The following is a 57,671-nucleotide window of genomic DNA, read 5'->3' on the forward strand; positions in this document are numbered from 1 at the left end:
AAAACAAAAGTCATTATAAGCCTCGTGCCAAACAGCCTATTTACAAACAAGCAGTGCAAAAAATCATGCAATCATCCCATGAGTTATATGATGAACTTAAACAAAACCATGAGTTTGAACGCCGCTTGGTATTAATGATTGAAGAGCGTAAATTGCAAATGGAAAAAGCATCACCAGCGCAAGCGCAAAAGCTTAATCAAGAAATTTTAACCACTCATGCACGACTCGGCCGTTGTAGAAAAGCAATTTCTGCCACCGAAGACAAAATTCAACAAGTAGAAAAACAACAGCTACGCTAATGCAGCTTTTTTATCACCCTCTGTACTCGCAATTAGAGTTACCTGAGCGCCATCGCTTTCCAATTAAAAAGTATCAGCAGCTTAAGCATGAAATAGAGCGTTTAGGCTACACACAATTTATATCACCTTCGCCAGCAACAACAGCGCAATTGAAATTGTGTCATAGCTCAGAGTACATCGCAGATTTTTTAAATGGCTCGTTAACTGACAAAGCGGTTAAGAAAATGGGGTTTCCGCACTCACCTGAACTAGTCGAGCGAACCCTTTATTCTGTTGGTGCCAGTATTCAAGCAGCTGAGAATGCACTTAAAAGTGGTTTAGCGGCTAATTTAAGTGGCGGGTACCACCATGCTTATAGCAATTACGGCAGTGGCTTTTGTATTTTTAATGATTTAGCCATTGCGGCAGCGCATCTTATTGCAACGGAGCAAGCCGACACCGTATTAATATTTGATTGTGACGTACACCAAGGTGACGGTACCGCGCAAATAACCCAACAGCACGAGCAGATAATTAGCTGCTCAATTCACTGTGAACAAAACTTTCCTCGGCAAAAACAGCACTCAAACTACGACTTTGGCTTACCTGCAAACACCACAGATGCAGAGTATTTAACAACACTAGAGCAAGCTCTTGAGTTATGTGTTCGCCTCCACCAGCCCGATATTATTTTATATGATGCGGGCGCCGATATTTATACCAAAGACGAACTCGGCTTATTTGCTGTTTCTTTGGCTGGCGTATACGCGCGTGACTTTGCCGTTCTTAACTTATGTAAGCAGCGAAACATCCCGCTTATGTGTGCTTTAGGTGGTGGTTATCAGCGTAACATTAATGATTTAGTCAGTGTCCATAAACAACTATTTAAAGCGGCTCTCGATTTATAACAGTCCTTGGTATAGACTCATTTAAGACAATAACAAAGAGTGACTGGAATATGCGATTAGATGACGACATACACAATTTTTACGAAAAACTCGTTTTAGAAGAAATAGAAAAACGTAAACTTAATGAACGTTACAACGACGATGTAATGGCTGACTTTTGCTGTACCGTACTCAATCAATTACCCCCACGTTATATTCGATACGATGTAGATATGGCATTTTATTTAACTCAAACAGATCGTTTAGATATGCAGCAACGCGTTGAACTTGCTATTAATTTTGCGATTGATCAGATTGCTAAAAAGAAAGATATTAATGAGTAACCCGCTAGAAGACGCCCCTACACACATAAAACTTGCTGTGGATTTAATTATGATATTAGAGCAACACGACGTAGAGCCCGAAGAAGTATTAAAAGCGCTCGATATCGTAAAAAGTGACTTTGAGAAAAAGCTAGTTAGTAACTAGCTTTACTCTATTGTTTGTATTTCATGAACGGTGACAACACCATCGTGTTTATTACAATCAATTTTAATTTCGCCGAATGTTCGTCTCGGTGATGTTGACCTACGGCAGGTCATGTTTTGAGCTTTAACACTAAACTGCTCAATATAAACGGCAACAATTGCATCTATTTGTTGCTTCTCGTGTGTTGTCGCAGCAGTATAAAAAGTATCATATTGTTGTGACCAATTTTCAACGCCTGCTTGTGCAGCAACACCCAACCACCCCATACTAAGCTTAGTTATTGCTCTAAATATTGCTCTTTTCTGTATGCCTTAACACCATTATATTCTTTTTTCTTCATGGTATTATCGTTGTAAAGACTTATTGGTGACGAATTACAGCCAGTTATTAAAGCCATCAATACCAGCAAAGTGGCACTCAATTGTCGATGATTCATTATTATCCTTAATTTATTATTGTTTTTGCCCAGAAACATATACCACTTTTAAAACACCCGCCCTAAAATATGTTAGCATAAATTTAACATTATCATGGGATTGCAAAGCTTACAGCGATTATTTTATTAGCGCAGCTTTAATCGCCCATTTAAAAATAGATAAACCTAATTTTTTAATACCCTGTGTTTATACCCAGGCTACTTTACTACTTTAAGTACAATACATTTAACTGGCTCAAATTTATCACTGGCTGTCTGTTTGTTGAACTAGTAGCAATAACTGCGCGGCCGCTTTGGCATCGTCTAATGCACGGTGATGATTAGTTAAGTCTAAATTAAAGTGTGCCGATAAATTACCGAGTGAGTATGACTTTAATCCCTTAAATGCTTTGCGTGATTCAACGACTGTACACAGTTTTGGCATTTTAAAATTAATTCCCATCCTCTCAAGCTCTTTTTTAATAAAGCCATAATCAAAATTAACATTGTGAGCGACAAAAATACTACCCGAAAGCTTATTTAATAAAGTCGAAGCAATGTCGCTAAATATAGGCGCATCACTTACCATGGCATCGTTAATACCGGTTAGTTTGGTAATAAAACGAGGGATGGGCCGCTCTGGGTTTATCAGCGTAGTCCATGTGTCAACTATTTCGCCCTGCTTTACTTTAACAATACCAATTTCGGTAATGCGGTTACCGCCTTTGAGGCCTCCTGTAGTTTCAATATCTACCACACTATAAATACGGTTAGGGTCTACATACCAGTTTACCGCTGCAATATTGACTTTAAAACCACTGTTTTTTAAATTATCGATGCTCACTAGCTGGTTTCTTTTAAGCTTGTCTCCGGGCGCTTTTACCTCTTCAAAATGAACGCTATTGTTATCAACAATCATTAAATCGGGATAACCATCTTTTAGCTGTCGGTAGTTTTTTGCCATATTTTTTAAATGCTGAAGTAAAGCCGTTATTGGGCTATTTAATATAAGCATCTCTACTGGCTTTAATACATCTTTGTGCCACCTAAATAAGCCATTTGGTTGCTCATAATACTTCGCGGCATGGTCACACACTAAACGCAGCAATTTCTGGGCACTACTACACGCAGCTAGCCGCGCTTCTATTTGTGAGGATTGATTTATATAAAATGTGTCTGTTTTTAACGCTTGCGGGAAAATATCAAATTCGTTACAAGGTGGTGTTGGGGTTTCAATAAAGAGCTCTTGCCAAAAAACCAGCGCAAATAAGCTTTGCCACAACGTATTTTCAGTATAAAAAACGTGTTTGCCTTGACGAGTGTAGTGCTCGCTTACACCTAACTCAACATCGCCACGGTAAAGCTCATCAACTTCTATAATACAGCGTGTACTGGCTAACATTTCACTAAGCCGTGAGCGTGTTTGCTTGTTAAATTTTCGCATTAAAAAGTCATCCGCAAAGTACAATAACTCATCGGTGAGCGGATTTTCTATAATTTTCTCAAGTTGCGCCTTTACCCATTCTTTATTGCCTAAACGGTATTGCTCTCTTATTTGAATTTCTAGTGCGTGCGCATCGTCTTCGCAGGCATTAAGTACATCAAACGCTAATACAGGGTTAGTTGTTTTTAGTTGCTTATAAAGTATGACCAATAACTTATTCTTTAGCTCTCGAGCTATAACTCCTACTGCTAATTCATTTATTAACTGTTTTGCTAGCGTCTCATTTTCATTGTCATCTTTCGCGTTTTTAACAGCTAACCGAAAACGGTTTAACACATAGTTAGATTGCGCTTCCTCAATTGAGTCAAAGCGAGACAAACTTTCATTATGCCCTTGCCTAACAGGAGTTACCCCTAAATCTCTTAGTACAAACCGGTTTTGATGATTAACATCACCGGCACTGAGCCTGCCAAGATACAAAAATTCAAAATACTCGTAATACTCTTCTCTATTATTGATCACGTACTGATTATACAAATGCGAAAGACGCTCTGGCTTAGATTCAAAAAATGAAATAGCGACTTCAACTAAACAACTTTTAGCCGCACTTTTTTTAAATAATGGTGGCAGCTCTTGTTGAGCTAACAACTCAATTAAGGCCGGCTTTGTTAGATGACTAAGCAGTTGCTTAGCGTCTGCTTGTGAGGGTTCACAGACTAACCCAGCTGTTTTTAAATTAAAAAGTGCCTGATAAGGCGAAATAATCTCTTCATAATTTAATGACTGAGTTTGCACTAAATAAGGTTTACGAGAATAAATACGTGCTAGCATGCATTGGCTTTGCTCGTCGAGCGTGTTTATTTTATTAATAAATGTAATGTGCTTTTGCTCAAGCAAATGCATACATTTATCACTCACAAAGCCTATTAGCTCTTTAAAATGTGCCAAATAATATTTTGCTGGTAACTCTTTTCTCATAAAAACCGCTCACACTGTATATAAAAACAGTATCTAGCATCTCATTATTTTTATCAACCCAATAAAAATTTTTTATGCATACGTATTACTATTGAAATATCTTTTTTAGCGTGATTACTCTGTGCTAAGGTTGCCCGCAAATTATTAGTGGTACTTTAACTTCATTACACATAATAAAAATTAGGATTGAACAACATGACAACACAGCATGCAGCTAAAGGTGAGCAAAGCGCACAGACAAAGTGCTCATTTTTATACGTTATTTTTATATCGGCTGTTGCCGCCATTGGTGGCTTTTTATTTGGTTTTGATTCAGGCGTTATAAATGGCACTGTATCGGCATTAGGTAATACATTTAACTCAAGCAGTGTAGCAACAGGGTTTAATGTTGCCTCTGTTTTACTTGGTTGTGCGCTGGGTGCTTTAGCTGCTGGCCCATTAGCTGACAAATTTGGCCGTCGCGCTATTATGATTGTCACTGCACTTATATTTGCTATCAGTGCATTTGGCTCTGGCATTGCTGATAGCTCAGCTGAGTTTATTTTTTACCGCTTATTTGGTGGATTAGGTATAGGTGCGGCATCTGTTTTAGCGCCGGCTTATATTGCAGAAGTAGCACCTGCCAGCTTACGCGGCCGTTTAGCAACACTGCAGCAGCTTGCTATTGTGCTGGGTCTGTTTGCTGCCTTTTTAAGTAACTACCTAATTGCTAATGCCGCAGGCGGTGCCGAGGGTATTTTACTGTTAGACTTAGCTGCATGGCGCTGGATGTTTTGGGCTGAACTGGTTCCTGCAGGCTTGTTTTTAATTGGGGTCTTGTTTATCCCTGAGTCACCGCGCTACTTAGTTGCACAAGGCAAGCTTAAACACGCTAAAACTGTATTTAATAAAATTTCAGACGATGATGCTGATGCGCAAATCAATGACGTAAAGCAGTCTCTGAAAAGCGATAAAAAACCAAGTATTCGCGATTTATTTATAGATGGCAGTAAAAAGGTACACCCTATTGTTTGGGTGGGTGTGGCCTTGTCAGTGTTTCAACAATTTGTTGGTATTAACGTGGTATTTTATTACGGTTCAGAACTTTGGCAAGCCGCTGGTTTTGATGAATCACAATCACTGTTTATTAATGTACTTGCCGGTACTACTAATATTTTATCGACCTTTATTGCCATTGCTTTAGTTGATAAAGTGGGACGTAAGCCATTGTTACTGGTAGGTAGTATAGGTATGTTTATTAGTTTAAGTGCACTTACCTACACCTTTGGCAGTGCAGGTCTTGATGAAGCGGGCAAGTTAGCACTTAGCGAAAATATGGGTACCTTTGCTTTAATAATGGCTAACCTGTTTGTGGTATTTTTTGGTTTAAGCTGGGGCCCAATTGTGTGGGTACTGCTTGGCGAAATGTTTAATAACCGCATCCGTGGTGCAGCGCTTGCAGTTGCTGCCAGTGCGCAGTGGATAGCTAACTTTGCTATTACTATGACCTTCCCGATTATGCTAGGTAGTATTGGTTTAGCAGGCGCCTATGGTTTTTACACTCTCTCGGCGTTTATTAGTGTGTTCTTTGTGGTTAAATACATTAAAGAAACACGCGGTATGAAATTAGAGTCAATGTAAATTACTTGGCTGGAGTAAAATAGCGCTTAAAAATGCTATTTTACTCCAACGTATTTATCTCTCCTTTGTAAGCCCTTTCATTTGCTTGTTCCTCATCTACAAACAATATGCTTTTTTAGTATATATAATCTTTTAAAGTTCTTTTTTAGAATATAAAAAGTTAGCTATTGTTCGCCAACTATCTCTACTTAGTCTCAATTTAAATGAAAAACAGTTACTCTCGGGCCTTATTTTCACCTCTGCGTTAAGCACATTTAATGTATTTGCAACGAATGGCTATTTTACTCATGGCTACGGTATGACTCACAAAGGCATGGCAGGTGCTGGTGTAGCGTTATCAGAAGAGTTAATGTCGGGTGCAAATAACCCGGCTACTTTTTCAGCTAATGGCACGCAAATGTCGGTAGGCATAGAATTATTTGCTCCTGAGCGTAACTACACCGCTGCAAAGGTCGATGAATACTTTACCAATGCACTGTATTTGGACGCAACAACCAAAAAAAGTGATAACAGCTTATTTGCAATTCCCGAATTTGCTATTGGCCATCAATTAAATGAGCGCATTAATATTGGCCTATTAGTTTACGGTAACGGCGGAATGAACACAGAATATGTGGCTGCTTCTGCCCCTCAAGGCACATTTTATGGCGGCACCACTGGTGTTGACTTAAAACAGTTATTTGTCAGTCCAACCATGAGCTATCAATTAAATGAACAAATACGCCTAGGTGTTTCTGCTATTTATGTAGTGCAACAATTTGAAGCACAAGGTTTGGCAAATTTTGCCGCCTTTTCGCAAAAGCCAGAGGCGCTGTCTAATAATGGCGTTGATACCAGCACAGGCATTGGAATGCAACTTGGGATCAGCCACATTATTAATCCGTCATTTAGCTGGGGCGCCAGTTACCGTTCATCAGTGTCTATGGATGAATTTGACCGTTACAGCGGCCTGTTTGCAGAGCAAGGCGGGTTTGATTTACCAAGCTCTATTCAGATCGGTACCGCTTGGCAGTTTTTACCATCGCACCAAGTGGTGTTTGATTGGCAAAAAATAAATTACAGTGAAGTAAAAAGTATCGCCAACCCTATTACTAATTTAATGTCAACGCCACTAGGGGCTGAAGCCGGAGCAGGCTTTGGTTGGCACGATATGAGTATTTATAAACTGGGTTATCAATGGCAACGCACTGAGCAACAAAAAATTAGGTTTGGTGCTTCTTATACTGAGCAACCCATTCCATCATCTGACATTTTATTTAATATTTTAGCGCCCGGTGTGCAAGAATGGCATTTTACAGCAGGCATTAGTCATGCGCTTAGTGACGCGGTGCAATTTAACGCAATGGCTTTTTATTCACCCTCTAAAAATGTGACAGGTGCAAACTATTTAGCGCCTAATCAACAACTATCAATTTCAATGGAACAATCAGGATTGGGTTTATCCCTTGCTTGGAGGATTTAAACGATGACAACCGAATTCACACCACTATCTGGGGCTATTGGCGGTGGTTTAATTGGTCTAGCCTGCGCGTTATTACTGGTTTTATTTGGTAAAGTAGCGGGAATTTCAGGGCTTATAAAATCAATTTTTAATCCACTGGCAGCAGCTTCTCGTTGGAAACTGTGTTTTGTGATGGGGTTATTACTAGCAGGTGTATTTATACAATTATTTGCCCCTGAGCTGTTAGTAGGCGAATTAAACTTATCGCCTTGGATGATTATTATTGCAGGGCTTTTGGTCGGTGCGGGGACCACGTTAGCGAATGGCTGCACGAGTGGTCACGGCGTATGTGGTATGTCTCGCTTTTCGGCCCGTTCATGGGTATCAACCTGTACGTTTATGGCAATCGCCATTATCACCGCTAATTTAGTAGGGTAAATCATGCACGCAATTATTACGCTTATTTTAGGGTTTGTATTTGGTTTGGGACTAATTATTAGTGGCATGACCAACCCAGATAAAGTGCTTAACTTTCTCACTTTTAATCAGCAATGGGACGGTAGCTTAATTATTGTTATGGCTGTTGCAATGACCATTATGATGGGCGCATGGTTTTGGCTCACTAAAAAAGGCACGCCGGTGTTTAACGACAAACTAAGCCTTAGCGATTTAAAAAAGGTCGATACGCGGTTAATTACTGGCTCTATTCTATTTGGTTTAGGTTGGGGCTTAAGCGGCGTGTGCCCGGGCCCCGGGCTTGTACAACTGGTATCACTTAAAACAGAGTTTTGGTTATTTTTTGCTTCCGTACTTGGCGGTATGTGGCTGACCAAAAAAATATAATATGAGTCGCCGAGCACGCCTCGGCCACTTAGCATACTAACCGTGATCTATGTTGTGTGCTCTTCAACTGCTGCTCAACTGAGTAAATTACCAATCACTGTATATAAATCATCGCTATTAATGGGTTTGGCTATAAAGTCATCCATACCAACAATTAAACAGCGCTGCTTATCTTCTTCATAAGCATTTGCAGTGATCGCCACTATAGGTACTCGTAAGCCGCTTTTAATTTCATTGGTTCTAATCGCGCGAGTGTATTCATAGCCATCCATATTGGGCATTTGGCAATCCATTAAAATCAAATCAAACGACTGATTCTTCAAGACTTCAAGCGCCTTTAAGCCATCTTCAGCCATTGTTAAACTCGCTTTAGTAGGCTCAAGCATTTTTGCAATCACCTGTCGGTTAATCGCATTATCCTCTACCAACAGTATACGTTTATCCAAAAGACTGGGCTGCGAGGCTGTTTTTTTAGGTAACTTTGAGGGAGCCTCTGCTGATTCTGGCGCACTAATACTAAAGGTGAACGTACTACCTTTACCCTCTTCGCTGTGTAAATGAATTTCACCGTCCATCATCTTTATCAGCTTTTGAGAAATAGCCAGTCCCAACCCTGTTCCGCCATACTTGCGAGCAACGCCAACATCAGCTTGAGTAAACTCACTAAATAATAATGATTGCTGTGCCTTTGCAATACCAATACCGCTATCTTCAACGCTAACCTGAAGTTTATTATCGTTATAATCGAACGATAATCGCACAAAGCCTTGCTCTGTAAATTTATACGCATTAGAGAGTAAATTAATAATCACCTGATTTAAGCGTAATTCATCAACACTAATGTACAGTGGTAAATTTGTGGTTTGAATTATGCTAAATTCCACCTCTTTAGTACTAACAATCGGCGTAAATAAAGAGCGTATATTTTCGATAAATGGAGCTAGCTGCGTGGGTCTACTATTTAGCTCCATGGCATTTGCTTCAATTTTAGAAAAATCTAAAATATCGTTAAGAATATTAAGCAAGTTTTTTGAGCTTTTTTGCTGCGTAAGCAACAACTCTTTTTGTTCATCACTTAAAGACTGATCTCGAAGCAAAACCTTTCCCATACCTAATATGCCATTCATAGGTGTGCGAAGTTCGTGACTCATATTAGCTAAAAATTGTGACTTAGCGATATTTGCTTCATTAGCGAGTTTAACTGCTTGTGTTAGCTCAGTTGTTTGTTCTGCTACTTTATCTTCTAATTGCTGATTAAATTGGCTAAGTTGTTTATTAAGGTCTTCATTTTTTACATTAGAGGCTTGCAAACTTTTGATTGAATGCTGAAGTGCATTGCCCAACATTTCAAATTGTTGCTGTAATTGCAGTATTTCGTACCAACTAGAGTCTGTATTAAATACGTGTTTTTTAGTTTTACTAAAGCTGTTAATTAAATGAGTTAACTCTATGATGGGTTTAACCAGCAAATGGGTAAATTTATAGATAAATAATACCACCAGTGCAATAGAAAATAGCCCCAGCAACATAGTGGGCAACCAAGCAGCCACTACCACCAAGCTTCAATATTTACGATTGTAGAGCGGTATAACCTGCCACCCTGTAGTGTCGTCAATATACTGATTTGTATGGTACACCTCGTTATCGTTTGAGCGAAAAAGCTGATTACCACTAAAACGTTGGATACTAAGATCCTGCTGCTTAAAATCAGTCAGCACCGTAAACTGACTTAACGAGCTAAATACTACTTTTTTATCGGCATCAAGAACTAGTAAATCCCCTTTATACTCAAATAAATTGGGAATAAACCGCTCTAACTGATCTAGCTTGAGCGAAATAAGGACGGTCATTAACATAACGCTGACTCTGGCTTAAACCACTGAGCAATTCAGTGGGTATACTTTTCTCAACATAACCTTCGGAGCTCGCATACAGACTAGTTGCAAAACCAGGGTATAAAACCATTAGCCGCTCAAGCTGCCGCTGTATTGGTGCTCCGGCACTCATTGCATCACTGGTTATTACCATTGCATTTTTATGAAACAACAAATAGTCACTAAGCTGGGCACTGATCGAGCGTGATTTTTCTTTAAGTTGCGTATTTACTTCGTATTCTAAGCGCGAGTAATGCTGATTAACCAAAAAGACACTGGTGATCAAAACCACCAAAACAATAATGATACTGACAACATAACTTAATATACGGGCCAGAGGCTGCCCTTGATAAGCCCGGCTTGCGTGGGGAACAAACACACTCACTAAGTCGACCAAAGCTAACGCTAGCATGGCATTGATAAAGTATTTTGAGGCAGCCACAACAAGCGTGAGCCAAGGAAGACCTATAACAAAGTGACCCAAAACCCACACCAGTGGTAAGCCGACTAAAAACCAAAATACTGCACCTAAAGGAAGTATTGGCTTAGAACGCTTTAAGCAAAAGGTATAAAGCCAAAACAGCTCAAGCACATAAACAACACTGGCCCAGCTATGCCCCCAGCGATAAAATAAAAAACCAGTGACAATAGCTAAACTAAGGAGGGAATAACGAAGCCCAGCAAACACTAAACTGAGTATTACAAACGTCTGACCAAATAAAAATTCAGAGCTATCAAAAAAATACAGAGGTAAAAGGTTAGCGCATCCCCCTAAAAGCCCTAATATTATAGCAAGCGCCCACTTATTGCTCACTCATTAGCTATTGTCTATAAAGGTAAAAATTTAGCTAAGTGGGTATGATCTAGAATTAGTGTACGAATAATATAAATAAGAAATATTAAAAAATGGAATTTTAATACACCCAAATGAGGAATTTGGGTGGCAGTCTTACCAGCCACATCTCGGCACACACGTCACAAACTGTGGCTGCTCCCTTCCGGGCCTGACCAGGTTCGCCTGCTAGTGTTGCGAGAGGACCAATAAGACTACCATTGAGGGCCTTGGTTGGCGCGATTGAGATTATCGCTACTTTTATTCTATTATTCAAGGGATAATCAAAAAAGAAAGTGCGATTGCATACTTCATATACAATCGCAGAGTTTTTAGTGGTTAAAGCGGTTATTAATTACTCTCTAACTGCGCTTTTATATTACGTAGCGCTGCTTTTACTTTTTTCATGTTCTCTGGGCCCATGCGTAAAAGTTGCTTTTGTGCAGCGGGTAATTGCTCCCACTCAGAAAACGCATACTGATAAGTAACCGAGTCACGCAATAAAGGTAAGCTGCCTTTTGGCTCTGGAGTATCAAGTAGCAAGTCAATGGCATCTTCAAGTGTTTGTGTAAACTCATCATCGCCATAGCCAATTTCAGTGTATGCACTGTTGATTAGCGGTTTATATTCTTCATATAAACGAACAGCTTGTGCGGCACTCATACTCGTTAGTACTTTTACATATGGGGTGTAGCGTTCATAGCTATTAGGGTCAATGGTTAAAATATCGCCTTCGTTTACGCTAAAACCTTCTTCTAACTTTACAACTGGGGTATGTTTCTTAGCTACCTTACCTTTTGCTAAGTTATCGATAAACACCACACCACGACGAATAACATCATCGTTTAACACTAGGCTCATTGCCGCATCGCCTAGGTATTCATCTAATTTTGCAACCACGACAGGATCACTGTCATTTAATGTTGGTAGAGGTACAACCTCAGGCTCTGGCTCAACGTCTGGGCGCTGTGCTGGCACTGCAAACTCTTCAGGTTTTTCTGGCTTAACCGATGGCGCCCCCACCACAGGATCGTTTTCAGGTTTTAGCTCCATAACGGGTTGCTCTTTTATGGGTTCTTCAACCTGCATAACTGTTTCTGGGGCTTCGCTTGGTTTTAATAATACAAACGCGGCGGCAATAATAATGATTAATAAAATAACCCCTGCGAAGATAAGGTTGTTATTCGGTGGACGTTTTTGAACATCTGATTCTGATGGTTTATCTGACATACGAACTCCATAAATATAAAAATGCGATACCGTTTAGAGTACTCTAAACAGATTTAATTCCTAACTTACACTAATATTCATTAATAAGTAGGGTCTGTTGACCTTTCGGATTAAAATTTGTTCAGCCCCCTTAGCGGAGGATGTTTGGTTTTTAAGCTTCGTTATCGCCTATTTATGGGAAGTAACCACAATACATAGGCTCCTCCTTGCCTAAAAATACAAACACACTGATAAAAATTCAACCTCGAAAGATAAATAGACTCTAACATATCCTTTGATTCTTCTAGCTTAAAGACTTACAGTGAATAAATAAAGTAAAGACAGCGAACAGTTTAAATACCTAACATGAAAATTAAGCAAGTCGATCCTAGTAAACCTAAAATTGCCTTATTACTAACAGGTGGTGGTGCCCGAGCGGCTTATCAAGTGGGTGTTTTGAAAGCGTTAGCGCAAAGTATGCCCAGAACCGCCCCGCTCCCCTTTAGAGTGATAAATGGCACCTCTGCCGGTGCAATTAATTCTGCGGCCTTAGCATGTTACGCCTCATGCATGCATTTAGCGGTAAGAAAACTAGAAACAGTATGGAAAAACTTTTCAACTTCGATGGTATATAAAAGCGACTTTTTAAGTGTGTTTGGTCATATTACCCGTAACATTTTAACCAGTTTCCAGTCAGAACATATAAACCATCCACCAGCAAGCTTGTTAAATAACCGACCACTTAGAAAACTGTTAAACGATATACTGGATTTACATCGTATTGAGCGTAATTTACACCGTGACTATTTAGAGGCGCTGTCTATTACTGCATCCAGTTATACTACTGGCGATTCTGTTGCTTTTTTTCAGTCAAATACGCAGCATTCTTGGCAACGAGCCAAACGCGAAGGTCGTGCTACTCGTATCAATGTTGAACACCTAATGGCCTCAAGTGCCATTCCTATGGTGTTTCCAAGTGTGAATATTTATAACCACTATTTTGGTGATGGCTCTATACATCAGCTTTCACCTTTAAGCCCGTCTATTCACTTAGGGGCAAATAAAATATTTATTATTGGGGTTGATCAACCCAAAGAGCCACATCCTCCTGGATACTCTGCACATTTCCCGGGACTTTCGGCCGTGGCAGGGCATTTACTCGACAGTGTATTTACCGACACTATGCAATCTGATCTAGAGCGCTTGGACAGAATAAACCGCACACTCGGTTTATTGCCCAATAAGCATAAGCATCAAGAGTTGAAACAAATAGATAGCTTTATTATTAATCCATCGCAAAACTTCAATGCCATTGCAGCGCAGTATTACGATGATATGCCTTGGGCGATAAAAGTTTTATTACGTATAATCGGGGTAAAAAAGCGCTCTCAGTCGAGTTTGACCAGCTATTTGTTATTTGAAAAACGCTACACCCAGCATTTAATTCAAATCGGATACGACGATGGTATGGCAAAATTACCTGAGATCAGAAAGTTCTTAGAGCTAGAGTAAGTTTTTTGCTTGATGGGCTACTCTATACCATCAAGTAAATAATGCTCAACACGTTCTACTCGCCTCGGTTTGCCTTGCAACACTAAAATATCATTAGCATACAATATTGTGTGTTCTGGTGGTGTGTCTATTTCTTCGCCCTCGCGGCGAAGCGCCTTAATTAGCACTTTTCTTTTTGCTAAATTGAGCTCGCTTATAGCCTTGTTTACCGCAAATGCTTTATCTGGTAAGGCTATTACATGTAAATACTCTAAACGCTCTAACAAGTTGGTATCGCTGTCAATGTTTTCGCCTGCAAAAAAACTTTGTAATAGCTTATAGCGGTTACGTCTTTCACTACTAACACGGCGAATTATTCGGCTCATTGGTACACCCGACATAGACAACACATGTGAGACCAGCATTAAACTTGCTTCAAGCGCCTCAGGCACAACCTCAGTGACGCCTAAATCTTTTAAACGCTCTAATTGGCTGTCGTCACGGGTTCTTATGAGTATTTTTACCCTAGGAGCAACCTGCTTTATGGCATCAATCACTATTTGAGTTTGTTGAAATTCCGTAAAAGTAATAATCACTAAGCGTGCTCGCTCTACTCCTGCGCACTTTAAAATATCTTTTTGCTCAACGTGACCAAACAATAACGGTTCACCCGCCGCTTTTCCTTCTTGCACTAATATGGGGTCGCTTTCAATGGCCACATAATCAATAGCCTCTGGCGATAAAAAGCGAGCGATAGTTTGCCCTACCCGAGAAAATCCACATATAACTACATGATTATTATAAAGCGTACTGCTTTGTGGCTCATCTTCATAGGCAAACTTAGCGCGTTCTAACATACCCAGTCGCTTTAAAATAAAGGGAGTTTTATCGATTAAATACGGGGTGAGTGCCATAGAAATTACACCCATGGCAATTAAAAATGATACTTGCTCCGCACTCAGTAAGTCATGCTGTGCTGCGAGTGCAATTAACACAAAGCCAAACTCGCCCATTTGCCACAGCATTATAGCGCACGCTAATGCATCTTGTTTTCGCTCTCCCATAAATAAAGAAGATAACATCACTACGGCGATTTTTAAGACTAGAATGCCCAGTAAGGCAACAACAATAATACTCGCATGATTAACAACAAAGCTGATATCTAGCTGCATACCTACGGTGACAAAAAATAACCCCATTAAAATATCACGAAACGGGCGAATATCCGCTTCTAGCTGATGACGGTAATGGCTTTCACCAAGCATCATACCGGCTAAGAATGCCCCTAATGCCATCGATAAACCAAAAGAGTATGTGAGTAACCCTGCAAACAAAGACACCAATAACGTGGTTAATACAAACAGCTCATCGCTCCGTGCTAGTGCCACTTCTTTAAACACCTTGGGCAAAACCCACTTGCCAATAGTCCAAAGCAATACACACACAAACGCGCCTTTAGTCAGCGCTAACAGTAATGCCCAACCAATACTATTGGAATCACTGCTGGCAAATAAAGGCAAAATAATGAGTAACGGCACAGCCGCAATGTCTTGAAATAGTAAAACACCGATTGCTAATTGCCCTCGGCGTTTATTTAAATCCCCACTCTCTTTTAATAATTTAGCAACCACCGCAGTAGAGGAGAGCGTAATAATAATGCCAATGGTAAAACTGGTTAATAAATTAAAATTTAATAAATGCAGAATCACAATCAGCAAAATACTACTAACAAATACTTGCAACGACCCTAAACCAAATACAATATTACGCATTGCCATTAGGCGCGATACAGAAAACTCCAAACCTAAACTAAACAGCAAAAATACAATACCTAGCTCTGCAATAAAGTCCATCTCATGGCTTTGTGTTATCCAGCCAACACCATGACCTCCCGCTAATAAACCCACTGCCAAATAAGCCAACACAGGGGGAAGCCCTATTCGCTTAAATAGCCATACAAATAGAACCGCAGCAACTAAAAGTCCAAAAACCTGAGCATTAATATTTTGCAATGCAATCCTTATAAGCAATCAATGGAATGTGACTTAACTATAGCAACCGTATAAGTTTCAGCAAAAATGTAAATATGGCATATAACCTGCTTAGTTATAAAAAGTAATACTATAGGGGGAATAAATAGTGGAAAACGTTCATATTTTGACACAACGTATCTCTGGTCGCGGCGAATTTTTGCCGTTCTCAGCAGAGCAATATAATAGCAATACACCGACATCACTGCATGAGCTGGCGGCTAAACTACAAACTAGCTTAGTTTTAGAAGATATTTTAGGTACGTTTGCAAACTTTGCAAAACAGCTGCTTAATTTTTCTGGTGTGCATTTTAAAGCAACAAGTATTGATGTAAAAACACCCAATAGTGATGTTGAAAATCCAGCGTACTCGTTTGATTTAAAAGTTGAAAATGAGTACTTAGGCACATTAACTTATTATACAAAGTATCCGCTTAGTGCGGCTATTGAGAAAAAGCTACAACACTTTCATAGTGTACTAATTTATCCATTGCGTAATGCGCTTATGTATAACCGTGTATTAAGGTTAGCCACAAAAGATTCATTAACCGGATTAAACAACCGTAGTCAATTTAATGACATGTTACAACAAAAGCTTGAAAATCATAGGCGTAACGGCTATCCATTTAGTTTAATGCTGCTTGATTTAGATAATTTTAAACAAGTGAATGATAACTATGGTCATAAAATTGGCGATGACGTTTTGATAGAATTTGCTACAGTTTTATCGAGCAGTATTAGAGGGACTGATTCGGTATTTCGCTTTGGTGGCGATGAGTTTTCAATATTAATCGAAGACCCGGCTTTCACCACCAATAAAGTGATCGCTGAACGTATTTTGCATTTAGTACGAAACTCACCGATTATGTCTAAGTACAATGTAACAACCAGTATTGGTTTTACCTTAACTAACAGTGGTGATTGCAAAAACGAGATATTTTCTCGTGCGGACAAGGGCTTGTATAAAGCAAAAGCATCTGGGCGAAACTGCGCAAAAGCTTATTAAGCTATAAAAGAGCCTACTGATTGAAAAGCCTAGCCTCCCCCGCTGGGTTTTTTTATACTACTTTTTTAATATAAAGTATTTGTAAATGAGTAACATGGCGAAAAAGCCAAAAAAGAAACCACTGAGTAAATTAAGTAATGCAGCAATTGTCGTAAGCGGTGTAAAAAGCACTAACAGTAAAGGCGTACTCACCCCTAGAATGAAAAACACGCCCCCTTTACCTAACCAATAGGCAAGTAAAATGGCGGCACATACCAAACCACCCAATACAGCGTAGCCGAGAGTAATAATATTATGGGTTAAAAATACATTCGCTAAAACCGCAATCAATAGCGTAATTAATATGCCAGTAGGTGCCTTATTTATAAGCGACAGCCCAACATGAGGTTGTTGACTCATGATTTATACTCCCAAATAAAACCAGTATCATCTTTGTGATTATCACTAATAAAATAGCCAACCACTTGAACTAGCTCATCATTGTAAAAAATTAATGGAATATCAGCGCGTAGCCAAGGCGCTACCTTTGCATCTTTAAACCAATGCTTAAGGGTATTACTGCCGGGCTTTTTTAGTGGTTTAATACGCGCACTATTACAGTTAAAACGAACACTGACTTGTTCATCAGGTTTAGGGGCGCGTATACCTATTCCCTGCAGGCATTGTAGTATTTGTCCGTCATTCAGCACTAGTTCGCGACTTGTTACGCGTTCAATATTAACGGCTAAAGGCGTCGGCTGCACAAAATACAGATAACCTTGATGGCGGCGTATTTGTCCATCGCTTAGCTTAATAACCATTTGCGCATCAGCTTTGGCATGAATAGCCTGACTCATTATTTGCATTAACTGTTTTTGCGAAGGCATGGTATGGGTAAATAAAGCCAGCCATGCGCGCAGAAGATTCGCAATGCGAATAGCGTTGTAATGAGCCATATTTTGTATACTAAGCCCCTGATGTTGGTTAATACACTGTGCGAGATCTTGCTGGGTATATTCATCAAGCAGTGTTTGTTGCTGCTGTAATAACTCAATACTGCGTGCTGTACACTGCTCAAACCCAGTAAAACGCTCTGCCAACTTAGGCACGATTTGTTGACGCAAAAAATTACGATCAAAGCGTTCATTGGAGTTTGATTCATCAGTAATATGGCTAATATTAAATTGCTGCGCAAACGCTTCTATGTCGCTGCGTTTTACCCCAAGTAATGGCCTATAGCACTCACGGCCACTTTCAAGCACGCGAGTTTGCTGCATAGCGCCGAGCCCTTTTAAGCCTGAGCCGCGCTTTAAACGAAGTAAAAATGTCTCTACTTGGTCGTTTAAATGCTGGCCTAACAAAATAATACTATCACTTGGGCTGTATTCATCTAGCGCTTGATAACGCGCTTCGCGAGCTTGCGCTTCAATACTGGTGCGCGATTGCTGCTTAATAATGACGTGTGCCGCTTTAAAATCAATTGAAAGTTGCTCACAACGTGCTTGGCAAAATTGCTGCCAGTGATGGGCGTTATCACTTAAGCCATGATTTACATAAATTGCACTTAAATTTAATTGTGGCCACTGCTCTTTTAACCCATGCATTATCTGCAACAACACTACCGAATCTACGCCACCAGATAAGGCTACTGTAAATGTGAATTGCCCATTTTCTAAGTAGTGATTAAGGGCTTTTTTTACCTGCAGATAAATTTGTGATGTGTGCATTATTATAACCAATGAATGAATTGCTAATAACCCGAATAAAAAAGGCTCTACGTTACGGTATATTAAAACAAAAAAAGCCGCATAGGCGGCTTTTTTCTCTATTTAGCTACATTTAGCTACTTTTAACAATAACCAAACGACATTAAACGCTTGTAACGTTGATCAAGCATCTCTTCAAGCGATAACGCTTGTAGGTCTGCTAAATCTCGCTTGAGGCGTACTTTTAAGTTACGTGCCATGCCATCGTAATTACGGTGCGCGCCGCCTAGGGGCTCTTCAACTAAATTATTAATTAAATCTAGCTCTTTAACACGCTCTGCTGTTACACCCATTGCCTCTGCAGCCAATGGTGCTTTGTCAGCACTTTTCCATAAAATAGAGGCACAACCCTCTGGTGAAATAACTGAGTAAGTGCTGTATTGCAGCATGTTTACTCTGTCGCCAACACCAATCGCTAATGCACCACCTGAACCACCTTCACCAATAACAGTACAAATTGTAGGTACTTTTAGTGCGGCCATTACTTTTAGGTTACGTGCAATTGCTTCTGACTGACCACGTTCTTCAGCGCCAACACCTGGGTATGCACCTGGGGTGTCGATAAAGGTCATGATTGGCATTTTAAAACGCTCAGCCATTTCCATTAAGCGCAATGCTTTACGGTAACCTTCTGGTTTTGGCATGCCAAAATTACGTTTAATTTTTTCAGCAGTACCACGGCCTTTTTGCTGACCGATCACCATAACAGGCTCACCATCTAAACGGGCTACGCCGCCTAAAATGGCAGGGTCGTTAGCAAACGTGCGATCACCCGCAAATTCGTCAAATTCCGTAAAAATACGCTCGATATAATCTCGAGTATAAGGACGCAACGGATGACGTGCTAGCTGTGATACTTGCCAAGCGCCTAGTTCAGAGAAAATTTTCTCCTTCATTTGTGCGCTCTTTTCTTTAAGTTTGCTGACTTCCTCTTCTAATCCAAGGTCTAATTCGCCAGCGCGGCTTACATTTTGTAATTCTTCAATTTTTGCTTCTAATTCTGCAATTGGAAGCTCAAAATCAAGATAATTGAGGCTCATGCTCTAAACTACCTAATTAGTTAAATTCTAGTTCTACATTTTGCGCTGCCATCAGCGATAACTTATGAATTAAGTCGTCACTTGGCGTAACACACCATTCGATCCCTAGGGTTAATTGCACCAACGCATCGGGGCGTTGATAATATACCTTGATCGGACACGTTCCCATTTTGTATGGTTCGAGTACTTTTTGTAATTTATCGAAGAAACCAGCCTCGATCTGCACCATATTCAGCGTCATCTTAATCGCTTTTATACGCTTTTCACGCGCCTGAGCAATGGTGTTTATTTCTCTAGCGGTCATTGTAATGCCACCGGAGAAGTTATCAAAGCTGACCTGTCCAGATATTACCAAGATATTGTTTACTTGAAGCATTTCTTGGTACATTTCGAACTGTTCTGGAAACAAGCGTACATCAATTCGGGCGCTCTTGTCATCTAAAGTTATTAAGCCCCAACGATTTCCCTTTTTATTTATTAAGGTTCGCGCTGAAATAACTAAGCCCGCAGCCGTAGAGAGTACATCACGATTGGTTGGCTGTAAATCCACCAGCTTACCACTGGTGTAATGTCTCAGCTCGCGTCGATATTGATTTATTGGATGCCCAGTTAAATAAAGGCCTAGTGTGTCTTTTTCGCCATCAAGCCATTGGTTATCGGTAAGCGGTGTGGCTTTTATAAACGCTTGCTCAACTTCATCAGGTTCGGTGGCAAGTAAGCCAAATAAATCGCTTTGCCCAAGTTGCTCAGCTTTATTGTGCTGATCGGCTGCACGCATGGCATCTTTTAAACTTGCTAATAACGTTGCACGCCCTGCTTGGGTTTTATCTGGCCCTAGTTGGTCAAGTGCACCGGCGTAAATTAATTTTTCGGTCACGCGTTTATTTAAGCGTTTTAAATCGACACGGGCACAAAAATCAAATAAATCTTTAAAAGGGCCGCCTTTTTCGCGCGCCTCTAAAATAGCCTCTACCGGCGCTTCACCAACGCCTTTAATTGCACCGATGCCGTAAACAATTTCACCTTTTAGGTTTACTGTAAACTTAAACTCACCGGCGTTTACATCTGGCGGTAATAAGGTGAGCTTCATGTTTTCACATTCATCCACCAAGATCACTATTTTGTCGGTGTTATCCATATCGGCCGACATTACCGCCGCCATAAACTCTGCAGGATAATGCGTTTTCATCCACAGTGTTTGATACGATACTAATGCATAAGCTGCTGAGTGCGATTTGTTAAACCCGTAACCCGCAAACTTTTCAACCAAGTCGAATATTTTAATTGCCAGTTCGCCGTCAATACCGTTGTTACGTGCGCCTTCTTCAAAGGTTGAGCGCTGCTTTGCCATTTCTTCAGGCTTTTTCTTACCCATAGCACGACGTAACATGTCGGCGCCGCCCAGTGTATAACCGGCGAGTACCTGCGCTATTTGCATTACTTGTTCTTGATACAAAATAATGCCGTAAGTCGGCTCAAGAATTGGCTTTAAGCTTTCGTGTTGGTATTGCGCATCGGGGTATGAAATTTCTTCTCGACCAAGTTTACGGTCGATAAAGTTATCAACCATGCCTGATTGCAGCGGGCCTGGGCGAAACAAGGCTACAAGTGCAATCATATCTTCAAAGCAATCGGGCTTTAATCGGCGTACGAGGTCTTTCATGCCGCGCGATTCGAGCTGGAATACCGCGGTGGTTTCAGCGCGCAGCAATAGCTCTATACTTTTTTTATCATCAAGTGGAATGGTGTTTATATCAATGGGCGCTTTGCCTTCGCGCTTCATGCGCTCATTGGTCATATCCACTGCCCACTGCAAAATGGTTAAGGTACGTAAGCCTAAAAAGTCAAACTTTACCAGCCCTGCAGTTTCTACGTCGTTTTTGTCAAACTGGGTAACCGGAAACTTACCTTCGTCATCGCAATAGAGCGCCGCAAAATCGGTAATTGTGGTCGGCGATATTACAACCCCCCCGGCATGTTTACCGGCATTACGGGTACAACCCTCAAGAATACGACACATGTCGATTAAGTCTTTAACTTCTTCATCGCCGTCGTAGGCTTCTTGCAAACGGGGTTCAACTTCAAACGCTTTGGCTAAGGTCATTCCAGGATCGCCCGGAATAAGCTTAGAAATACGATCGACAAACCCATACGGATGACCAAGTACACGGCCTACATCGCGTATTACCGCTTTTGCTGCCATAGTACCAAAGGTAATAATTTGCGATACCGCGTCACGGCCATACAAGGCCGATACATGATCAATTACTTCATCACGCCTATCCATGCAAAAGTCGACATCGAAATCGGGCATTGATACACGTTCTGGGTTTAGAAATCTCTCAAAGAGTAAGTCAAATTCCAGCGGATCTAGGTCTGTAATTTTAAGCGCGTACGCCACTAATGAACCCGCACCCGAACCACGTCCTGGCCCTACTGGAATATTGTTATCTTTACTCCACTGAATAAACTCCATTACGATTAAGAAGTAGCCAGGGAAACCCATTTGGTTAATTACATCTAGCTCTACTTTTAAGCGATCGTCGTATTCGCGCCGTTTTTCTTGTCGCTCTTGTTCATCAGGGAATAAAAACTGTAGTCGCTCTTCAAGGCCGTCTTGTGAAACCTTAACCAAAAACTCATCAATTTTTAGTGAGCCCGTCGGGTAATCTGGTAGGAAATACTCACCTAATTGCACGGTTACATTACAGCGCTTTGCAATTTCTACGGTATTTTGTAGCGCTTCTGGAATATCACTAAATAGCTCTGCCATTTGTTCTGGCGTTTTTAGGTATTGCTCTTGTGAAAAACGCTTTGGTCGGCGTTTATCATCCAATGTGTAACCGTCAAAAATCGCCACGCGTATTTCATGAGCTTCAAAGTTTTCAGGTTTTAAAAATACCACTTCATTGGTGGCCACTACTGGCAATTGCTCATTTGTTGCAAGCTCCACCGCCATGTGCAAATAGTTTTCTTCTTGGGCACGGTTGGTACGAATAAGCTCAATATAAAAATGATCGCTAAAATGCTGCTTATAAAAACTGACCACCGACTCAACAATAGCGGGGTTACCTTTTATTAAGGCTTTTCCTAAATCGCCATCTTTGGCGCCCGAGAGTATGATAAGCCCCTCTTTTAAATCAACTAACCACTCACGGTCAATGACAGGGCGATGAAAAACATGGCCACGTTGATAGGCTTTAGAGATCAATAAAGTAATATTTTTATAGCCAATGTTATCTTTGGCTAACAATGTTAATCGGCTTGGTTCGTCGGGAAATTCTGGGCTACGTACCCAAAAATCCGCACCAACAATCGGCTTAATACCCGCATTATGCGCTGCGCCATAAAAACGCACCAGACCACAAAAGTTCATTTGATCGGTAATAGCCAGCGCGGGCATTTCAAGCTCTTGCGCTTTAGCGACAATAGGCTTGGTTTTAGCTAAGCCATCGACCATCGAAAAGTCTGAGTGAACGCGTAAATGTACAAACTCTGGTGCAGCCATTATTTATGCCTCGCCCTTTGCTTGCATCAGCACGCGCTGTACCGGCTTAAAGCTTTTACGGTGCTCATCAATTGCGCCGTATTGCTCAAGTGCTGCAAAATGCGCCTTAGTTGGGTAGCCTTTATGCCCTGCAAACCCATATTGTGGGTAGCGCGCATCAAGCTCAAGCATTTCGTCATCGCGAGCCACTTTTGCTAAAATAGAGGCTGCTGAAATTTCTTCTACTAAGCTGTCGCCTTTAACAATGGCTTGTGCCGGCATTGCTAATTTAGGTAAACGGTTGCCATCTACAAACACAAATTCAGGCACTGTGTTAAGTGCTTCCACCGCGCGGCTCATGGCAAGCATGGTGGCTTGTAATATATTTAGCTCATCTATTTCACTGGGGCTACAACGACCAATGGCGTAACACAGTGCTTTTTCTTTTATTTCGATGGCTAATAATTGGCGTTTTTTATCCGTTAATTTTTTAGAATCTGCAAGGCCTGCGATTGGCTTAGCGGGATTTAAAATAACAGCGGCAGTAACCACATCACCCACCAGCGGTCCACGACCAACTTCATCCACACCGGCTATTAAGGTTACATTAGGTCGTTCAATTTGCATCTATTAACTCCGCCACAGCCTTGGCTGCTTGTTTACTGGCATTTAATCTAATTTTTTCATGTATAGCTAAAAAGCGTGCTTTTAATTCTTTATTATCGCTATTGAGCATAGGGGTAAGTGCTGCTGTTAAGTTAGCGACATTACACTCTCTTTGTAAAAACTCTGGTACTAACTCTTCGTCTGCCAATAAATTGGGTAGCGAAAAATATTTAATATTAAAGGTAAATAAGGTTTTAAAAATCCAATAACTCATGGGTTTAATTTTATAACCAACTACCATTGGCTTTTTATATAACATGCCCTCAAGCGTTGCTGTACCTGATGCAAGCAATATAGCATCGGCGGCTTGCATGGCTAAATTTGATTGGCCATCTAGTAAGTTAACATTAAGAGAGGGCGCTGTGGCATTTAAAATAGCAATAAATTGCGCTTTACGCTTTTCGTTCACCAGTGGCACAACGACTTTAAGCGCTGGGTTCTGCGCTTGTAACTGCGCCGCTGTTTTTATGTAGGTTTCACTTAACAAGCCCACTTCTGAGCCCCGGCTCCCAGGTAATAACGCTAACACCTTGTCATCAGCACTTAAGCCTAGTTGGCTGCGGGCTTTGCTATCGTCGTGCTTAAGTGCAATGTCGTCAGCTAATGTATGACCTACAAAAGTACACGGTACTTGGTGTTTGTCGTAAAATTCTTTTTCAAAAGGCAATAAAGCCAATACTAAGTTAGTGGCTGCACTTATAGTGTGAATGCGTTTTTCACGCCACGCCCACACTGAAGGGCTTACGTATTGCACGGTTTTGATGCCTGCGTCTTTTAACGGTTTTTCTACACGTAAATTAAAATCCGGCGCATCAATGCCTATAAAAACATCAGGAGGGTTTTCAATAAAGTGCTGTACTAACTGTTTGCGGATTTTTAGCAAGCGCGGTAAACGGCCAAGGACTTCAACCAAGCCCATAACCGACAACTCATCCATATCAAACAATGTTCTGCAGCCTTGAGCTTGCATTTTAGGGCCTGCAATACCTTCAAAGATTGCATTAGGAAAGTGTATTTTAAGCGCTTTTATGAGCCCTTCACCTAAAATATCGCCCGACAGTTCACCTGCCACAATACCAATTCGTAGTTGTTTTTTATCTTTTTTCATTTGCTATTTTTTCACAAGTAAACCCGGCGTTCATACCGATTAGTTTACCGTGTTTTAAGGCTAGGTTAAACGCTTAAAACACACCACTTTTTTCTAACTTACTCTTAATTGATGATTGCGTATTTTATAGACTGATGTAATGTCATGGTATATTAAAGTTTTCTAATATACATATTGACAAAAATTGTACAAACGCCAATAATAACGCAAACTTTCAGAAATTACTGAAAGCTTATTAAAACATTAACAATTGCTTTGTGCTGTCACTGCATCACAACCAAAGGAGCCAAAAATGATAGATGAAACCTTTGTGGATCTATCGCGATTACAGTTTGCTGTCACCGCTCTATTTCATTTTTTATTTGTGCCGTTAACAATCGGTATGACCTGGATTTTAGTTATCATGGAATCGGTTTATGTTATGACCGGTCGCGAAATTTATCGTGATATGACTAAGTTTTGGGGCAAGTTATTTGGTATTAACTTTGCTATTGGCGTGGCGACGGGCCTCACCATGGAATTTGAGTTTGGTACTAACTGGTCATATTACTCACATTATGTAGGCGATATATTTGGCGCGCCGCTGGCTATTGAAGGTTTAATGGCGTTCTTTTTAGAGTCAACTTTTGTGGGTATGTTCTTTTTGGGCTGGGACAGGTTAACTAAACGCCAACATTTAGGTGCTACCTTTTTAATGGCGCTGGGTACTAATTTGTCGGCGCTATGGATATTAATTGCTAACGGCTGGATGCAAAACCCTGTGGGAGCAGAATTTAACTATCAAACTATGCGCATGGAAATGACTAGCTTTGCTGAGCTTGTATTTAACCCTGTAGCACAAGTTAAGTTTATTCATACTGTATCGGCAGGTTATGTTGCCGCTTCTATGTTTGTACTGGGTATTAGTAGTTGGTACATATTAAAAGGCCGTGATTTAGCCTTTGCAAAACGCTCGTTTTCGGTGGCATCCGGCTTTGGTTTAGCGTCAATACTGTGTGTTATTTTATTAGGTGACGAATCAGGCTATGAAGTGGGCGAGGTTCAAAAGGTAAAACTAGCCACCATAGAAGCTGAGTGGCACACCGAAGAAGCACCTGCAGCGTTTACTGCGTTTGGTTTTCCTGATTCAGATGAGCAAGTTACCCATGCAGCAGTGAAAATACCCTACGCATTGGGGATTATTGCTACTCGCTCTCTAGATGAGCAAGTAGTTGGTATTTCTGATTTAGAGAAAAAACACGAGAAGCGTATTCGTAATGGCATGATAGCGTACGAATATCTCGAAAAACTTAGAAATGGCGAAGACAGCGAAGAAAACCTAGCTAAATTTGACTCCCTCAAAGATGATTTAGGTTATGGCTTATTGCTCAAACGCTATACCCCCAATGTGGTAGATGCCACAGAGGAACAAATTCAAATGGCGGTTAAAGACTCCTTCCCTAGAGTGGGCCCTATGTTTTGGTCATTTAGAATAATGGTTGCCTGTGGCGTAGTAATGCTCGCCGTGTTTGTACTGGCATTTTATTACAACGCACACCGCATTATTGAGCAAAAACGCTGGTTGCTGTGGGCTGCGGTTTTGAGTATCCCACTCCCTTGGATTGCAATAGAGTTTGGCTGGATCGTTGCCGAATACGGCCGCCAACCTTGGGCAATATCTGAAATATTACCAACCTTTTTAGCGACTTCGTCACTGACGGTAAACGATATTTTAATTAGCTTAACTGGATTTATTATTTTTTACACCGGCCTTGCTATTGTAGAGGGATGGTTAATGCTGCGCTTTATTAAACAAGGCCCAAGCTCATTACATACAGGTAAGTATCACTTTGAATTACCAAACAAAGCAGATAAAGACGCAGGAGAGCAATTATGATTTTTGATTATGAAACATTAAAAATGCTGTGGTGGTTGCTCATTGGCGTACTGCTTATAGGCTTTGCAATTACCGATGGCATGGATATGGGCGTTGCCATGTTACTGCGTATTGTGGGCAAAACAGACAGTGAACGGCGTACCGTTATTAATACCATTGGTGCCCACTGGGATGGTAACCAAGTATGGTTTATTACTGCAGGCGGTGCCTTGTTTGCAGCGTGGCCTATGGTTTATGCCGCCGCATTTTCGGGTTTTTACTTTGCTATGATGCTGGTCTTATTTGCATTATTTTTTAGACCGTTAGGTTTTGACTACCGCTCAAAAATAGACTCTAAACGCTGGCGTAATAACTGGGATTGGGGCCTATTTGCAGGCAGCGCCATTCCCGCTTTAGTATTTGGTGTAGCCTTTGGTAACTTATTTTTAGGTGTACCGTTTAACATTGATAATCTACTACGTGTAAGCTACCAAGGCTCATTTTTTGGCTTACTTAACCCATTTGGTTTGCTAGCGGGTTTAATCAGTGTAGCCATGTTAATTGCCCATGCAGGTATGTGGTTGCAATTGCGCACAGCAGATGCGGTTGCACAGCGCTCAGCGCAATATGGCCGCTATGCCTTAGTGGTATTTATTGTTTTGTTTGCAGCAGCTGGCTTTTGGGTGGCAAACATTAATGGCTACCAAATTGTGTCGATGCCTGATACGCAAAGCCACGCAGATCCGCTGGCAAAAGTAGTAAGCACAGCAAAAGGCGCATGGCTTAACAACTACAGTGAGCGCCCATGGACAATAACCTTCCCTATTTTAGGTTTTGCTATGGCATTCAGTGCCCTGCTTTTCTCAAAGCTTAACAAGCCAGCACTTGGGCTTATTTCAACCAGCTTTATGTTAATTGGCGTTATTATGACGGCAGGTGTGTCGCTATTCCCATTTATTATGCCATCGGTTAATAACCCTGATATTAGCTTAACTATTTGGGATGCTGTATCGAGTCACAAAACACTCAATATTATGTTTGTTGCTGTTGTTATATTTATTCCGTTAATCCTGGCCTACACCACGTGGTGTTACGTAAAAATGTGGCGCAGAGTAACAGTCGAAGAAATTGAAAATAACACACACGGTAGCTACTAAGGAGACTAAATTATGTGGTATTTCGCTTGGATTTTAGGGGTACTTTTAGCCTGTACCTTAGGGGTTATTAATGTAATGTGGTACGAGTTTCATCAAAATAAGAACAGTATTGCTGATGATGAACAACCTATGCACGATTTACTAAACGAAGCTAACAATACAAAAGATGACGACTAACCCCCGACCAAATCGCGCGCAGCAGCAATCTCTGCGCGCTTTTTTAAAAAAGCAAAGTAAGCCTGCGGGTGCATGGTTAAAGTTAAGTATTGCACTGGGCACATTTAACGCTATTTTAATGATTGCTAGTGCGTATTTACTGGCACAGGCTATTCACAACGTCATGTTTGCAGGCGCAAGCCTTGAGCAAGTAAATCACTTACTTTGGCCTCTCGCGGGAATTATTTTACTCAGAGCTCTATTTTTAGCTATTAGTGAAAGGCTCAGTGCTTATGCGGCACTTAAAATAAAGTCGGCTATGCGCCAAACCTTATTAACCAAATTGACTCAACTTGGCCCTAGTTATATTGAACAACACGGTCAAGGCGCTACACTCAACACGCTGCACAATGGCGTTGAAGCACTTCACGATTACTACGCTAAATATTTACCTGGTGTTGCCTATAGCGCGCTTATTCCAGTGGCCATATTAGTGGTTATATTCCCTACCGATTACAAGGCAGGCTTAATATTTTTATTAACCGCCCCGCTTATCCCATTTTTTATGATTTTGGTTGGCCATAAGGCCGAGGCACTCAATCAACAGCGCTGGCAACAATTAGCTGTACTCGGTAATTACTTTTTTGATCGCGTACAAGGGCTTACCCAACTAAAACTGTTTAATGCTACGCGCAAAGAGCTAAAGCAAATAGCCCAAATTTCAGATGATTTTAGGCATGCAACGCTAAGCGTGTTAAAAATTGCTTTTTTATCTTCTTTTGCACTGGAGTTTTTAGCCACAATTAGTGTGGCACTGGTAGCGGTTATTATTGGTTTTAGATTATTTTTTGGCACGCTCGACTTTGCAACCGGCTTTGTAGTATTGCTGCTAGCGCCTGAATTTTACTTACCGCTTCGCCAATTAGGCAGCCATTATCATGCGCGCTTACAAGGAATTAGTGCTGCTGCAGATATGCTAATCATTTTAAATGCACCACTGCCATCAAAAAATAATAACCACACAGCTCATATAAACATGGAGGGTAACAGCACTATCAGCGTCCATGATCTCAATTTTAGTTACCCTAATAGCAATGAGGGAATTAATAATATTAATTTAACCCTGCCAAGCAAAGGACTAGTAGCCATTGTGGGAGCTAGCGGCTCAGGTAAGAGCACCCTACTTGATTGCATGCTTGGTTTTCACCCAGAAGTAATACAACACATATCCATTGACCAACAACCATTGACGACAGCCGATATAAGCCAATTACAACAAAACATTGCCTGGATCCCACAAAAGCCAACCTTATTTTACGACACCATTGGCGCTAATATAAAGCTAGGTAACCCAGGCGTTTCAAATGCAGCACTTGAGCAAGCGGCGCAGCAAGCTGGTGCGCTGGAATTTATTAACGACTTACCTGATGGGTTTAACACCTTAATAGGTGAACAAGGCGAAGGGCTCTCTGGAGGGCAAAAGCAGCGTATTGCTTTAGCTCGTGCATTTTTAAAAAACGCCCCTATTTTAATGCTTGATGAGCCAACCGCTCATTTAGACAGTCAAACTGAACAGCTCATTCAAAACGCTATTGCTGAGTATGCAAAAGAACACTTAGTGATCACCATAGCGCACCGCTTAAATACAGTAAAAAATGCCAAACAACTTATCGTTATGGAAAACGGTGCCATCGCTCAGCAAGGCGACTTTATAACGCTCAGCCAGCAAGCTGGCGAATTTGCAAAGCTGCTGCAAACAGCGCAACATGGAGCGACTAATGACTAACTTTATTCGGTTACTTAAATTGTGCCGCCCTCATTATAAAGCGATGCTTTTAGGGACGTTTCTAGCGTCACTCACGGTGCTAGCTAATGTAGGCTTACTCGCTATTTCCGGCTGGTTTTTAGCTTCTATGGCTGCCGCAGGACTTACAGGCGTCCATATGAACTACTTTACCCCAGCTGGCACCATTCGTTTTTTGGCGATTGTGCGCACCGCCTCACGTTACGCTGAACGCTTAGTTACTCACAACGCCACATTTTTATTGTTAAGTGAAATACGAGTAAATATGTTCGCCACACTCAGTAAACTTAATAACCTTGATTTGGCTATGAGCCGCAGTGCCGATTTAGTTAACCGCTTACAAAATGATGTAGACGCACTAGATAAATTTTATTTAAATGTGTTGCTACCGATGTTAGTAGCCTTACTCACTGTGCCTATTATTATGCTGTTTATGTCTGCTTACAGCCCAAGTGTAGCCTTAATTTGCTTTACGGGCATCGTTGTTATTGGGGTGGTTATACCCGTTATATTGAGCAGACAATTAGATAAAAACAGCCACCAAGAAACATTACTCAGCGCCCAATTAAGAGCTGAGCTAGCTGATACCTTAACGGGTCTTAGAGAACTAAATATTTACCAAGCTCGAAACCAACAACTCACTAAGTGTGATCAGTTAAGTAAGCAGTATAATCAGCAATTATTTATTCGTCATAAGGCTCTTAGCAATGCTGATGGTTTGAGCTTACTCATAGTGCAACTGGCTATGCTCGCCAGCATTGTCACTATTGTACCGCTGGTATTTAGCGGCGAGATGGTAAATGTTGAATTGGCGATGTTGAGTTTGTTTGTACTGGCCAGTTTTGAAAGCGTATTGTTACTACCCAACGCGTTTATTGAACTACCTAATGTATTAAAATCAGCTGAGCGACTATTTACCCTTGAAGATAAAGTACTGAAGAAAAACGAGGTACCGCCACAAGTTATTGATTCAAAAAATAAAAAATGGACACTTTCGCTAGATAAAATTAGTTACCACTATGGCCAAAAGCAGGCATTAAATAATGTGAGCTTTGAGCTACCTGCAAAGCATAAAGTGGCGATTGTTGGACGAAGCGGCAGTGGTAAAACAACCTTAGTGAATTTACTAAGCGGTTTATGGCCTCTGCAACAAGGTGCAATTAGCTTACAAAACGAAAAAGAAACAATAAACCTGCAAAATTTAAATAATGAAAGCCGTGCAAAAACATTAAATATTTTAGCCCAGCAGCATCATATTTTTGATGGTACATTAAGCGATAATCTTGCCTATGCGGCACCTGATGCAACAGCGCAACAAATGACAGTGGCGTTAAATCAAGCCGAGCTGGGTAACTGGTTTAGCGCGCTAAAAGAAGGTTTAAATACTCGTTTAGGTACCGGCGGGCGAAATGTATCTCAAGGCCAGTCAAGACGCATTGCCTTAGCACAAGCGCTGCTGCAACAACCCGCCATTGTAGTGCTCGATGAACCCACTGAAGGGCTCGATAATATTTCTAAACAAGCCGTTATGAACAGTATTTTACAGCTAAAAGAGTGTGCCAGTGTACTAACAATCACACACGATCCAGCGTTGTTATCGCAAATGGATAGTGTCATCTGGTTAGACAGTGGGAAAATCATCGCTCAAGGTCCACATCAACAATTGCTCAATGAACACCCTGACTATGTGGCGTTAACGACCCGCTTTTAGTCCTTAGCAGTGTTACTTTTATCAATAACGGTGACCGTTACATCAATAACGCCGACTTTAGGGTCGGCTATTTTTTTAAACATCGCCTTAGATAAATCAATAATTCGCCCCCGAATATAAGGCCCCCTGTCATTAATTCTGACCACTACAGACTTATTATTAGCAATATTGGTAACTTTCACTTTTGTACCAAATGGGAGTCTTAGGTGCGCAGCACTTGCTGCTTGTTGGCTAAATCGCTCGCCACTGGCAGTAGTTCGGCCGTGGTATTTATCAGCATAAAATGATGCTTTACCTTGCTCTGCAACATCACGTTGTTGATTATTTATATTACTTGGCGCAGTACTACAGGCGGTCAAAATCACTAATAATACTGAAATAAATACTAACTTTATCCGTTTCATTATTAATACTTTATAGGAAAATATGTAGGGAGTGTAATAAGGTAAGCCTGAGTAGAGACTGAATTTAATAAACACAGCAACATGCACTTCATGGCTGAGTTATTAATCAAATATCAGCTAATAAAAAAACCACCTTGATTACTCAAAGGTGGTTTTTTTATAAATTAAAATGCTCTTTATTAACGCACGATACCGCGCTCTGAGCTTTTAACAAAATCAATCATCAGTTGAACAGCTGGGTATTTTTCAGCGTCTTCTGAAAGCGATTCTATCGCTTCATCAACGCCTAGGCTCTTGCGATAAAACGCTTTATAAGCGCGGCGTACTGCCATTATCTCATCACTTTCAAAACCACGGCGTTTCATACCTTCGGTATTGATTGCTGCAGGGCCTGCTGGCATCCCAATGGTGGTAACAAAAGGAGGTACGTCTTTATTTACACCAGAATACATACCAACAAATGCATGAGCACCAATTTTACAAAATTGATGCACACCTGAGTTACCCGCTAAAATAACCCAATCACCAACATGAACGTGACCCGCTACACTGGCATTATTTGCAAAAATAACGTTATCGCCAATCACCGCATCGTGTGCAACGTGAGTGTAAGCCATAAATAAGTTATTGCTACCTATTTTGGTAACACCTTCATCTTGGATTGTACCGCGATGAATAGTCGCACATTCACGAATAACATTGTTGTCGCCAATAATTAAGCTGGTTGGCTCGTTGTTATATTTTTTGTCTTGGCAGGCTTCGCCCACAGAAGCAAACTGAAAAATATGGTTACCAGAGCCAATAGTAGCAGGCCCTTTAACAACAACGTGAGACTCAATAATACAGTCATCACCAATAACAACATCATTACCGATGTAACTGTATGGTCCAACTGACACATTGTTACCAAGTTTTGCACCCGGTTCGATTATTGCCGTAGCATGGATCACAATTAAAACTCTCTTCTAGCACACATGATTTCGGCGCTACACACTGTTTTGCCGTCAACTTTAGCTTCAGCCGCAAATTTCCATATGTTACGACGCTCTTTCAAAAACTTAACATGAAGATGCATGGTATCACCTGGCACAACCGGCTGCTTGAAACGAGCATTGTCTACGGCTGCAAATAGGTAAAGTTCGTTTTCATTACGATTTTCAACCGTTTTAAACCCTAATAGACCCGTTGCTTGTGCCATTGACTCTAATATTAGCACACCAGGAAAAATCGGCTGGTTTGGGAAATGGCCGGTGAAAATGGGTTCATTAATCGATACGTTTTTAATTGCATGTAACGATTCACCAGGGGTGAAATCTATAACGCGATCAATCAGAAGCATCGGGTAACGGTGCGGTAATAAACTTAAAATTTCTTGAATATCAAGGCTATTTAATTCGTTTGCCAAAATAGCATCCTTATTAGTGTTCAACGTTCATGACTTATTCAATGCTTCAAGCGCTTTTAGACGTGACTTCATGTCTGAAAGGTTACGCAAATGAGCAATTGATTTTCGCCATTCTTTGTTAGTCGTATGAGGCATACCGGATGAGTAAATACCCGGTTCGGTGATTGATTTAGTCACCATACTCATACCAGTAATTATAACACCATCACATACAGACATGTGACCGTTAATTGCGGTCATGCCGCCAATCTGGCAATTTTTACCTATGCTGACACTGCCTGCAAGTACAGTACAACCGGCAATTGCAGTGCCTGACTGAACTTCAACGTTGTGTGCTATTTGACACTGATTATCAATAATAACGTTACTGTGAATAATAGTGTCATCGAGTGCACCACGATCTATGGTGGTGCTTGCACCAATTTCGACTTTATCGCCAATGATCACTGAGCCTAGTTGTGGAATTTTAAGCCATTGACCACGTTCATTCGCATAACCAAAACCGTCGCTGCCAATAACAGTATTCGCTTGAAATAAACAGTCTGCGCCAATCTCAACATCATGATAAACGCTCACACTTGACCATAGTTTGGTGCCTGAGCCTATTTTAACACGTTCACCAATAAAACTGTTCGGACCAATTTGTACGTTATCGCCAATCACAGCGTCAGCTTCAATTACAACATTCGCGCCTATGGATGCGCTTTTACTGACTTGCGCACTGGCATGTATAACCGCACTTGGGTGTATACCACTAATGGCACTACGTGGCGTGGTATCCATTAACTGAGCGAGTTTAGCGTAATTCACATACGGATTGGCGACGATGATTTTGTTGCCTGAAAAATAAGGCGCATCCTCAGGGCCCAGTATCACAGCACTGGCTTGTGTTGTTTCAAGCTGAGAGCGATATTTCTTGTTCGCTAAAAATGCAATATGCCCAGTCTGGGCATTTGCAAGTGTCGCTATTTTTTTTATTTCTAAAGCGCCATCACCTTGAAGCTCAGCGCCTAGAAGTTCCGCAATTTGCGAAAGCGTATAATTTTGCATAGATTAATTATTTCTTACTTACAGCGTCTACAACTTTATCAGAAAGATCAGTTACTTCTTTAGGGTTAAAGTAAATTGTTGTGTCTTTTACTTTAACTTCGTCAAAGTCACCTTTTTTAGCAATCTCTTGGATAGTTTCAATGATTAAAGTCTGAACTTTAGCCAACTCTTGATTTTGACGTGCTTTAATTTCTTGCTCTAACGGACGACCCTTTTCAGCAAGGTTTTTTTGCATACCTTGAATTTTATCACGTAATGCGTCTTTTTGATCTTGACTCATTGTGGTGCTTTCACGCTTAAACTTTTCAGCTTCAAAGCGAATATCGCCTTGTAACTTTTCAAGCTCTTGACGACGCTCAGCAAATTCAGTTTGTAAAGACTGTTCAATTTTAGCCATTTGTGGAAGCTGCTTGTAGATTTCTTGCATATCTACAATACCCACTTTATGAGCAAAAGCATTAACTGATGTACCCATCATAAGTGTAGCTAAAACGGCAACAGCTGTTGATTTGAATAATTTTTTCACAAAAAACTCCTTTAGAAAGTGTTACTAATATTAAAACTGATGGTCTTGGTATCGTCATCTTCTTCTTTTTGCAACGGATACGCAAAGCTGATCAGCATAGGACCCATAGGTGAGATCCATTGTAATGATAAACCGGTTGCAACCCTAAAGCGCATTGGGTCTGAATAATCATCTAATTTTGCACGCTCATCAATACCTAAGTTTTGATAGCGATCAACACTGAATTCGGTATCCCATACATTGGCAGCGTCAACAAAGAAACTCGTACGCACCGAACTGGTGTTTTCTTCATCTAAGAACGGTGTAGGAACAATAAGCTCCATACCTGCCACTGCTTTAGCATTACCACCAATACGACCTTGTGGTATTAGCACGTCAAACTCTGACGCCCCACCAATATTACCTGTGGTTGTACCATCACCCGATGGCGTGCCTGGTATAGATTGCGGTACTCGTGATACTGCACGCGGTAAGATAGTATTTCTATCAAAGCCACGTAGTTCCATTTCTGTAATACGGAAATACTCTTGGAATGGCAGCGTCTGCTCATACCCGTTAGTAGAGCCATAACCATTACCGTAACCTAATGCCGCACGCGTTGAGAACACCCAACGATGATCGTTTGAAATCGGCCAGTAAAAACGTGAATCGTAATTTAATTTAAAGTATTTTAAATCTGAATTCGGCGTTGTTGCTGTTAGGTTTAATGTTTGTCTTGAGCCAGCGGTTGGGAATAAACCACGGTTTACCGTTACACGCGACCAACCTACACTTAACTCATACTTAGTAAACTCAAAGCCCGCATCAGGATTCTCTGGATCGAGAAAGGTTTCACGTAATACACGTGTTTGCTCATATTCAGCGATATCTGATAGTTCTTCTTCTATCCAACGAACCCCAAAGTTAATACGGTTAATGGCATCAATTGGAAAACCAATGTTTGTCCCAAGGCCATAACTTTTTGACTTATAGTCAATCAAGCTAAACTGGCTAGCATCGTAGTTACTGTAAAAAACGCTGCTGCCTTGCGATACGCCATCTGGCGTAAAGTAAGGGTCTGTGTACGACACACTGACACGCTCAGAGCCACGCGAGGTATTAATGTTAAAACCAATTTGGTTACCTGTGCCTAAAAAGTTAGATTCAGTTACACCAATATTAAATTGCAGACCTAGGTACGAACCATAAGCAAGACCGGCATTGAAGCTGCCCGCAGATTGCTCTTTAACAGTAAAATCAACATCTACTTGGTCATCTACACCTGGAACAGGCACTACGTTAAAGTCAACAGTTTCCATATAAGGTAAGCGTTGAATTTGCAATTTAGAACGCTCAAGGTTTTGGTTAGATAGCCATGCACCTTCAAGCTGTGTCATTTCACGACGTAGTACTTCATCAGCTGTATTTTGGTTACCACCTACAATAATTCGACGAACATAAACACGTTTTCCAGGGTCAACTGACAAAGTTAGTTGTACTTCTTGGTTTTCATCATCAATTTCTGGAATGGTGCGTACTTCAGCGTTAGCATATCCAAAACGAGCTAAGTAACTTTTTATAAACTCTTCTGAAGAAGTCACCACCGAGCCGTTATAGAGCTCTCCGGTACGAAGTGGAATAACACTTTTTATTAGTTCTTCTCGGCCGAGTAAATCACCGATAAAATCAAAGCCTTTCACTTTGTATTTTACACCTTCGGTGATATTTGCCGTTACATAAACCGATTCACGCTCAGGACTCACTGATACTTGAGTTGAATCAATATTAAAACGCAAATAACCACGGTCTAAATAAAAGCTACGAATTTTCTCTAAATCGCCTTCAATGGTTTGTTTTTGATAGCGGTCGCTACCCATAAACTGCCACCATGGTAAGTCTTGCTGCGACTCAACTAGTTGCAATAATTCTTCGTTTGAGAAAAGCTCATTACCCACTAAGTTAATTTGACGAATCGAGGCTGCATCGCCTTCGTCAAACTCAAGTCTTAATTTAACGCGATTACGTGGTAATTTAGTGACACTGATCTCCACTTTTGCATTGTATTTACCAATACTGTGAAAAAATTCAATCAGGCCTTTTTCGATGTTATCGATTACCGTTTTATCAAGCTGCTCGCCTTGGCGAATATCTTGTTGATCGAGTGACTGATTTAACTGCTCATCTTTTATGTCTTTATTGCCTTCAAATTCAATAAAGCTAATGGTTGGACGTTCAGTTACTTTAAAAATAACGCTATTACCATCGCGTAACGCTTTTATATTGTCAAAGTGACCAGAGCGATAAAGTGACTTAATTGTTTTTGAAATTGTATATTCATCAACATTGTCCCCCACGTTAATAGGAATATGCGTTAATGCAGCACCAAGTGCAACACGTTGCAATCCCTCAACTTTTAAATCTTCAACAATAAAGGAGCTTTGGCCTAGGGCTGCAAAGCTTGCACCCAATAAACTTGAAACTACCAAATGTTTTTTTATAGCCATTTTATTATCTTTATCCTTTACAACTGTATTACCGCTTAGCATCGGAAATTAAATATTTACGAGCTTTACAATCGTGTTCTAATTTGTCGTTACCACGCTTACATAACTACAAGCGGGATACATCATTGAACAAAGCGAAACATGTTAGAAAAATGAGTAGCAAGGCTCCCACTTTAAAACCAAACTCTTGTGTCTTTTCAGAGACTGGCTTTTTACGAAAAAGTTCAATTATGTAATACATTAAGTGCCCACCATCAAGCACTGGCAGAGGAAGTAAATTAAATACTCCCAAGTTAACGCTTATCAAAGCTAAAAAGCTTAAAAATGCGACTAATCCATAACTAACACTGGTGCCGGCGCCTACGGCTATGCCGACGGGTCCACTTAGGTTTTTAACCGACACTTGGCCTGTTATTAAGTTACCTATCATGTCAAAGCTCAGCGTAATTAAACGCCATGTTTCTTTTGTGCCCAGCACAATACTATCTAGTGGCCCATAATGTCTAGTCTCTACAAAATCATCAGGCCACTGCTCTACAACGGGAGCAACACCCAAAAAGCCTTGCTCTATGCCATTACTGACGACCCGGCGCTTTGGAGTAACTGTTATTGTTTTTATACTATCTTGTCTTTTTACACTAAATTGTAAGGATTTGTTAGCCGATTGAGTAATAAGATTAACTAATTGCTGCCAACCGCTCATTGTTTCACCATTCACAGCTAAAATAACGTCGTTAACCTGTAAATTAGCCTGTTCAGCAGCTGAGTTTTTAGTAATAGCGGCAATAACTAAGGTTGCCTGAGGACGAAACGGTACAATACCTAACGAACTGAGCGGCGGTACATCTTGTTGATCAAGCTTCCAACCATCTAGGTTAAGTGTTTGCACTGTTTGCTGATAATTTTCGTTACGTAAGGTTACGGCAACGCTTTTATCACCTAAATGAGACATCAAAGAAAAGGTCGCATCTTGCCAATTACTTATGTCGTCATCACCAATTTTAATAATTTGTTGGGTTGGCATAATACCGGCCTGTTCAGCTCGGCTGCCTTCAACAACACTACCCACAACAGGTTTTATGGTTTGCACACCTACCATGTACATGGCCGCTAAAGCAAAAATAGCGAACAAAAAGTTCGCCATCGGCCCTGCTGCCACAATGGCTATGCGGGCTTGAACTGATTTAGCATTAAACGATAAATGACGTTGGTTTTCGGGTACTTCATCAACACGCTCGTCTAACATTTTTACGTAACCACCGAGTGGGATTGCCGCAATCACGTATTCAGTATTGTATTTGTCGTACCATTTTAGTAAGGGTTTACCAAAACCAATTGAAAAGCGCAGTACTTTAACGCCCGCCTTACGTGCCACCCAGAAATGACCATATTCATGAACGGTCACTAGAATACCGAGTGCGAGTATAAACGAGCCTAAATTCCAAAAAAAATCGAACATTTTAATGCACCACTTTGGTTATAAACTGCGCTGCGCTCAAACGTGCTAAACGATCACACTCTAAAATTTCATCGAGCGTTTGCACATTGGTAAACTTTGCTGCCTCTAACGTTTTCGCATTCACTTTATAAATATCAGTAAAACTAATTTGCCCCTGCAAAAATGCATTTACAGCCATTTCATTGGCAGCATTCACCGTAGTGGTTGCGCCCTGTCCCGCATCACACGCGGCAATTGCCAATTTTAAATTAGGGTAGCGCGAGAAATCAGGTTTGGTGAACGAAAAATCACAAATATCAGAAAAGTTTAATGGTTTAACACCCGCATCAATTCGCTGTGGAAAGGCAAGTGCATGTGCTATCGGGGTGCGCATATCAGGGTTACCCATTTGCGCTAAAATAGAGCCATCTTGGTATTGCACCATAGAATGGATAATACTTTGAGGATGAATCACCACATCAATATCGCTTGCATCACAGTTAAATAACCATTTTGCCTCAATAAACTCTAAGCCTTTGTTCATCATTGTAGCTGAGTCTACCGATATTTTTTGCCCCATAGACCAATTAGGGTGAGCAACCGCTTCATTGACGCTAACGCTACCAAGCGTATTAATATCACGGTTTAAAAATGGGCCACCAGAACCGGTTAGTAAAATTTTGCTAACCCCATGATGCTCAAGTTTTGCTTCACCTTGGGTATTTTGTAACGCACCAGGTAAACACTGAAAAATAGCATTATGTTCGCTGTCGATGGGTAATAAAGTTGCTTGATGCTTTTTAACTTTATCAATGAATAACTGACCCGACATCACCAGTGACTCTTTGTTGGCAAGCAATACTTTTTTGCCCGCTTCAACAGCGCTCAAGGTAGGGAGTAATCCGGCTGCACCAACAATCGCTGACATAACCGTATCAACATCACCATGAGCACAGAGCTCACTCATGGCTTTCTCGCCATGCATTACTTGTGTTTTACTCTCATGCTTTAAAAGCGCAGAAAGCTGCTTAGCCGCCAATTCAGATGCCATTACAGCATAACGAGGCTGGTGAGCTATACACAGTTCAGCCATTTTTTTTGCATTTTGTCCTGCGGTCAATGCAAAAATTTTAAATTGCTGTTGGTTTCTTGCAACAACATCTAACGTGCTAAGACCTATCGACCCCGTCGCACCCAAAATAACCAGTTGTTGCACAGCACTCATAAGCTAAGCGTCCAAGCAAAGCAAATAACAAACATCGGTGCTGCCGCAGTTAAACTATCAATACGGTCTAAAATACCACCGTGACCTGGTAAGCAACTGCCGCTATCTTTAAGTCCCGCTTCGCGCTTAAACATACTCTCAAGTAAATCACCTACCGCAGAAAACAAGGCAATAAACGCTGTCATAACTGCATAAATAGGCCATACAGAGGTATCAACGTTAGTGTAATAACAAAAAGCCAGTACAAATAACACCGCAGCAACCACGCCACCTGCGAGGCCTTCTATGGTTTTATTTGGACTAACTTTAGGCATTAACTTATGTTTACCAAAACTTTTACCTGTAAAGTAAGCGCCTATATCGGCACTCCATACAATGCCTAATACAACTAAAATAAGCACAGAGCCATAGTGAGTAGATTCAGTATATTGCGCACTACGCAGTGTGTTAAGTGCAAGCCATAGCGGTATTAAGGTCAACAAACCAGCAATGCCGCGCATCACAAGCCCTTCGTTCCACCCTTTGGCCATAGCAGGGTAACGCCACACTAAATAACTGGCTACCAACCACCAAGAAAACGACAAGGTAAATAAGTAATTAGCATCGCCTACAAGTTGACCATTTTGCCATAGAGTCTCTATAGGCCAATGCAAATTGAGTAACCCTAGTAATACTGCCACTAATAATACAAAGGCGCCACGTTTTGGCTTATCGCATAGTCCCATAAAGGCAGACCACTCCCACGCGCCCATTAATACAATAGCACCCGCAAAATAACTAAATAACGTTAGTGGGGTGTAAAAAACCAAAGCCAGTGCTAATGGCGCTAGCACTAGTGAGGTTAAAATACGTTGTTTTAACAAAATGATGACCCTTAATCTATTTTAGGTTTGAGCGAGTAATTGTTTTATTTGTTCGCCCGTGCAACCAAAACGTCGCTCTCTGGCAACGTAACATGCAATGGCCTCTGCAAAAGCAGCTTCATTAAAATCAGGCCAAAGTGTATTTGTGAAATAAAGTTCAGCGTAGGCTGCCTGCCAAAGTAAAAAGTTACTAATTCTGACATCGCCACCGGTACGGATCAATAAATCAGGCTGAGCTTGATCTGCCATACTCATATGCTGTGCAATATGTTCTTCTGTAATATCTGCTGGGTCAATTTCTCCATTCGCTACTTGTAAAGCAACTTGCTTAGCAGCGTGAGTCATATCCCAGCGACCACCGTAATTTGCCGCAACATTTAAGTGCAGCCCGGTATTGTTCGCTGTTAGTTCTTGAGCTGTATGTACTTTAGCGCGCAAGCTTTCAGAGAATCGAGATAAATCTCCAATGATGGTTAGTTTTACGTTATTTTTTTGCAGCTTTTTAACTTCTTTACTCAGTACAAATAAAAAAAGCTCCATAAGTGTATTTACTTCGTCTTCAGGGCGGCGCCAGTTTTCACTACTAAAAGCAAATAAGGTTAACGATTGTATTCCTAATTTAGTACAAAACTGCACGGATTGACGAACTGCATCCACGCCTTTTTTATGCCCATATACACGAGGTCTATTTCTAGCTTGTGCCCAACGCCCGTTCCCATCCATGATGATGGCAACATGTTTAGGTAAACATTGCTGTGAAATTGTATCAGCGTCTAGAACCATAAATTTTGTGTATTCCATAAAAAAACGCCGCCTAGTATACCCCAGACGGCGTTTCAAAACTAATAATTTTAACCTGTACCCGTGATAATAAATCTACATAAAGCAAATAATTATACAGCTAACAACCTTGTATTTACTGATAATCGAGCCAATAGTAAAGAGTAAACACAATCTGTTACCCTTTAAAATCAAACAATTAAAGTTAAGTGCGAAGGCATATAAACAACGACTTAGTTACTTTAGTAAAGCTGTTAATCCGAGCCTAGATTAGCAATTAGATTTCCATCAACTCAGCTTCTTTCGCTGTTAGTTGCGTATCCATTTCTTTGATAAACTTATCAGTGATTTTTTGGATAGCATCTTCAGCTTGACGCGCTTCATCTTCAGAGATGTCTTTATCTTTTAATAAGTTTTTAATATCGCCATTTGCATCACGACGAATGTTACGAATGGCAACACGACCGCTTTCTACTTCACCACGTACGATTTTAATTAAATCTTTACGACGTTCTTCAGTCAATGGAGGAAGTGGTACACGGATCACTGTACCTGCAGACATTGGATTTAAACCAAGGTCAGATGCCATAATGGCTTTTTCAACAGCTTGCGCTAATGACTTATCAAATACACCAATAGCCAATGTACGTGAGTCTTCAATTGTTACATTTGCAACTTGGTTTAACGGTGTTGGTGCGCCGTAGTACGACACCATGATGCCGTCTAAAATTGCAGGATGAGCACGGCCAGTACGAATTTTAGATAATTGACTACCAAGTGCTGCTACACTTTTTTGCATGCGCGCTTGCGCATCTTTTTGAATATCGTTAATCACGGTTTAATCCTAATCTAGTTACTAACTTCATCTGAGGCTTGTGAAGAAATAAGGGTCCCTTCTTCTTCACCCATTATTACGCGTTTTAATGCGCCTGATTTATTCATATTAAATACGCTCAATGGCATATTATGGTCGCGAGCTAATGTAAATGCCGCTAAATCCATTACTTTTAGTTCTTTATCAATAATTTCATTGTAGCTTAAGTGACGGTAAAGTGTCGCATCTGGGTTTTTAACCGGATCATCGCTAAATACACCATCTACTTTGGTTGCTTTAATTACTGTGTCAGCTTCAATTTCAATGCCACGTAAACACGCTGCAGAGTCAGTTGTGAAGAACGGGTTACCCGTACCAGCTGCAAAAATAACTACACGACCTGTTTTTAATAAGCTAATGGCTTCTGCCCAGTTATACGCATCACATACGCCATTTAAAGGAATGGCTGACATTAAACGGCAATTTACAAATGCACGGTGCAACGCATCACGCATAGCAAGACCATTCATGACAGTTGCAAGCATTCCCATGTGGTCGCCAACAACGCGGTTCATACCCGCTTCGGCTAGTGAGCCACCACGTAAAAAGTTACCGCCACCAATAACTAAACCCACTTCTACGTCGAGTTCTACGAGCTCTTTAATTTCTTGTGCCATACGATCTAAAACTTTAGGGTCGATGCCGAAGCCTTCGTCTCCCATTAAAGCTTCACCACTTAATTTGAGAAGAACACGTCTAAAAATAGGTTTGCGATTGATAGTCATAGTTTTGGGGCCAACTTTTATTGAATTATGGATAAAAAATAACCGCGCTTATGTTAAACATAAAAGCGCGGTTATTTTAAAGAATTTCTAAGCGTGACGCAAAAGCAAATAGTACTTTAATTGCATGTATTTTCCTTTGGCATCACAAATAGCTAATCTTACTTAGCTTTAGCAGCTGCAATTTGAGCAGCAACTTCAGCAGCAAAATCTTCTTCTTTCTTCTCGATACCTGCACCAACTTCCATACGTACAAAGCCAGTAACTGTTGCGTTTTTCTCTTTAAGAATTTCGCCAACAGACTTTTTAGGTTCCATGATGAAAGCTTGACCAGTAAGAGAAACCTCACCAGTGAATTTTTTCATACGACCAACAACCATCTTCTCAGCGATTTCAGCAGGCTTGCCTTCATTCATCGCGATGTCGATTTGTACTTGCTTTTCTTTTTCAACAACATCAGCAGGTACATCATCTGGCGTTAGGTAGTCTGGGTTTGAAGCAGCAACGTGCATTGCAACGTGCTTAAGTGTTTCTTCATCAGCAACACCTGCAACAACAACACCAATACGCTCGCCATGACGGTACTCAACTAGTTGCTCACCAGTGATGTACTGAAGACGACGTACATTGATGTTTTCACCAATTTTAGTTACTAGCTCAACACGATCTTCTTCAAACTTAGCTTGTAAGTCTTCGATAGATGAAGTGTCAGCAATAGCAGCATCTGCAACTTTATTAGCAAACGCTAAGAAGCTTGCATCTTTAGCTACGAAGTCAGTTTGACAGTTAACTTCTACAAGTACTGCAACACCCGCGTTTTGCTTGATGATGATAGTACCTTCAGCAGCGATGTTACCTGCTTTTTTAGCAGCCTTTGCAGCACCGCTCTTACGCATGTTTTCAATCGCTAACTCGATGTCACCATCAGTCTCAGTTAACGCTTTTTTACAATCCATCATGCCAGCGCCAGTACGCTCGCGTAATTCTTTAACTAGGGCAGTAGTTACAGCCATTAGTAAATCCTCAAATCTGAAATCAGGTTTAGATAAGCGGGTTACCCGCTCCACAAGAATAGCAAGTCTTCACCTTTAGAAGATGAAGACTTGATGACAGCTAATTACTCAGCTTCTACGAAGTCATCTTTTTCAGCTTGAGCAACGATGTTACTCTCACGGCCTTCAGTGATCGCAGCTGCAACAGCACTAGTGTAAAGGTTGATTGCACGGATAGCATCATCGTTACCAGGCACGATGTAATCAACACCGTCTGGGTTAGAGTTAGTATCAACGATTGCAACAACTGGGATACCTAGGTTGTTAGCTTCACGGATAGCAATGTGCTCGTGGTCAGCATCGATTACAAAGATAGCGTCTGGAAGGCCACCCATGTTTTTAATACCACCAAGGCTTTTTTCAAGCTTGTCCATTTCACGAGTAAGCATTAACGCTTCTTTCTTAGTTAACTTCTCGAAAGTACCGTCTTGGCTTTGAGCTTCAAGGTCTTTAAGACGCTTGATTGATTGACGAACTGTTTTCCAGTTAGTCAACATGCCGCCTAACCAACGGTGGTTAACGAAGAATTGATCGCTTTGTAAAGCAGCTTCTTTTACTGCTTCGCTTGCTGCGCGCTTAGTACCAACGAAAAGAACTTTACCTTTGTTTGCAGCAGCACTAGATAAAAACTTAAGTGCAGTGTTGAACATTGGTACAGTTTGCTCAAGGTTGATGATATGTACACGGTTACGTGCGCCGAAGATGAAAGGCTTCATCTTAGGGTTCCAGTAACGTGCTTGGTGACCAAAGTGAACACCAGCTTGAAGCATATCGCGCATTGAAACGTTTGCCATTTTGTAAATCCTCTAAGTTGTTTAGGGTTAGGCCTCCACATATCCCATAGCACCAACACCGCAGTTAAATGAAACTGAAATGCACCCAAGTGTATGTGACGATACGTGTGTGTGTTAAAATAAAATTGTGTTTGCCTTAAATACAAAAAATCATTTAAGAATTTATTTGTAAAAAGACGGCGCGCTTTATACCATATTAAAATTAAATACTCAACGTCTCGTGCAAAAATTGTGCGACGATAATCATCTAAAAACGCAACTTTGGAGCCTCAATGAGCGCTGTGATTAAGACCCCTGAAGAAATCGAGAAAATGCGTGTAGCCGGCCGTTTGGCTGCTGATGTGCTAGAAATGATCGAACCACATGTGGTACCAGGTATCACCACCGATGAGCTAAATACAATTTGTCATGATTATATTGTTAATGTGCAAGATGCCGTTCCTGCTCCTCTTAATTATCATGGTTTTCCAAAATCAATTTGTACCTCAGTAAATCATGTAATTTGTCACGGAATTCCGAACGACAAAGCATTAAAAGACGGTGACAGTGTCAATATTGACATTACTGTTATTAAAGATGGTTACCATGGTGATACTTCAAAAATGTTCCATGTTGGCACACCTAACATTCAAGGCAAACGCCTTGCAGAAGTGACTCAAGAAAGCCTTTACCTTGCCATTAAAATGGTAAAACCGGGTGTTCGCCTTGGTGATATTGGTGCAGCTATTCAAAAATATGCAGAGAGCTTTAATTACTCTATCGTACGTGAATACTGCGGGCACGGTATTGGCAGTGAATTTCATGAAGAACCACAGGTAATGCACTACGGAAAACCAGGTACAGGCGAAACATTAAAAGCCGGTATGTGTTTAACAATCGAGCCCATGGTCAATGCAGGCAAACGCCAATGTAAATTACTAAAAGACGACTGGACTGTGGTAACAAAAGACCGTAGTTTATCAGCTCAGTGGGAACATACCTTACTGGTAACTGAAAATGGTGTTGAAATTTTAACACTACGATCAGATGATACTATCGATAGAATCATCGAGCACTAATCTTAGTGTGCGCTTAATCATGATACTAAGCAGGCTTTAGCCTGTTCACAGATTAAGTGGTTTGCTGCAAAGGGAAATAACATGATTTATTCCCTTTGCAGCAAACACAGTATAAAAATAACTTAATCCAAGACTTATAATGCAGTCCATATATAGGAGCCAGCCTAAGTGGCATTACCTAACAAAGTAAAAAAGTTGCTCAATGATGCTCAGCAACTTAGCGAATACCGCGATTGCTCTGCCTATTTTTATAAATGGTTGCATAATGAATTCTCAAAACAACCCGTTGGTAATCTAATAAACGCCCGTGCAGAATTTATAGACCGGTTACTGATTAAACTCTTTCATGTTTTCGATTTAGCCCACGAGCCAGATCTCGCTTTAATTGCTGTAGGAGGTTATGGTCGCGGTGAACTTCATCCCTACTCCGACATTGACTTTTTACTGCTTGTTACCCAGCAACCCAACGACGATATTTGCGAAAAAATTGGCCAGTTTGTCACTATGCTGTGGGATCTTAATTTAGAAATAGGTCACAGTGTACGCACCATTGAACAAGCCATAGAGCAAAAACGTGAAGATGTTACCTTTGCCACCAGCCTACTAGAAAGCCGATTAATTTTCGGCAACCATATTGAATTCGAAAAGCTCAAAAGTCACCTCATCGAAAGGCCTGTATGGGGCTCTGGAGAGTTCTTTGTTGCAAAAGTACAAGAGCAAAATTTACGCCACAAAAAATGTCATGGTACGGCTTATAATTTAGAGCCTAATATAAAAGAAAATCCAGGCGGGCTGCGCGACTTACAAACCATTATTTGGGTTGCAAAAAAACACTTTAGAGCCGAAACCTTGCAAGAGTTGATAAATCACGGCTACCTAACTCACGAAGAATACCAAGAACTGTTAGAGTGCCTTGAAAATTTATGGAATATTCGCTTTGCTTTGCATTTAGCCGCAGGTCGCTCAGAAAACCGTTTATTATTCGATCACCAACCGCAAGCGGCTGAAATTTTGGGTTTTGGTAGTGATGGAAAAGCCTCTGTTGAGCGCATGATGAAACGCTTGTTCAGAATAATGAGCCGGGTTCGTGAACTTAATCAAATGCTACTTTCGTACTTTGAGCAAAGTATTTCACCAGACAGCAGCCAAGCCACTGTTGAAGAACTTGATCGTAATTTTGAACGCGTTGGCCATCAAATTCGGGTAAAAAGTCCGTCAGTATTTTTTAGGCGTGACCAACTTTTTGTATTATTTGAGCACATTGCTGATCACCCAGAAATTACCCATATATACCCAAGCACTATTCGAACTATCCGCCAAGTACGTCGTCGCTTATTAGGTGACTTACAAGATTATGCCGCGTGCCGCGAAGCTTTTTTACGTATTATAAAGCACCCTAACGGTATGGGCCGTGCGTTTACGCTAATGCATAAGCACGGCATGATTGCAGCTTACCTTCCGCAGTGGCGCAATATTTTTGGCCAAATGCAGTTTGATTTGTTTCATGCCTATACCGTAGATGAACATACCCATAAATTAATTAATAATATTTACCAATACTTCGATAAAACCAGCATTAGTGAATTTCCAATTTGCAGTGAAATAGTCACGCGCATGGATAAACCCGAATTACTGTATTTAGCTGGTATTTTTCATGATATTGCTAAGGGGCGAGGAGGAGATCACTCAGAGCTGGGCGCTGTTGATGCCATAACGTTTTCAAAGCTGCATGGTTTTGCTTCTTCAGATGGTAAGCTCATAGCGTGGTTGGTAAGCAACCACTTACTTATGTCGGTAACTGCGCAACGTAAAGATATTAACGACCCCGATGTAATAAAAGATTTTGCATCGCGAGTAAAAACCGAACGCCAACTCGATTACCTCTATTGTTTAACCGTGGCTGATATTCGAGCCACCAATGACAACCTATGGAATGACTGGAAAAACACGCTGCTGCGCGAGCTTTATTTGCACACACAGCGCGCCTTGCGCCTTGGGCTTGAAAACCCGATGGATCAACGCGACCAAATTCGTGATAAAAAGCACCAAGCTAAGCAACGCCTGCTTAATTTGCATTATCACGAGGAGCAAATTGACTTAATTTGGAGCCGTTTTAAAGCAAATTACTTTACCGCTTTTAGTGAGCAACAAATTTCTTGGCATACTGAGCACTTACTCAAGTGCACTGATTTAAGCCAGCCCAGTGTTATCGTTTCTAATAAAGCGATGCATGGCGGTACCCAAGTGTTTGCTTATAGCCCCTATTCAGGTGCGCTCTTTGCTCGACTGGTTAGTGTTATTGGCTCTAAAAAAGCGCAAATTCAGCACGCCCAAGTACTGACCACTAAAGATGGCTACGTACTGTTCAACTTTGTTATTTTAGAAGTTAACGGCGAGCCGATTGCCAGTAGCCGCGCACAATCGATTAAACGCGGATTAGAGCAAGCGCTTCATGATCCACGTAAAAAAATACGCTTTAAAAAGAGCCGATCACAGCGTTTTAAAGACTTTAATATTAAACCTAAAATTGTACTGCGCCCGCATCCTCGTAAGGATCGTAGCTTAATAGAAATTCAAGCGGTTGATATACCTGGACTATTAACTAAAATAGCCGAGGTTTTTCAAGCTTACTTACTCCACATACATGCCGCACGTATTACCACGGTAGGCGAACGTGCAGAAGATTTCTTTGTGGTATCAAATAACGAATATCAAGCGCTGACTGATGAAGAGCAAGCAAAAATTCATCAGGCATTACGTAAAAAACTCAACGCCGAAATTGAATAAGAGGACACTATGTCAGATTTAAAAACCATGATTGAAAATGCGTGGGATAACCGCGACAGCATTAGCCCTGCTACAGTATCAAGCGATGTTAAACAAGCGATTATAGATGCGCTTGAGCTATTAGATAGCGGCGCTGCTCGCGTTGCAGAGAAAATTTCAGGCGAATGGGTTGTTCACCAGTGGCTTAAAAAAGCAGTACTACTTTCATTTAGAATTCGTGAAAATCAGCCAATGAACGACGGCGTGAATCAATTTTACGATAAAGTACCGCTTAAATTTAGCGACTACACGCCCGAGCAATTTCAGCAAGGCGGCATGCGTGTCGTACCCAACGCCGTTGCTCGTAAAGGCAGCTTTGTAGGTAAAAATGTCGTATTAATGCCATCGTACGTAAACATCGGTGCATTTGTTGACGATGGCACCATGGTTGATACATGGGCGACAGTGGGCTCATGTGCTCAAATTGGTAAGAACGTACACTTATCTGGCGGCGTAGGCATAGGCGGCGTTTTAGAGCCGTTACAAGCAAATCCTACCATCATTGAAGACAACTGTTTTATTGGCGCACGTTCAGAAATTGTTGAAGGCGTAATTGTTGAAGAAGGCGCCGTTATTTCAATGGGTGTTTACATCAGCCAAAGTACCCGTATTTACGACCGTGAAACCGGTGAAATTCACTATGGCCGCGTACCTGCCGGCGCAGTTGTGGTTCCAGGTGCTCTACCTTCAAAAGATGGCAGCCATAGCTTGTATGCGGCTATTATTGTGAAAAAAGTAGACAAACAAACTCGCGAAAAAGTGGGCATTAATGCCCTACTGCGCTCGATTGATGAGTAATACGGTGCTTGGATTGAGTGAAATGAAACCCAACGATACTTTTAAAGTTAAGTACTTTAGCTAAACTTTAATTGAATCTTTAAAAGCCTTAAACCCTTCTGGGTTTAAGGCTTTTTTGTTTTTTAGCTATAGCAGATAGCCACATCGTTGAGTATGCTCATCGCAATTGCGTTGCTTTGTTAGATGCCTACAACTATAGTGAATTAACGCATAGTTCGATTGTCGAGGTTAAGTTGTTGCGGCTTTTTGTAATAAGTTGGTTGATATTATTATGTTCAAAACACGTCTTTGCTAATGACTTCAATACCTTTGAAAAAAAATTAGACGAAGCCGAAGATTATCTTACTGTTAATCCAGCTCAATCTATTACTATTTTAGAAAACCTCACAGGGTTACAACTCATGCCGCCAGAATTATTTATTCGCTGGCACCTTATCTATGCCCGTACAGCAGTACCTACAAGTCACTATGACAAGCTTTATACATCGATTGAAGCAATATTTCAGCATCATCAAACTGACTATTTCAAACAAAAGCTGACCACCATTATGAGTGCCTTGGGAATATGGCTTCGCCATGCAGAATATTTAGACGATGCCCAATATTCATTTAAATGTGCTTACAAATATGCGCAAAACGATCGTCAACGGTTAACACTCACCAACAGTATGGCATTGGTTGCTCGCTCGCAAGATGACTTTGCAAAAGCGCGTGCCTTGTACCTTGATAGCCATAAAATCACCACACAATTACAGCTTCCCAATGTAACCGCATTGATAGAGAGTAACTTAGGTTATTTAGCCCTCGATGAGGGTAATATACCCGAAGCTGAGCGCTATTTTAGAAGTGCATTAAGTAATAACCAAAACATTGATAAACGCGCGGGGCAAATCTCAACCGGACTTAATTTATTAATGGTTTTTTTGATTCAAGAGCAGCAAATTAACTTTGAGCGACTCTATAGCCCAACAGCCACATTAACCCATGCCTTTCCCAACGAAGCAAAACAAGCATTACTTCTTTGGCTTGAAATAGGCTACAAAAATTTGACCGGTGGTTTTATAAGCCAAAAAGACAAACAACAGTTACAAACAGCTTATGAGCAATTAGAAAGTGATAAAATGAAACAACTGGTCGCGCGCTATTTAGCCAACAAACTAGATGTAGCTGTAACCTTACCCGCTTCTATTGTCGCTAAGGACTTTACCAGCCCTTGGTTTGAGCTGGTAAAGCAATGTAATTGGAAACGCTAAGACTCGATTTAGTCCTTAGCATGTAAAAGTCTATCCCCCTCTAAAACAGCGGCATTAACACTCCTATATCAAATTTCACTTACTTTCTTTTTTAAAACCAATCTGCTGTAAATATTAACTTTAATTTAAAAAAGTGTCGTTTTTAAGCTGCAAAATTAGCCAACCATAGTGAATTTATAATAAGGTAGTTAGGCATACTTGAAAGTTAGCAATTAATATTAAGGATTAATATGACAAAAACTGCTTTACGCTCAACCATTTTGCTACCCGTATTTTTGCCTGCAGTATTTATTATTCTACTTTTGGTAATTGGTACAAGTAGTAACCCTGAACTCGCTGGTCAGGCATTTAGTGTTGCCCTTGCGTGGATAACAGAAACCTTTGGCTGGTTTTATATGTTGTCTGTCGCTATTTTCTTGGTATTTATTGCCTCGGTCGCGGCTTCTAGTTGGGGGAATATAAAATTAGGCCCCGATCATGCACAGCCACAATACAGCTTTGGTGAATGGTTTGCCATGCTCTTTTCTGCCGGTTATGGCGTGGCACTGCTTTACTTTGGTGTTGCTGAACCTGTGCTGCATTACGCATCCCCGCCATCTGGGGCGGCTGAAACCGTTGATGCCGCCAAGCAGGCAATGCAAATTGCCTTTTTCCATTGGGGATTTCATATTTGGGCCATCTATGGAATTGTTGGTTTAGTGCTTGCTTATTTTGCATTTCGCCATGGCTTACCACTGTCTATTCGCTCTGCCTTGTATCCACTTATTGGCGATAAAATTTATGGCCCAATCGGCCATACTGTGGATGTGTTTGCCATATTAGGTACTTTATTTGGTATTGCTACTACACTAGGGCTTTCGGTGACCCAAATAAATGCAGGCCTACATTACTTATGGCCAAACATCCCTATTAATACCACAGTGCAAATTACGACCATTGCCGTTATTACTGCCGCAGCTACGCTCTCAGTAGTTGCCGGTATGGATAAAGGGGTTAAGAGATTATCAATTGTGAATATGACCTTAGCGGTTTCACTAATGGCTTTTGTGTTTTTCATTGGCCCAACTATTCACATCTTAGAATCATTTTTACAAAATACCGGCAGCTACCTAAGCGGTATTGTTGAGCGTACTTTTAATTTACAAGCTTATAGTCGCAGTGATTGGATTGGTAACTGGACTTTATTTATATTTGGCTGGACGATTGCGTGGGCGCCGTTTGTCGGGATGTTTATCGCAAAAATTAGCCGCGGTAGAACCATCAGACAATTTGTTGTTGGCGTAATGTTAGTTCCTACTATTTTTACTTTTTTATGGTTCTCAGTGTTTGGCGATACAGCACTGAATTTAATAATGAATGAAGGCTTTGATACGCTCATTGGTGATGTACAAGCAAATCATGCCGTGGCGTTATTTCAATTATTTGAAGTGTTACCACTGTCATTTTTCATTTCACTGCTCACCGTAATTCTGATCATAACTTTTTTTGTTACATCATCTGATTCAGGCTCTTTAGTCATTGATTCACTCGCCTCTGGTGGAAATATCAATACGCCGGCTTGGCAACGCGTGTTTTGGGCGGTACTAGAAGGTGCTGTGGCGGCTGTCTTATTAGTGGCAGGCGGACTTAGTGCACTGCAAACCATGACCATAGCCAGTGCCTTACCCTTTGCTGTTATTATGTTAATTGCCACTGCCGGGCTTTGGCGAGCTCTAAAAATTGAAGGCCATCGCGATACCAGTCTACAAGCACATTCACTTAATGGTCGTAATATCGATCTATCCCATTGGAAACGCCGTTTAGCGGCTATGGTTAATTACCCTAATAAAGAAAAAGTACATACTTTTATTGGCAGTGTAGTAGTTGAGGCAATGAAAGCCGTACAAGCAGAATTGAAATCTCGACAATGGCATGCCGTGGTCGAATTTGATACTGATTTAGGACGCGCTCATTTAACTGTACTACGTCATGAGCATGTGGATTTTGTTTATGATATTCGCCTTACCGAGCACCCTATGCCGAGCTTTGCTTACTCAGAGCTGCGGCCAAATAATGATAATAATGAAATGTATTATAAGGCCGACGTGTTTTTACGTCGTGGTGGTCTGTCATACGATGTTTATGGCTACAGTGAAGATGATATTGTGAAAGATATTCTTGATCAGTTTGAGAACTACTTACACTTTCTAGGTAATAGTCCAGGCGAACTTCCTTGGGATATGGCCGAACATGATGACATGTTAAATACCGATAAAGCTTAACGGATGCAGTCAATATTGGTAAAACGGTAATTAAAAATAAAAAAGGCACTGTAAAGTGCCTTTTTATTTACTCAAATATAATTAATTACAGGGCGTTAAATACGTCATCTGTTTTAGCAGCACAAATAAAATCGTTTTTATGCAAACCTTTAATTGAATGGCTCCACCAAGTAACAGTTACTTTACCCCATTCGGTTAATAGACCAGGGTGATGGCCTTCGTCTTCAGCCATATCGCCAACTTTATTAGTAAATGCAATGGCCTGCTTAAAGTTTTTAAACTTATAAACGCGCTCTAATTGCATAATACCGTCGCGTACTTCCGGCACCCAATCAGGGATTTTTTTAATTAATTCAGCCAATTCTGCATCAGATACTTTTGGTGCATCTGCATGACAGGCTTCACATTTTTGTTCACTTAATGAAGACATTTTAAATCCTTAATTCTAGTGTTACTTTTATTAAAAAACTAACTAGCTAATTTTTCTTTTGGGGGAAATTTCGGCTCGTGTAAACCAAGCGCCTTAGCTTGCTCAACTAAAGTCATTATATCCATTTGCGATATTTCAAACAGATCATGAATCGAATTAATCGTATAATACAATGGTTGCATAATATCTATACGGTACGGTGTACGCAGTACATCTAATACATTCATTGAGTTTATCTCTGGTGTATCTGAATACACGTATTGGGTTTCCCCTGGGCTTGATAAAATACCACCGCCGTAAATACGTAATCCTTTTTCGGTTTGCATCAAACCAAACTCAACGGTAAACCAGTACATGCGTGCTAAATAAACGCGATCTTTTTTCTCTGCCGCGTAACCTAGTTGCCCATACTTATGGGTAAATTCAGCAAAGTCAGGATTGGTTAGCATGGCACAGTGACCAAATATCTCATGAAAAATATCGGGCTCTTGTAAATAGTCAAATTCTTCACGGCTACGAATAAAGGTCGCTACAGGAAATTGCTTGTTAGCGAGTAACCTAAAAAACTCATCAAAATCGATAAGTGCAGGCACAGGTGCAACTTGCCAACCTGTGGTTGCTAATAGGACTTCGTTTAGCTCACTAAGCTGTGGGATACGGTCATGAGGCAGGTTGATTTTTTTCAACCCTTCCATGTACTCATCACAGGCTTTGCCTTCAATGCACGCAAGTTGGCGTGCTACAAGCTCAGACCAAATTTTATTTTCTTCATCGCTCCAATGTATAACGCCATTTTCATCTGGTGTTTTGGAGGTGTAATTACTTGCTTTAGCCATAAATACCTTCTTTGGGTTTAAACCCTAAATCGGTGTCAAAATAATAGCCACGTGCTCGGCTATTCGATGTAGCCATACTATGCAAAAGTGAACAAAAGTTTAATAGCTTGACTCAGATCAATACTTTCGCAGATCGCACAGATCGTAAATTTATAATTACACCAAAGCAAAGATAAAAACACACCCTATATTTAACAGCACTTAAAGATCGAAAACCCTGTAAACAATAAGCTACACCTTACGATATTTTAGTAAATGCTTGGTTGAGATCGTTAATAATATCGTTAACATCTTCAAGCCCAACAGATAAGCGAATTAAACCATCACTAATTCCGGCTGCTAATCTTTCTTCGGGCGTGTAAGGCGAATGGGTCATCGATGCAGGGTGTTGAATAAGTGTTTCGGCATCGCCTAAGCTAACCGCTAAAGTACATAGCTTCATGCTATCAATAAACTGCTCACCGTCGGTTAAACTCCCTTTAATTTCAAAAGCAATAACACCGCCAGCAGCTTTCATTTGCTTACCAATAAACCGATGACCTGGGTGCGACTTCAGTCCAGGATAGTACACTTTACTCACTTGAGGGTGAGCCTCTAAATATTCAGCAATCGTTTGCGCACTCTGACAATGACGCTCTACCCGTATAGCTAATGTTTTTAAGCCTCGGTTAATTAACCATGCATCGTGTGGGCTAATCGTCGCGCCAATATCTTTTAACACCGTCATTTTAATATGTGTAATGTGCTCAAGGGATCCACACACAATACCTGCGACTACGTCGCCGTGACCATTTAAATACTTGGTAGCACTGTGCATAATAATATCGATGCCGTATTGTTTAGGTGACTGTAGCAGCGGCGTTAAGAAGGTATTGTCGACCACACTTATTAAATTATGCTGTTTTGCTATATCACCAATAAGTGCTAAATCAATAACAGCCATCGTTGGGTTTATCGGGGTTTCTGCAAATATCATTTTTGAGTTTGGCTTTATTGCAGCACGTAACTCATCTTCATTGGTCATATCCACAAAGGTGACTTCAATGCCCCAACGCGGCAACATATGCGCAAAAAAAGCAAAGGTGCAACCATAAAGCGCACTCGATGCTACTAAGTGATCGCCTTGTGATAAAAAGCTCAGTACCGAAGCTGATACCGCCCCCATACCTGTAGCCGTTGCCGCTGCAGCCTCACAGCCCTCTAATTGCGCCACTTTTTGTTCAAGTTCAGTGGTGGTAGGGTTACCCAAACGCGTATAAATATAACCTGGCTCATCGCCAGCAAACCGTGCAGCACCCTGCGCAGCATTTTCAAAATGAAATGTCGATGTTTGGTATAATGGCGAGGTTAATGCGCCATGTGGATCATTGGCTTTTTGTGGGCCATGAATACATTGGGTGTGTGGATGATGCTTGCTCATTGTGTGCTCTCGTTTTTATTATGTGTGTCAATTACATAAATAAAACGCACCGCACTTTAAATCACAAGCATGCCGGATGCTCAGATGGCTATTTGTGCAAACTTCACTCAAAAAGCTGTACACAAATATTGCCAACTATTTACTCTCGGCTCTCTTAGTGCGACTCATAATTTTACTCACGATCCCTTGAACAGTGCCTTTTAACAAGCTGCGTTTATTTTCAAGACGCGGTAATGGTCGGCTTAATTCCATGGCTTTATAGCCTATACGAGCTGTAAATATACCCGCACTGACGCCTTGCGCGGCTCGCCCTGAAAGTTTGCCTAATAGCTCAGCACTAAGTGCTGTGGCCGCTAAATCAGATACAAGCTCTGCACTGCCTACAAACATGACTTGCTTTAACAGCATTCGGTAGAGCTTAATGCGACTGGCGTAACCAAAACCAATGCCATAAATTTTACCTATTTGCTCGATTAATTTTGTACCGCGCCAAAGCACCGCCATCATATCCACCAGCGCAAGAGGGCTTAATGCGACTAATAAGGCTGACTCTGTTGCAAAGCGGTTTATAAGCTTTTTAGCTTGGGTGTCTTGCCTTACCAGTAGGCTATTAGCGTAAAGTGTCATTATTTCTTTATCACTATGGTGCGTAGCAACTTGGTTTTTAAAGTTTTCAAAATTGTCTAACTGCTGGTGCTTGTTCAATTTTTCAAGCCAAGGGAGTGCACCACCCACTTGCTCACTGTTTAATAGCCTATCGGCTTCATGGCGATGCAGCTGATTACGCTTTAAACTGCGCAACATCAGATATTCTCGCCATAACAATCTTGTTATTAATAACACACCGCTTACCACAGCGGTTAAATAAATACTGCCCAAAATAAGCGATTGCTGATAAGCAAGCACAATAGAAAACCCAAACTCTAGCAGTACTAAAATAATAAAGCTGAGCGCAAACAAGCCTTTTAGCGTTTGCCATTTTGACTTTTTATACACCGGATCTAAATCAACTTCAGGCTCAAGCGCATCATCCTCAACCTCAGAGGTGTAATCACTTTGTCCGTGTTCAATAATTTTAGCGGATGTTAACGCAGGCTCGTTTTGCTCAATACCTGGTGCACTAATACGACGCCCTGCTTGAAACTGTTGCGTTGACTCACTCATGTTAATTTATCTCCTAGCAGGTACTGCATCACATGATCTAATCGAATATGTTTAAGTTGTTTGTCGGGGCTTGGCATCGGCGAAAATGACAAAAATTCAAACCCTTGCGCTGGCCACTCACTTTTATTAAGCATTCTACTTGGCGGCTCTGGTGGTAAATAAGTCAGCCACTCATCCTCATTTAAAGGTTTACCGTAAACGCAATCAAGAGTTTGACCTTTATCAACCACTTGGCGAGGCTGGGTTGCGGTAATTGATGACATAGCCATAGTTTCAATTTGTACACCATCAAACTTTAAATGATTACTTTGCTCTTTAACCAGCGAGTCTAGTAACAAGGCTAACGCTTTATAATGCTTAGCGCTGATGTGATCTGACTTATTAGCAGCAAACAATATTTTATCAATATTCGGTTTGAATAAACGTTTAAAAAAGCCAGACTC

At 40.9% G+C, this 57,671-nt stretch carries 48 protein-coding genes, 1 other RNA gene and 2 pseudogenes (2 of these 51 cut by a window edge); 20 read left to right on the forward strand and 31 right to left on the reverse strand.

The window, feature by feature from the left end; genetic code table 11:
- The 4 genes in view from MTN96_RS20980 to MTN96_RS20995 are tightly spaced (at most 50 nt apart) and all read left to right on the forward strand, a layout consistent with a single transcriptional unit that may run on beyond the window.
- Positions 1-299, forward strand: partial view of a primosomal replication protein gene (locus MTN96_RS20980; RefSeq protein WP_248532679.1) — the 3' end only. It extends 310 nt beyond the left edge of the window; the window shows 299 of its 609 coding nt (coding positions 311-609); its start codon lies off the left edge, out of view; it ends in the stop codon at positions 297-299.
- Positions 299-1,186, forward strand: a complete 888-nt coding sequence (locus MTN96_RS20985) for a histone deacetylase (protein WP_248532680.1) — start codon at positions 299-301, stop codon at positions 1,184-1,186. Before MTN96_RS20980 ends, MTN96_RS20985 begins: the two co-directional genes overlap by 1 nt.
- Positions 1,187-1,236: 50 nt before the next feature.
- Entirely contained in the window at positions 1,237-1,509 is a 273-nt protein-coding gene (locus MTN96_RS20990; RefSeq protein ID WP_013465384.1) for a late competence development ComFB family protein, read from the forward strand.
- The gene (locus MTN96_RS20995; protein ID WP_081762898.1) at positions 1,502-1,654 is read left to right on the forward strand and encodes a YbaM family protein; all 153 of its coding nucleotides are present in this window, start codon (positions 1,502-1,504) and stop codon (positions 1,652-1,654) included. Before MTN96_RS20990 ends, MTN96_RS20995 begins: the two co-directional genes overlap by 8 nt.
- A 2-nt stretch (positions 1,655-1,656) precedes the next feature.
- On the opposite strand, the pseudogene MTN96_RS37160 reads toward MTN96_RS20995, so the two are convergent.
- Together MTN96_RS37160 and MTN96_RS21010 are read right to left on the reverse strand one after the other, a co-directional pair.
- A pseudogene (locus tag MTN96_RS37160) lies at positions 1,657-2,090 on the reverse strand (sel1 repeat family protein).
- Between the two features lie 244 nt (positions 2,091-2,334).
- On the reverse strand, positions 2,335-4,491 hold the full coding sequence (locus tag MTN96_RS21010) for an exonuclease domain-containing protein (RefSeq protein ID WP_248532682.1): 2,157 nt from the start codon (positions 4,489-4,491) through the stop codon (positions 2,335-2,337).
- A gap of 195 nt (positions 4,492-4,686) precedes the next feature.
- Here MTN96_RS21010 and MTN96_RS21015 point away from each other — a divergent pair, with 195 nt between their 5' ends.
- The 4 genes from MTN96_RS21015 (at position 4,687) to MTN96_RS21030 (ending at position 8,395) form a co-directional block, all read left to right on the forward strand.
- Positions 4,687-6,111 carry a sugar porter family MFS transporter gene (locus MTN96_RS21015; protein WP_248532683.1) on the forward strand — a complete coding sequence of 475 codons (1,425 nt, stop codon included), beginning with the start codon at positions 4,687-4,689 and terminating at the stop codon, positions 6,109-6,111.
- 229 nt (positions 6,112-6,340) lie between these two features.
- Entirely contained in the window at positions 6,341-7,573 is a 1,233-nt protein-coding gene (locus MTN96_RS21020) for an OmpP1/FadL family transporter (protein ID WP_374275685.1), read from the forward strand.
- Positions 7,574-7,576: 3 nt separating this feature from the next.
- Entirely contained in the window at positions 7,577-7,990 is a 414-nt protein-coding gene (locus MTN96_RS21025) for a YeeE/YedE family protein (protein WP_036981994.1), read from the forward strand.
- A gap of 3 nt (positions 7,991-7,993) precedes the next feature.
- Positions 7,994-8,395 (forward strand): DUF6691 family protein, encoded by a 402-nt coding sequence (locus MTN96_RS21030; RefSeq protein WP_036981992.1) that lies wholly within the window; start codon positions 7,994-7,996, stop codon positions 8,393-8,395.
- Between the two features lie 74 nt (positions 8,396-8,469).
- Here MTN96_RS21030 and MTN96_RS21035 read toward each other — a convergent pair.
- The 3 genes and pseudogenes from MTN96_RS21035 to MTN96_RS21045 all read right to left on the reverse strand — a co-directional run bounded on the left by MTN96_RS21035 (position 8,470) and on the right by MTN96_RS21045 (position 12,331).
- Positions 8,470-11,083, reverse strand: a pseudogene (locus tag MTN96_RS21035) (response regulator).
- 133 nt (positions 11,084-11,216) lie between these two features.
- Positions 11,217-11,313, reverse strand: an RNA gene (ffs, locus tag MTN96_RS21040) — signal recognition particle sRNA small type.
- A gap of 139 nt (positions 11,314-11,452) precedes the next feature.
- Entirely contained in the window at positions 11,453-12,331 is an 879-nt protein-coding gene (locus tag MTN96_RS21045; protein ID WP_036981968.1) for a DUF3014 domain-containing protein, read from the reverse strand.
- 345 nt (positions 12,332-12,676) lie between these two features.
- On the opposite strand from MTN96_RS21045, the gene MTN96_RS21050 reads away from it, so the two are divergent.
- Complete coding sequence (locus MTN96_RS21050) at positions 12,677-13,822, forward strand: patatin-like phospholipase family protein (RefSeq protein ID WP_036981966.1); 1,146 nt, start codon at positions 12,677-12,679, stop codon at positions 13,820-13,822.
- Positions 13,823-13,839: 17 nt separating this feature from the next.
- Here the strand turns inward: MTN96_RS21050 and MTN96_RS21055 are convergent, their stop codons facing one another.
- Positions 13,840-15,813 carry a monovalent cation:proton antiporter family protein gene (locus MTN96_RS21055; RefSeq protein ID WP_248532685.1) on the reverse strand — a complete coding sequence of 658 codons (1,974 nt, stop codon included), beginning with the start codon at positions 15,811-15,813 and terminating at the stop codon, positions 13,840-13,842.
- Between the two features lie 127 nt (positions 15,814-15,940).
- On the opposite strand from MTN96_RS21055, the gene MTN96_RS21060 reads away from it, so the two are divergent.
- Positions 15,941-16,837: a GGDEF domain-containing protein gene (locus MTN96_RS21060; RefSeq protein WP_248532686.1), complete on the forward strand. Its 897-nt coding sequence runs from the start codon at positions 15,941-15,943 to the stop codon at positions 16,835-16,837.
- Positions 16,838-16,894: 57 nt separating this feature from the next.
- Here MTN96_RS21060 and MTN96_RS21065 read toward each other — a convergent pair whose 3' ends face one another.
- From MTN96_RS21065 to lpxB, 6 genes are all read right to left on the reverse strand, one after another.
- Complete coding sequence (locus MTN96_RS21065; protein ID WP_248532687.1) at positions 16,895-17,236, reverse strand: hypothetical protein; 342 nt, start codon at positions 17,234-17,236, stop codon at positions 16,895-16,897.
- Positions 17,233-18,543, reverse strand: coding sequence for a tRNA lysidine(34) synthetase TilS (gene tilS / locus MTN96_RS21070; protein WP_248532688.1), 1,311 nt, complete (start codon positions 18,541-18,543; stop codon positions 17,233-17,235). The genes MTN96_RS21065 and tilS overlap by 4 nt, the downstream gene beginning before the upstream one ends.
- A 122-nt stretch (positions 18,544-18,665) precedes the next feature.
- On the reverse strand, positions 18,666-19,622 hold the full coding sequence (gene accA, locus MTN96_RS21075; protein ID WP_036981960.1) for an acetyl-CoA carboxylase carboxyl transferase subunit alpha: 957 nt from the start codon (positions 19,620-19,622) through the stop codon (positions 18,666-18,668).
- Positions 19,623-19,638: 16 nt separating this feature from the next.
- A complete protein-coding gene (gene dnaE, locus MTN96_RS21080) occupies positions 19,639-23,130 on the reverse strand; it encodes a DNA polymerase III subunit alpha (protein ID WP_069438624.1) in 3,492 nt (1,163 codons plus the stop codon).
- A gap of 3 nt (positions 23,131-23,133) precedes the next feature.
- Positions 23,134-23,736 carry a ribonuclease HII gene (gene rnhB, locus MTN96_RS21085; protein WP_036981958.1) on the reverse strand — a complete coding sequence of 201 codons (603 nt, stop codon included), beginning with the start codon at positions 23,734-23,736 and terminating at the stop codon, positions 23,134-23,136.
- The gene (gene lpxB / locus MTN96_RS21090; RefSeq protein WP_248532689.1) at positions 23,726-24,883 is read right to left on the reverse strand and encodes a lipid-A-disaccharide synthase; all 1,158 of its coding nucleotides are present in this window, start codon (positions 24,881-24,883) and stop codon (positions 23,726-23,728) included. The genes rnhB and lpxB overlap by 11 nt, the downstream gene beginning before the upstream one ends.
- 292 nt (positions 24,884-25,175) lie before the next feature.
- Between lpxB and MTN96_RS21095 the strand changes: the two genes are divergently transcribed.
- From MTN96_RS21095 to cydC, 5 genes are read left to right on the forward strand one after another with little or no spacing between them, the layout of a single operon-like run.
- Positions 25,176-26,759, forward strand: a complete 1,584-nt coding sequence (locus MTN96_RS21095) for a cytochrome ubiquinol oxidase subunit I (protein ID WP_036981954.1) — start codon at positions 25,176-25,178, stop codon at positions 26,757-26,759.
- Positions 26,756-27,895, forward strand: a complete 1,140-nt coding sequence (cydB, locus tag MTN96_RS21100; protein ID WP_069438627.1) for a cytochrome d ubiquinol oxidase subunit II — start codon at positions 26,756-26,758, stop codon at positions 27,893-27,895. Before MTN96_RS21095 ends, cydB begins: the two co-directional genes overlap by 4 nt.
- Before the next feature lie 12 nt (positions 27,896-27,907).
- The gene (gene cydX, locus MTN96_RS21105; RefSeq protein ID WP_004586934.1) at positions 27,908-28,072 is read left to right on the forward strand and encodes a cytochrome bd-I oxidase subunit CydX; all 165 of its coding nucleotides are present in this window, start codon (positions 27,908-27,910) and stop codon (positions 28,070-28,072) included.
- Complete coding sequence (cydD, locus tag MTN96_RS21110; RefSeq protein ID WP_248532690.1) at positions 28,062-29,837, forward strand: thiol reductant ABC exporter subunit CydD; 1,776 nt, start codon at positions 28,062-28,064, stop codon at positions 29,835-29,837. Before cydX ends, cydD begins: the two co-directional genes overlap by 11 nt.
- On the forward strand, positions 29,830-31,566 hold the full coding sequence (gene cydC, locus MTN96_RS21115) for a thiol reductant ABC exporter subunit CydC (RefSeq protein WP_248532691.1): 1,737 nt from the start codon (positions 29,830-29,832) through the stop codon (positions 31,564-31,566). Before cydD ends, cydC begins: the two co-directional genes overlap by 8 nt.
- Here cydC and MTN96_RS21120 read toward each other — a convergent pair.
- The 14 genes from MTN96_RS21120 to rpsB all read right to left on the reverse strand — a co-directional run bounded on the left by MTN96_RS21120 (position 31,563) and on the right by rpsB (position 45,182).
- Entirely contained in the window at positions 31,563-31,970 is a 408-nt protein-coding gene (locus tag MTN96_RS21120) for a septal ring lytic transglycosylase RlpA family protein (RefSeq protein WP_036981945.1), read from the reverse strand. The two genes, cydC and MTN96_RS21120, sit on opposite strands and share 4 nt — an antisense overlap.
- Positions 31,971-32,149: 179 nt before the next feature.
- A complete protein-coding gene (gene lpxA, locus MTN96_RS21125; protein WP_013465422.1) occupies positions 32,150-32,920 on the reverse strand; it encodes an acyl-ACP--UDP-N-acetylglucosamine O-acyltransferase in 771 nt (256 codons plus the stop codon).
- Positions 32,921-32,922: 2 nt separating this feature from the next.
- Positions 32,923-33,375, reverse strand: a complete 453-nt coding sequence (gene fabZ / locus MTN96_RS21130; protein ID WP_036981943.1) for a 3-hydroxyacyl-ACP dehydratase FabZ — start codon at positions 33,373-33,375, stop codon at positions 32,923-32,925.
- Positions 33,376-33,402: 27 nt separating this feature from the next.
- On the reverse strand, positions 33,403-34,425 hold the full coding sequence (gene lpxD, locus MTN96_RS21135; protein ID WP_036981941.1) for a UDP-3-O-(3-hydroxymyristoyl)glucosamine N-acyltransferase: 1,023 nt from the start codon (positions 34,423-34,425) through the stop codon (positions 33,403-33,405).
- Between the two features lie 7 nt (positions 34,426-34,432).
- The gene (locus MTN96_RS21140) at positions 34,433-34,951 is read right to left on the reverse strand and encodes an OmpH family outer membrane protein (protein ID WP_036981939.1); all 519 of its coding nucleotides are present in this window, start codon (positions 34,949-34,951) and stop codon (positions 34,433-34,435) included.
- Between the two features lie 11 nt (positions 34,952-34,962).
- Entirely contained in the window at positions 34,963-37,434 is a 2,472-nt protein-coding gene (gene bamA, locus MTN96_RS21145) for an outer membrane protein assembly factor BamA (protein ID WP_036983418.1), read from the reverse strand.
- A gap of 106 nt (positions 37,435-37,540) precedes the next feature.
- Positions 37,541-38,893, reverse strand: a complete 1,353-nt coding sequence (gene rseP, locus MTN96_RS21150; protein WP_036981936.1) for a sigma E protease regulator RseP — start codon at positions 38,891-38,893, stop codon at positions 37,541-37,543.
- A gap of 1 nt (position 38,894) precedes the next feature.
- Positions 38,895-40,097 (reverse strand): 1-deoxy-D-xylulose-5-phosphate reductoisomerase, encoded by a 1,203-nt coding sequence (gene ispC, locus MTN96_RS21155; protein ID WP_248532692.1) that lies wholly within the window; start codon positions 40,095-40,097, stop codon positions 38,895-38,897.
- Complete coding sequence (locus MTN96_RS21160; RefSeq protein WP_248532693.1) at positions 40,094-40,960, reverse strand: phosphatidate cytidylyltransferase; 867 nt, start codon at positions 40,958-40,960, stop codon at positions 40,094-40,096. The genes ispC and MTN96_RS21160 overlap by 4 nt, the downstream gene beginning before the upstream one ends.
- A gap of 21 nt (positions 40,961-40,981) precedes the next feature.
- On the reverse strand, positions 40,982-41,761 hold the full coding sequence (locus MTN96_RS21165) for an isoprenyl transferase (protein ID WP_036981930.1): 780 nt from the start codon (positions 41,759-41,761) through the stop codon (positions 40,982-40,984).
- A 256-nt stretch (positions 41,762-42,017) separates the two neighbouring features.
- Positions 42,018-42,539, reverse strand: a complete 522-nt coding sequence (frr, locus tag MTN96_RS21170; RefSeq protein ID WP_215908014.1) for a ribosome recycling factor — start codon at positions 42,537-42,539, stop codon at positions 42,018-42,020.
- 50 nt (positions 42,540-42,589) lie between these two features.
- On the reverse strand, positions 42,590-43,339 hold the full coding sequence (pyrH, locus tag MTN96_RS21175) for a UMP kinase (RefSeq protein WP_016899281.1): 750 nt from the start codon (positions 43,337-43,339) through the stop codon (positions 42,590-42,592).
- A 158-nt stretch (positions 43,340-43,497) separates the two neighbouring features.
- On the reverse strand, positions 43,498-44,349 hold the full coding sequence (gene tsf, locus MTN96_RS21180; RefSeq protein WP_013465429.1) for a translation elongation factor Ts: 852 nt from the start codon (positions 44,347-44,349) through the stop codon (positions 43,498-43,500).
- Positions 44,350-44,453: 104 nt separating this feature from the next.
- Positions 44,454-45,182 (reverse strand): 30S ribosomal protein S2, encoded by a 729-nt coding sequence (gene rpsB / locus MTN96_RS21185; RefSeq protein WP_024601804.1) that lies wholly within the window; start codon positions 45,180-45,182, stop codon positions 44,454-44,456.
- A 272-nt stretch (positions 45,183-45,454) separates the two neighbouring features.
- On the opposite strand from rpsB, the gene map reads away from it, so the two are divergent.
- From map to MTN96_RS21210, 5 genes are all read left to right on the forward strand, one after another.
- Positions 45,455-46,240 carry a type I methionyl aminopeptidase gene (gene map, locus MTN96_RS21190; RefSeq protein WP_008467527.1) on the forward strand — a complete coding sequence of 262 codons (786 nt, stop codon included), beginning with the start codon at positions 45,455-45,457 and terminating at the stop codon, positions 46,238-46,240.
- A 168-nt stretch (positions 46,241-46,408) separates the two neighbouring features.
- Positions 46,409-49,027 carry a [protein-PII] uridylyltransferase gene (glnD, locus tag MTN96_RS21195; RefSeq protein ID WP_069438633.1) on the forward strand — a complete coding sequence of 873 codons (2,619 nt, stop codon included), beginning with the start codon at positions 46,409-46,411 and terminating at the stop codon, positions 49,025-49,027.
- A gap of 9 nt (positions 49,028-49,036) precedes the next feature.
- Entirely contained in the window at positions 49,037-49,864 is an 828-nt protein-coding gene (gene dapD / locus MTN96_RS21200) for a 2,3,4,5-tetrahydropyridine-2,6-dicarboxylate N-succinyltransferase (protein WP_013465432.1), read from the forward strand.
- Between the two features lie 260 nt (positions 49,865-50,124).
- The gene (locus MTN96_RS21205) at positions 50,125-51,117 is read left to right on the forward strand and encodes a tetratricopeptide repeat protein (protein ID WP_248532694.1); all 993 of its coding nucleotides are present in this window, start codon (positions 50,125-50,127) and stop codon (positions 51,115-51,117) included.
- Positions 51,118-51,347: 230 nt separating this feature from the next.
- The gene (locus tag MTN96_RS21210; RefSeq protein WP_248532695.1) at positions 51,348-53,378 is read left to right on the forward strand and encodes a BCCT family transporter; all 2,031 of its coding nucleotides are present in this window, start codon (positions 51,348-51,350) and stop codon (positions 53,376-53,378) included.
- Between the two features lie 85 nt (positions 53,379-53,463).
- Here MTN96_RS21210 and MTN96_RS21215 read toward each other — a convergent pair whose 3' ends face one another.
- The 5 genes from MTN96_RS21215 to MTN96_RS21235 form a co-directional block, all read right to left on the reverse strand.
- Complete coding sequence (locus tag MTN96_RS21215) at positions 53,464-53,808, reverse strand: 4a-hydroxytetrahydrobiopterin dehydratase (RefSeq protein WP_013465435.1); 345 nt, start codon at positions 53,806-53,808, stop codon at positions 53,464-53,466.
- Positions 53,809-53,846: 38 nt separating this feature from the next.
- Positions 53,847-54,644 (reverse strand): phenylalanine 4-monooxygenase, encoded by a 798-nt coding sequence (gene phhA, locus MTN96_RS21220; protein WP_036981920.1) that lies wholly within the window; start codon positions 54,642-54,644, stop codon positions 53,847-53,849.
- A 238-nt stretch (positions 54,645-54,882) separates the two neighbouring features.
- Entirely contained in the window at positions 54,883-56,064 is a 1,182-nt protein-coding gene (gene megL / locus MTN96_RS21225) for a methionine gamma-lyase (protein ID WP_036981919.1), read from the reverse strand.
- Between the two features lie 135 nt (positions 56,065-56,199).
- Positions 56,200-57,228, reverse strand: coding sequence for a TIGR01620 family protein (locus MTN96_RS21230; protein WP_248532696.1), 1,029 nt, complete (start codon positions 57,226-57,228; stop codon positions 56,200-56,202).
- Positions 57,225-57,671, reverse strand: partial view of a YcjX family protein gene (locus tag MTN96_RS21235; protein WP_248532697.1) — the 3' portion only. 972 nt of this gene lie beyond the right edge of the window; only the last 447 of its 1,419 coding nucleotides appear in the window; its start codon lies off the right edge, out of view; the stop codon is at positions 57,225-57,227. Before MTN96_RS21235 ends, MTN96_RS21230 begins: the two co-directional genes overlap by 4 nt.

This window comes from Pseudoalteromonas sp. 2CM28B (genome assembly GCF_023161935.1).

Bases quoted from the DNA above. Each gene is read 5' to 3' on its own strand.
- MTN96_RS20985 (WP_248532680.1), top strand. From the start codon at position 299: ATGCAGCTTTTTTATCACCCTCTGTACTCGCAATTAGAGTTACCTGAG.
- MTN96_RS20990 (WP_013465384.1), top strand. From the start codon at position 1,237: ATGCGATTAGATGACGACATACACAATTTTTACGAAAAACTCGTTTTA.
- MTN96_RS20995 (WP_081762898.1), top strand. From the start codon at position 1,502: ATGAGTAACCCGCTAGAAGACGCCCCTACACACATAAAACTTGCTGTG.
- MTN96_RS21010 (WP_248532682.1), bottom strand. From the start codon at position 4,491: ATGAGAAAAGAGTTACCAGCAAAATATTATTTGGCACATTTTAAAGAG.
- MTN96_RS21015 (WP_248532683.1), top strand. From the start codon at position 4,687: ATGACAACACAGCATGCAGCTAAAGGTGAGCAAAGCGCACAGACAAAG.
- MTN96_RS21025 (WP_036981994.1), top strand. From the start codon at position 7,577: ATGACAACCGAATTCACACCACTATCTGGGGCTATTGGCGGTGGTTTA.
- MTN96_RS21030 (WP_036981992.1), top strand. From the start codon at position 7,994: ATGCACGCAATTATTACGCTTATTTTAGGGTTTGTATTTGGTTTGGGA.
- MTN96_RS21045 (WP_036981968.1), bottom strand. From the start codon at position 12,331: ATGTCAGATAAACCATCAGAATCAGATGTTCAAAAACGTCCACCGAAT.
- MTN96_RS21050 (WP_036981966.1), top strand. From the start codon at position 12,677: ATGAAAATTAAGCAAGTCGATCCTAGTAAACCTAAAATTGCCTTATTA.
- MTN96_RS21065 (WP_248532687.1), bottom strand. From the start codon at position 17,236: ATGAGTCAACAACCTCATGTTGGGCTGTCGCTTATAAATAAGGCACCT.
- tilS (WP_248532688.1), bottom strand. From the start codon at position 18,543: ATGCACACATCACAAATTTATCTGCAGGTAAAAAAAGCCCTTAATCAC.
- accA (WP_036981960.1), bottom strand. From the start codon at position 19,622: ATGAGCCTCAATTATCTTGATTTTGAGCTTCCAATTGCAGAATTAGAA.
- dnaE (WP_069438624.1), bottom strand. From the start codon at position 23,130: ATGGCTGCACCAGAGTTTGTACATTTACGCGTTCACTCAGACTTTTCG.
- rnhB (WP_036981958.1), bottom strand. From the start codon at position 23,736: ATGCAAATTGAACGACCTAATGTAACCTTAATAGCCGGTGTGGATGAA.
- lpxB (WP_248532689.1), bottom strand. From the start codon at position 24,883: ATGAAAAAAGATAAAAAACAACTACGAATTGGTATTGTGGCAGGTGAA.
- MTN96_RS21095 (WP_036981954.1), top strand. From the start codon at position 25,176: ATGATAGATGAAACCTTTGTGGATCTATCGCGATTACAGTTTGCTGTC.
- cydB (WP_069438627.1), top strand. From the start codon at position 26,756: ATGATTTTTGATTATGAAACATTAAAAATGCTGTGGTGGTTGCTCATT.
- cydX (WP_004586934.1), top strand. From the start codon at position 27,908: ATGTGGTATTTCGCTTGGATTTTAGGGGTACTTTTAGCCTGTACCTTA.
- cydD (WP_248532690.1), top strand. From the start codon at position 28,062: ATGACGACTAACCCCCGACCAAATCGCGCGCAGCAGCAATCTCTGCGC.
- cydC (WP_248532691.1), top strand. From the start codon at position 29,830: ATGACTAACTTTATTCGGTTACTTAAATTGTGCCGCCCTCATTATAAA.
- MTN96_RS21120 (WP_036981945.1), bottom strand. From the start codon at position 31,970: ATGAAACGGATAAAGTTAGTATTTATTTCAGTATTATTAGTGATTTTG.
- lpxD (WP_036981941.1), bottom strand. From the start codon at position 34,425: ATGCAAAATTATACGCTTTCGCAAATTGCGGAACTTCTAGGCGCTGAG.
- bamA (WP_036983418.1), bottom strand. From the start codon at position 37,434: ATGGCTATAAAAAAACATTTGGTAGTTTCAAGTTTATTGGGTGCAAGC.
- rseP (WP_036981936.1), bottom strand. From the start codon at position 38,893: ATGTTCGATTTTTTTTGGAATTTAGGCTCGTTTATACTCGCACTCGGT.
- ispC (WP_248532692.1), bottom strand. From the start codon at position 40,097: ATGAGTGCTGTGCAACAACTGGTTATTTTGGGTGCGACGGGGTCGATA.
- MTN96_RS21165 (WP_036981930.1), bottom strand. From the start codon at position 41,761: ATGGAATACACAAAATTTATGGTTCTAGACGCTGATACAATTTCACAG.
- frr (WP_215908014.1), bottom strand. From the start codon at position 42,539: ATGCAAAAAAGTGTAGCAGCACTTGGTAGTCAATTATCTAAAATTCGT.
- pyrH (WP_016899281.1), bottom strand. From the start codon at position 43,339: ATGACTATCAATCGCAAACCTATTTTTAGACGTGTTCTTCTCAAATTA.
- tsf (WP_013465429.1), bottom strand. From the start codon at position 44,349: ATGGCTGTAACTACTGCCCTAGTTAAAGAATTACGCGAGCGTACTGGC.
- rpsB (WP_024601804.1), bottom strand. From the start codon at position 45,182: ATGGCAAACGTTTCAATGCGCGATATGCTTCAAGCTGGTGTTCACTTT.
- map (WP_008467527.1), top strand. From the start codon at position 45,455: ATGAGCGCTGTGATTAAGACCCCTGAAGAAATCGAGAAAATGCGTGTA.
- dapD (WP_013465432.1), top strand. From the start codon at position 49,037: ATGTCAGATTTAAAAACCATGATTGAAAATGCGTGGGATAACCGCGAC.
- MTN96_RS21210 (WP_248532695.1), top strand. From the start codon at position 51,348: ATGACAAAAACTGCTTTACGCTCAACCATTTTGCTACCCGTATTTTTG.
- MTN96_RS21215 (WP_013465435.1), bottom strand. From the start codon at position 53,808: ATGTCTTCATTAAGTGAACAAAAATGTGAAGCCTGTCATGCAGATGCA.
- phhA (WP_036981920.1), bottom strand. From the start codon at position 54,644: ATGGCTAAAGCAAGTAATTACACCTCCAAAACACCAGATGAAAATGGC.
- megL (WP_036981919.1), bottom strand. From the start codon at position 56,064: ATGAGCAAGCATCATCCACACACCCAATGTATTCATGGCCCACAAAAA.
- MTN96_RS21230 (WP_248532696.1), bottom strand. From the start codon at position 57,228: ATGAGTGAGTCAACGCAACAGTTTCAAGCAGGGCGTCGTATTAGTGCA.